49 protein-coding genes and 3 tRNA genes (2 of these 52 only partly in view) are annotated in these 56,366 nt (G+C 65.8%); 30 read left to right on the top strand and 22 right to left on the bottom strand.

The window, feature by feature from the left end; translation table 11 throughout:
* The 4 genes in view from FHW58_RS09110 to FHW58_RS09095 are tightly spaced (at most 16 nt apart) and all read right to left on the bottom strand, a layout consistent with a single transcriptional unit that may run on beyond the window.
* Positions 1-458, bottom strand: partial view of an efflux RND transporter periplasmic adaptor subunit gene (locus FHW58_RS09110; RefSeq protein WP_179672707.1) — the 5' portion only. The gene continues 694 nt to the left of window position 1, outside the view; 458 of the gene's 1,152 nt are visible here — the first part of the coding sequence; it begins with the start codon at positions 456-458; its stop codon lies beyond the left edge, outside the window.
* Positions 459-474: 16 nt separating this feature from the next.
* Positions 475-1,926, bottom strand: coding sequence for an efflux transporter outer membrane subunit (locus tag FHW58_RS09105; RefSeq protein ID WP_179672706.1), 1,452 nt, complete (start codon positions 1,924-1,926; stop codon positions 475-477).
* A 10-nt stretch (positions 1,927-1,936) separates the two neighbouring features.
* Positions 1,937-3,466, bottom strand: a complete 1,530-nt coding sequence (locus FHW58_RS09100) for an MDR family MFS transporter (protein WP_229265095.1) — start codon at positions 3,464-3,466, stop codon at positions 1,937-1,939.
* Entirely contained in the window at positions 3,463-3,897 is a 435-nt protein-coding gene (locus tag FHW58_RS09095) for a MarR family winged helix-turn-helix transcriptional regulator (RefSeq protein WP_179672705.1), read from the bottom strand. Before FHW58_RS09095 ends, FHW58_RS09100 begins: the two co-directional genes overlap by 4 nt.
* Before the next feature lie 142 nt (positions 3,898-4,039).
* On the opposite strand from FHW58_RS09095, the gene FHW58_RS09090 reads away from it, so the two are divergent.
* Positions 4,040-4,513 (top strand): hypothetical protein, encoded by a 474-nt coding sequence (locus FHW58_RS09090; protein ID WP_179672704.1) that lies wholly within the window; start codon positions 4,040-4,042, stop codon positions 4,511-4,513.
* Between the two features lie 32 nt (positions 4,514-4,545).
* Complete coding sequence (locus FHW58_RS09085) at positions 4,546-5,847, top strand: NAD(P)/FAD-dependent oxidoreductase (protein ID WP_179672703.1); 1,302 nt, start codon at positions 4,546-4,548, stop codon at positions 5,845-5,847.
* On the opposite strand, the gene FHW58_RS09080 is transcribed toward FHW58_RS09085, so the two are convergent.
* On the bottom strand, positions 5,839-6,570 hold the full coding sequence (locus tag FHW58_RS09080) for a sensor histidine kinase (RefSeq protein ID WP_179672702.1): 732 nt from the start codon (positions 6,568-6,570) through the stop codon (positions 5,839-5,841). The genes FHW58_RS09085 and FHW58_RS09080 overlap by 9 nt on opposite strands.
* 97 nt (positions 6,571-6,667) lie before the next feature.
* A complete protein-coding gene (locus FHW58_RS09075; protein WP_179672701.1) occupies positions 6,668-8,287 on the bottom strand; it encodes a response regulator in 1,620 nt (539 codons plus the stop codon).
* 158 nt (positions 8,288-8,445) lie between these two features.
* On the opposite strand from FHW58_RS09075, the gene FHW58_RS09070 reads away from it, so the two are divergent.
* Entirely contained in the window at positions 8,446-8,865 is a 420-nt protein-coding gene (locus FHW58_RS09070; protein ID WP_179672700.1) for a hypothetical protein, read from the top strand.
* Between the two features lie 48 nt (positions 8,866-8,913).
* Here FHW58_RS09070 and FHW58_RS09065 read toward each other — a convergent pair whose 3' ends face one another.
* From FHW58_RS09065 to FHW58_RS09055, 3 genes are all read right to left on the bottom strand, one after another.
* Positions 8,914-9,891, bottom strand: coding sequence for a diguanylate cyclase domain-containing protein (locus FHW58_RS09065; RefSeq protein ID WP_179672699.1), 978 nt, complete (start codon positions 9,889-9,891; stop codon positions 8,914-8,916).
* Between the two features lie 207 nt (positions 9,892-10,098).
* The gene (locus FHW58_RS09060) at positions 10,099-12,246 is read right to left on the bottom strand and encodes an ATP-binding protein (protein ID WP_179672698.1); all 2,148 of its coding nucleotides are present in this window, start codon (positions 12,244-12,246) and stop codon (positions 10,099-10,101) included.
* Positions 12,247-12,314: 68 nt separating this feature from the next.
* Positions 12,315-13,130, bottom strand: a complete 816-nt coding sequence (locus FHW58_RS09055; protein WP_179672697.1) for a response regulator — start codon at positions 13,128-13,130, stop codon at positions 12,315-12,317.
* Between the two features lie 218 nt (positions 13,131-13,348).
* Here FHW58_RS09055 and FHW58_RS09050 point away from each other — a divergent pair, with 218 nt between their 5' ends.
* The 4 genes from FHW58_RS09050 (at position 13,349) to FHW58_RS09035 (ending at position 14,136) form a co-directional block, all read left to right on the top strand.
* Positions 13,349-13,576 (top strand): hypothetical protein, encoded by a 228-nt coding sequence (locus tag FHW58_RS09050; RefSeq protein WP_179672696.1) that lies wholly within the window; start codon positions 13,349-13,351, stop codon positions 13,574-13,576.
* Positions 13,577-13,770: 194 nt separating this feature from the next.
* Positions 13,771-13,847, top strand: a tRNA-Arg gene (locus tag FHW58_RS09045).
* Positions 13,848-13,919: 72 nt separating this feature from the next.
* Positions 13,920-13,996: transfer RNA gene (locus FHW58_RS09040), tRNA-Arg, on the top strand.
* Between the two features lie 63 nt (positions 13,997-14,059).
* Positions 14,060-14,136: transfer RNA gene (locus FHW58_RS09035), tRNA-Arg, on the top strand.
* A 79-nt stretch (positions 14,137-14,215) separates the two neighbouring features.
* On the opposite strand, the gene FHW58_RS09030 is transcribed toward FHW58_RS09035, so the two are convergent.
* Positions 14,216-15,019: a hypothetical protein gene (locus FHW58_RS09030; RefSeq protein WP_179672695.1), complete on the bottom strand. Its 804-nt coding sequence runs from the start codon at positions 15,017-15,019 to the stop codon at positions 14,216-14,218.
* 339 nt (positions 15,020-15,358) lie between these two features.
* On the opposite strand from FHW58_RS09030, the gene FHW58_RS09025 reads away from it, so the two are divergent.
* The 3 genes from FHW58_RS09025 to FHW58_RS09015 are packed head-to-tail and all read left to right on the top strand — an operon-like array spanning position 15,359 to position 17,503.
* Positions 15,359-16,504 (top strand): alpha-hydroxy acid oxidase, encoded by a 1,146-nt coding sequence (locus tag FHW58_RS09025; RefSeq protein WP_179672694.1) that lies wholly within the window; start codon positions 15,359-15,361, stop codon positions 16,502-16,504.
* Positions 16,505-16,993, top strand: coding sequence for a VOC family protein (locus FHW58_RS09020; protein WP_179672693.1), 489 nt, complete (start codon positions 16,505-16,507; stop codon positions 16,991-16,993).
* Positions 16,994-17,023: 30 nt separating this feature from the next.
* The gene (locus tag FHW58_RS09015) at positions 17,024-17,503 is read left to right on the top strand and encodes an FKBP-type peptidyl-prolyl cis-trans isomerase (protein WP_179672692.1); all 480 of its coding nucleotides are present in this window, start codon (positions 17,024-17,026) and stop codon (positions 17,501-17,503) included.
* Here FHW58_RS09015 and FHW58_RS09010 read toward each other — a convergent pair.
* Positions 17,496-18,467, bottom strand: coding sequence for a D-2-hydroxyacid dehydrogenase (locus FHW58_RS09010; protein ID WP_179672691.1), 972 nt, complete (start codon positions 18,465-18,467; stop codon positions 17,496-17,498). The two genes, FHW58_RS09015 and FHW58_RS09010, sit on opposite strands and share 8 nt — an antisense overlap.
* The gene (locus FHW58_RS09005; RefSeq protein WP_179672690.1) at positions 18,464-19,414 is read right to left on the bottom strand and encodes a LysR family transcriptional regulator; all 951 of its coding nucleotides are present in this window, start codon (positions 19,412-19,414) and stop codon (positions 18,464-18,466) included. The genes FHW58_RS09010 and FHW58_RS09005 overlap by 4 nt, the downstream gene beginning before the upstream one ends.
* Positions 19,415-19,537: 123 nt before the next feature.
* Between FHW58_RS09005 and FHW58_RS09000 the strand changes: the two genes are divergently transcribed.
* The 5 genes from FHW58_RS09000 to FHW58_RS08980 all read left to right on the top strand — a co-directional run bounded on the left by FHW58_RS09000 (position 19,538) and on the right by FHW58_RS08980 (position 26,706).
* Positions 19,538-19,747, top strand: coding sequence for a hypothetical protein (locus tag FHW58_RS09000; RefSeq protein WP_179672689.1), 210 nt, complete (start codon positions 19,538-19,540; stop codon positions 19,745-19,747).
* Positions 19,744-20,610: an alpha/beta hydrolase gene (locus FHW58_RS08995; protein ID WP_179672688.1), complete on the top strand. Its 867-nt coding sequence runs from the start codon at positions 19,744-19,746 to the stop codon at positions 20,608-20,610. Before FHW58_RS09000 ends, FHW58_RS08995 begins: the two co-directional genes overlap by 4 nt.
* 143 nt (positions 20,611-20,753) lie before the next feature.
* A complete protein-coding gene (locus FHW58_RS08990) occupies positions 20,754-21,992 on the top strand; it encodes an efflux RND transporter periplasmic adaptor subunit (RefSeq protein ID WP_179672687.1) in 1,239 nt (412 codons plus the stop codon).
* A 6-nt stretch (positions 21,993-21,998) separates the two neighbouring features.
* Positions 21,999-25,187, top strand: coding sequence for an efflux RND transporter permease subunit (locus FHW58_RS08985; RefSeq protein WP_179672686.1), 3,189 nt, complete (start codon positions 21,999-22,001; stop codon positions 25,185-25,187).
* A gap of 1 nt (position 25,188) precedes the next feature.
* Entirely contained in the window at positions 25,189-26,706 is a 1,518-nt protein-coding gene (locus FHW58_RS08980; protein ID WP_179672685.1) for an efflux transporter outer membrane subunit, read from the top strand.
* Positions 26,707-26,872: 166 nt separating this feature from the next.
* Here FHW58_RS08980 and FHW58_RS08975 read toward each other — a convergent pair whose 3' ends face one another.
* Entirely contained in the window at positions 26,873-27,205 is a 333-nt protein-coding gene (locus FHW58_RS08975; protein ID WP_179672684.1) for a hypothetical protein, read from the bottom strand.
* A 155-nt stretch (positions 27,206-27,360) separates the two neighbouring features.
* Between FHW58_RS08975 and ligD the strand changes: the two genes are divergently transcribed.
* Positions 27,361-29,895 (top strand): DNA ligase D, encoded by a 2,535-nt coding sequence (gene ligD / locus FHW58_RS08970; protein WP_179672683.1) that lies wholly within the window; start codon positions 27,361-27,363, stop codon positions 29,893-29,895.
* A gap of 97 nt (positions 29,896-29,992) precedes the next feature.
* On the opposite strand, the gene lpxO is transcribed toward ligD, so the two are convergent.
* The gene (gene lpxO / locus FHW58_RS08965; RefSeq protein ID WP_373996670.1) at positions 29,993-30,895 is read right to left on the bottom strand and encodes a lipid A hydroxylase LpxO; all 903 of its coding nucleotides are present in this window, start codon (positions 30,893-30,895) and stop codon (positions 29,993-29,995) included.
* 82 nt (positions 30,896-30,977) lie between these two features.
* Complete coding sequence (locus FHW58_RS08960; protein ID WP_229265094.1) at positions 30,978-31,643, bottom strand: TetR/AcrR family transcriptional regulator; 666 nt, start codon at positions 31,641-31,643, stop codon at positions 30,978-30,980.
* Between the two features lie 71 nt (positions 31,644-31,714).
* On the opposite strand from FHW58_RS08960, the gene FHW58_RS08955 reads away from it, so the two are divergent.
* The gene (locus FHW58_RS08955) at positions 31,715-32,455 is read left to right on the top strand and encodes an SDR family NAD(P)-dependent oxidoreductase (protein ID WP_179672681.1); all 741 of its coding nucleotides are present in this window, start codon (positions 31,715-31,717) and stop codon (positions 32,453-32,455) included.
* A gap of 80 nt (positions 32,456-32,535) precedes the next feature.
* Here the strand turns inward: FHW58_RS08955 and FHW58_RS08950 are convergent, their stop codons facing one another.
* Both FHW58_RS08950 and FHW58_RS08945 read right to left on the bottom strand, forming a co-directional pair.
* A complete protein-coding gene (locus tag FHW58_RS08950; RefSeq protein ID WP_179672680.1) occupies positions 32,536-33,555 on the bottom strand; it encodes a Ku protein in 1,020 nt (339 codons plus the stop codon).
* Between the two features lie 3 nt (positions 33,556-33,558).
* Positions 33,559-34,554 carry an SDR family oxidoreductase gene (locus FHW58_RS08945; protein ID WP_179672679.1) on the bottom strand — a complete coding sequence of 332 codons (996 nt, stop codon included), beginning with the start codon at positions 34,552-34,554 and terminating at the stop codon, positions 33,559-33,561.
* 243 nt (positions 34,555-34,797) lie between these two features.
* On the opposite strand from FHW58_RS08945, the gene FHW58_RS08940 reads away from it, so the two are divergent.
* A complete protein-coding gene (locus FHW58_RS08940) occupies positions 34,798-36,282 on the top strand; it encodes a GGDEF domain-containing protein (RefSeq protein WP_218892651.1) in 1,485 nt (494 codons plus the stop codon).
* Here the strand turns inward: FHW58_RS08940 and FHW58_RS08935 are convergent.
* Positions 36,279-37,415, bottom strand: a complete 1,137-nt coding sequence (locus tag FHW58_RS08935; RefSeq protein ID WP_179672678.1) for a thiolase family protein — start codon at positions 37,413-37,415, stop codon at positions 36,279-36,281. The genes FHW58_RS08940 and FHW58_RS08935 overlap by 4 nt on opposite strands.
* Before the next feature lie 87 nt (positions 37,416-37,502).
* Here FHW58_RS08935 and FHW58_RS08930 point away from each other — a divergent pair, with 87 nt between their 5' ends.
* Positions 37,503-38,084, top strand: coding sequence for a TetR/AcrR family transcriptional regulator (locus FHW58_RS08930; protein ID WP_179672677.1), 582 nt, complete (start codon positions 37,503-37,505; stop codon positions 38,082-38,084).
* Between the two features lie 85 nt (positions 38,085-38,169).
* Positions 38,170-40,578 carry a glycoside hydrolase N-terminal domain-containing protein gene (locus tag FHW58_RS08925; RefSeq protein ID WP_179672676.1) on the top strand — a complete coding sequence of 803 codons (2,409 nt, stop codon included), beginning with the start codon at positions 38,170-38,172 and terminating at the stop codon, positions 40,576-40,578.
* Between the two features lies 1 nt (position 40,579).
* Here FHW58_RS08925 and FHW58_RS08920 read toward each other — a convergent pair whose 3' ends face one another.
* The gene (locus FHW58_RS08920; RefSeq protein WP_179672675.1) at positions 40,580-40,942 is read right to left on the bottom strand and encodes a VOC family protein; all 363 of its coding nucleotides are present in this window, start codon (positions 40,940-40,942) and stop codon (positions 40,580-40,582) included.
* 219 nt (positions 40,943-41,161) lie between these two features.
* On the opposite strand from FHW58_RS08920, the gene FHW58_RS08915 reads away from it, so the two are divergent.
* The 4 genes from FHW58_RS08915 to FHW58_RS08900 all read left to right on the top strand — a co-directional run bounded on the left by FHW58_RS08915 (position 41,162) and on the right by FHW58_RS08900 (position 49,489).
* On the top strand, positions 41,162-42,808 hold the full coding sequence (locus FHW58_RS08915) for a SulP family inorganic anion transporter (protein WP_179672674.1): 1,647 nt from the start codon (positions 41,162-41,164) through the stop codon (positions 42,806-42,808).
* Between the two features lie 87 nt (positions 42,809-42,895).
* Positions 42,896-45,457, top strand: coding sequence for an ATP-binding protein (locus FHW58_RS08910; RefSeq protein ID WP_179672673.1), 2,562 nt, complete (start codon positions 42,896-42,898; stop codon positions 45,455-45,457).
* 51 nt (positions 45,458-45,508) lie between these two features.
* Positions 45,509-47,692 carry a GGDEF domain-containing response regulator gene (locus tag FHW58_RS08905; protein ID WP_179672672.1) on the top strand — a complete coding sequence of 728 codons (2,184 nt, stop codon included), beginning with the start codon at positions 45,509-45,511 and terminating at the stop codon, positions 47,690-47,692.
* A gap of 21 nt (positions 47,693-47,713) precedes the next feature.
* A complete protein-coding gene (locus FHW58_RS08900; protein WP_179672671.1) occupies positions 47,714-49,489 on the top strand; it encodes a DUF885 family protein in 1,776 nt (591 codons plus the stop codon).
* Positions 49,490-49,501: 12 nt separating this feature from the next.
* Here FHW58_RS08900 and FHW58_RS08895 read toward each other — a convergent pair whose 3' ends face one another.
* From FHW58_RS08895 to FHW58_RS08885, 3 genes are all read right to left on the bottom strand, one after another.
* Positions 49,502-50,398: an NAD-dependent epimerase/dehydratase family protein gene (locus tag FHW58_RS08895; RefSeq protein WP_179672670.1), complete on the bottom strand. Its 897-nt coding sequence runs from the start codon at positions 50,396-50,398 to the stop codon at positions 49,502-49,504.
* Between the two features lie 101 nt (positions 50,399-50,499).
* Complete coding sequence (locus tag FHW58_RS08890) at positions 50,500-51,021, bottom strand: spore coat U domain-containing protein (RefSeq protein WP_179672669.1); 522 nt, start codon at positions 51,019-51,021, stop codon at positions 50,500-50,502.
* 160 nt (positions 51,022-51,181) lie between these two features.
* Complete coding sequence (locus FHW58_RS08885) at positions 51,182-51,703, bottom strand: spore coat U domain-containing protein (protein WP_179672668.1); 522 nt, start codon at positions 51,701-51,703, stop codon at positions 51,182-51,184.
* Positions 51,704-52,034: 331 nt separating this feature from the next.
* Here FHW58_RS08885 and FHW58_RS08880 point away from each other — a divergent pair, with 331 nt between their 5' ends.
* The 6 genes from FHW58_RS08880 to FHW58_RS08855 form a co-directional block, all read left to right on the top strand.
* Positions 52,035-52,892: an urease accessory protein UreD gene (locus tag FHW58_RS08880; protein WP_179672667.1), complete on the top strand. Its 858-nt coding sequence runs from the start codon at positions 52,035-52,037 to the stop codon at positions 52,890-52,892.
* Between the two features lie 22 nt (positions 52,893-52,914).
* A complete protein-coding gene (locus FHW58_RS08875) occupies positions 52,915-53,217 on the top strand; it encodes an urease subunit gamma (RefSeq protein WP_179672666.1) in 303 nt (100 codons plus the stop codon).
* Between the two features lie 11 nt (positions 53,218-53,228).
* Positions 53,229-53,537 carry an urease subunit beta gene (locus FHW58_RS08870; protein WP_179672665.1) on the top strand — a complete coding sequence of 103 codons (309 nt, stop codon included), beginning with the start codon at positions 53,229-53,231 and terminating at the stop codon, positions 53,535-53,537.
* A complete protein-coding gene (gene ureC, locus FHW58_RS08865) occupies positions 53,537-55,237 on the top strand; it encodes an urease subunit alpha (protein ID WP_179672664.1) in 1,701 nt (566 codons plus the stop codon). Before FHW58_RS08870 ends, ureC begins: the two co-directional genes overlap by 1 nt.
* Before the next feature lie 2 nt (positions 55,238-55,239).
* The gene (ureE, locus tag FHW58_RS08860) at positions 55,240-55,749 is read left to right on the top strand and encodes an urease accessory protein UreE (RefSeq protein ID WP_179672663.1); all 510 of its coding nucleotides are present in this window, start codon (positions 55,240-55,242) and stop codon (positions 55,747-55,749) included.
* Positions 55,750-55,825: 76 nt separating this feature from the next.
* Positions 55,826-56,366, top strand: the 5' portion of a protein-coding gene (locus FHW58_RS08855; protein ID WP_179672662.1) for an urease accessory protein UreF. The gene runs 140 nt beyond the window's last position; only the first 541 of its 681 coding nucleotides appear in the window; its start codon is at positions 55,826-55,828; its stop codon lies off the right edge, out of view.

Raw genomic sequence — 56,366 nt, 5'->3', positions numbered from 1 at the left:
TCCTCGCCGGACACCGTGTGGTCCGCCGCCAGCGGCTTGCGGCGCGCCAGGTCGTCTTCGGCGTTCTTCAGCTGCAGCTTGCGCAGGGCGACGGTGGCGTCGTACTGCGCCACGTCGGCATAGCGCTGGCGCTGCTGGCGCACGGCGGCGCCCAGTTTGGCGTCGGCCTGCTGCAGGGCGATGTCGGCGTCGGCCGGGTCGAGCTGGATCAGCGGCGCGCCGGCCTGCACCATCTGCGTTTCGTCGGCGCGGATCTCGGTGACGTTGCCGGTCACCTGCGACGACAGGTTGACCAGGTTGCCGCCGACGTAGGCGTTGTCCGTCTCCTGCACCTTGGACAGCACGATTTCGTAATACGCGGCGTAGGCGATGCCGGCCGCGATGAAGGCCAGCGTGATCCCGGCCAGCATGGCCTTGCGTTTTTTCTCGTTCTTCGGTTGGGTGGTGTCAGTGCTCATGTTGATGTCCGTTGAATTATTTGGAGGCCGTCGCCAGCGGCGCTTCTTCGTGGTAGCCGCCGCCCAGCGCGTTGGTCAGCGCCACTTCGGCCAGCAGTTGTACCTGTTGCATATACAGGTCGGCATCCTGCTGCCGCAGCAGGGCCGCGCGCGCATTCAGCACGTTGCTGTTGTCGGCCAGGCCGTGCTCCATGCGCGCCTGCGCTGACGCCAGTTGCGCGCGCGCCGATGCCGTGGCTTGCGCCTGGTGCGTGATCTGCTGCTCGATGCCTTGCAACTGCGCGCCGCTTTGGGCGACGTCGCGCACGGCGTCGATGATGGTCTGGTTATATTCGGCGATGCGCTCGTTGCGGTTGGTGCGCGCGCCGTCCAGTTGCGCGTCCAGGCGCTTGCTGTCGAACAGCGGCAGCGACACTGTCGGGCCGATGTAGGCGGTGCGGCTGGCCGCCTGCAGCAGGTTTTCCATCTTGACCGTGTCGAGGCCGATCGAGCCGGTCAGGTTGACGTCCGGGTAGAACGCGGCCTTGGCGGCGTCGATGCGGCTGAGCGACGCTTCCACCTTCCAGCGCGCCGCCTGCAGGTCCGGCCGGCGCGCCAGCAGTTCGAGGCCGAGGCGCGCGGGCAGGGCGTGCGGGGTGGGCGACAGCGCCACCGGCTTGAGGTCGGCCAGCGCGGTGTTGTCGGCGCCGGCCAGCGCGCGCAGCGCTTCGCGTTCGTGTTCGATGTCGGCCTTGAGCTGCATCTGCTGCTTGCGGATCAGGCTCAGTTCCGCTTCGGCGGCGCGCTGCGCGTCGGCGTTGGCCAGGCCGCGGGCGATGCGCCTGGCCTTGTCCTGCACCAGCGCGGTTTGCGTGGCGGCCAGTTGTTCGGTGTTGGCCAGGCGCGCCCACGCGCCCTGCAGGCGGAAGTAGCTCTGGGCGATGGACGCGGCCAGCGCCTGCTCCGCTTCCGCGTAGGCGGCGCGGCCGGCATTCAGCTCGCCGACGGCGGCCGCCACCTGCGCGCGGTTCTTGCCCCACCAGTCGAAGTTGTAGTGCAGGTCCAGGCGCAGCGTCTCTTCGCTGTACCAGGCGCCGCCGATCGGCGCCGGGAACAGGCCGGTGGCGGAGTAGCGCTGGCGGTTGGCGTTGGCGTACAGCGAGGATTCCAGGCCGAGGTCCGCCAGGCTGCGCGACAGCGACGAGCGCGCGCTGCCGATCCTGGCGCCGGCCACTTCCAGCGACGGCCCGCTGGCCAGCGCCTGCTTGATGATGGCGTTCAGCTGGTCGTCGTGGTAGGCGGTCCACCACTGGGCCTGCGGCCAGCCTTCGTGCGCCAGCTTGATGGTGGACGACAGCGCGGCGCTGGCGATGTCGCGCCGGGCCAGCGGGTGCGTGTCCGGCGCGATGGCCGCGCAGCCGGCCAGCGCCACGGTCAGGGCCATGGCGACGGCCCTGGCCAGCGGGGCGGGTGGTAATCGTTGTGTCATGTGGTTCTCCTCAATCCATGGCGGCGTGGTCGACCGCCGCCGGCGCGTTGCGTTTCGGCGGCCGGACCAGCATCAGCAGCGGTATCACGCACAGCGTCAAAATAAACATCAGCCAGAAGTCGTCCACGTAGGCGATCATCGACGCCTGGCGCGTGATCTCGTTATTCAGCGCGGCCGCCGCTTCCGGCGTGGCCAGGTTGTCCAGCAGCGCCGGGTTGGCGGTGGTGATGTGTTCGGTCAGCGAGGCGTGCACCGTCTGCGTATTGCGCACCAATAGCGTCTGCACCAGCGCGATGCCGATCGAGCTGCCGATATTGCGGATCAGGCTGTAGATGGCCGTGCCCTCGGCGCGCATCTCCGGCGACAGCGTGGCGAAGGTGGCGGCGCTCAGCGGCACGAACACCAGGCCCAGGCCCAGGCCCTGGATAACGCCCGGCCAGACGATGTCGCTTTGCGACAGCACCAGCGTGTAGCGCGTCATCTGCCACAGCGAGAAGGCGGTGATCAGGAAGCCGCCGCCCAGCAGCAGGCGCAGGTCGATCTTGCCCACCAGCCGGCCGACCACCATCATCGCGATCATGGTGCCGATGCCGCTGGGCGCCGTCACCAGGCCGGCGATCTTGGCCGGGTAGCCCATCAGGCTTTGCAGCATCGACGGCGTCAGCGCGCGCGTGGCGAACAATACCAGGCCGACGATGAAGATGAACAGCAGGCCGCTGACGTAGTTGGCGTTCTTCAGCAGCCGGTAGTCGAAGAACGATTGGCCGGCCGGCCGCGTGGCGGTGTGGGCGACAAAGTACGCAAAGCTCAGCGCCAGGATGATGGCCTCGACCCAGGTTTCGGTGGCGCTGAACCAGTCATTCTGTTCGCCGCGGTCGAGCAGCATCTGCAGCGCACCGATGGCCAGGCTGAGGGTGGCGAAGCCGAAGGCGTCGAAGCGCATCTTGCGCGGCGCGGCGGTCTTGCGGATGTAGCGCCAGATGCCGTAGAAGGCCATGGCGCCGACCGGCACGTTGATGAAGAACACCCAGCGCCAGTCATAGCTGTCGGTCAGCCAGCCGCCCAGCGTCGGCCCCAGGATCGGGCCGATCATCACGCCCATGCCCCACACCGCCATGGCCGAGCCGTGCTTCTCGCGCGGATTGATGTCCAGCAGCGTGGCCTGCGACAGCGGCACCAGCGCGGCGCCAAACACCCCCTGCAGCAGGCGGGCGATGACGATTTCGGTCAGCGTGGCGGACAGCCCGCACAGCACCGAGGCGATGGTGAAGCCGGCTACCGAGGTCAGGAAGATGTTCTTCTGGCCGTAGCGGTCGCACAGCCAGCCGGTCAGCGGCGTGGCGATGGCGGCGGCCACGATGAAGGAGGTCAGCACCCAGGTGATCTGGTCCTGCGAGGCCGACAGGCTGCCCTGCATGTGCGGCAGGGCGACGTTGGCGATGGTGCCGTCCAGCGCCTGGATGATGGTGGCCAGCATGATCGAGATGGTGATCATGCGGCGGTTCAGGCCGTCGCCGGCGGTGGCGTCTGCAACGCTCATGGCAGCGACTCGATGTTGGTTTGCAACGCTTCCAGGAATTCGGTCACGGTGCGCAGCGTGGCGGCGTCGACGTTGCCGAGCAGCTCGCGGCGGACCACATCGGCCTCCTTCCAGACCGTGTCGTAGACGTGTTGGCCGTCCGGCGTCAGGCTGATCAGCTTGACGCGGCGGTCGGTGGCGGAGGGCGTGCGCACCATGTAGCCGGCCTTCACCAGGCGGTCGACGGTGGACACCATGGTCGGATCCTCGACGCCGGCGCGCGCGGCCAGCCGCGTCTGCGAGGGCGGTTCGCCTTCCTTGGCCACCAGGCAGATCGCCATCCAGCTGGCCTGGCTCAGGTTCAGGTGCTTGAGGCGGCGGTCGATGGCCAGCCGCCAGGCCCGGGCGGAGCCGTGCAGCGCGGCCGAGAAGCGTTCTTCTATAGAAGACATATGATTTCAGGACTAATCGTTAGGTATCGAACGATTAGTGTAGCACAAGCCGCCTATGTTCGTCAGCGCACAGAGAATTGCCGGAGGATTTATTATGCTAACTGGTGAGCAAGTTCGCTCGTATCAAGAATAGAGACTCATCATGAAAGCCAAGATCCTCGCTGCCAGCCTGCTGGCGCTGTCCGCCTCCGCGTTTGCGTCCGATGTCGGTGTCTCCATCAGCGTCGGCCAGCCCGGTTTTTATGGCCGCCTCGACATCGGCGATTATCCGCCGCCGGCCGTGGTCTACCGCCAGCCGGTGATCATCGAACGGCCGGTCCATTACGTCGAGAGCGCGCCGATCTACCTGCGCGTGCCGCCGGGCCATGCCAAGCACTGGGCGAAACATTGCCATGCTTACCATGCCTGCAATCAGAGAGTGTATTTTGTGCAGGATCGGTGGTACAACAATGAATACGTGCCGCGTTACCGTGAGCGTCACGGCCATGGCGGTCCTGGTCCTGGCCGTCCCGATTTCCGTGACGACCGGCGAGACGATCGCCGCGACGACCACGGCCCGGGCCGCGGCCCCGGCCATGATCGCGGCCATGGCCACGGACACGGCCACGACCGTTAAACCGGCGGCAAACGCCGCCACAGGAGAAAGTTTTGCAGAGTAAAATCGTGATTGTTGGCGGCGGGGCAGGCGGGCTGGAGCTCGCTTGCAAACTGGGTCGCAAACTGGGGCCGCAGGCCGTGATGCTGGTGGACAGCCGCCTGTTCCATATCTGGAAACCGTCACTGCACGAGGTGGCGGCCGGCACGCTGGACGTGCACCAGGAGGGCCTGTCGTACCAGATGCTGGCGCACGACAACCACTTCACCTTTGTCTACGGGCCCATGCTGGCGCTGGACGCCAGCCGGCGCGTGCTGACCGTGGGCGCCATCAGCGCCGGCGACGACCATGGCGAGGAAATCCTGCCGGAGCGTCAGATCGGCTTTGAAAAGCTGGTGATCGCGGTCGGCAGCACCTCGAATTATTTCGGTGTGCCCGGCGCGGCCGAGCACACCATCTCGCTCAATGCCACCGAGGACGCCGAGCGCTTCCGCCTGACGCTGCTCAAGCTGCTGACGCTGGCCGAGCTCAAAAAGAGCGTGGCCGCCGATGCCGGCGTGGACGTGGTGATCATTGGCGGCGGCGCCACCGGCGTCGAGCTGGCCGCCGAGCTGCGCGAGGCCAGCGACGTCTACGCCACCTATGGCTTCCGCCAATTGCAGGCCGAGCGCGACGTGCGCATCACGCTGCTGGAAGGGGCGCCGCGCATCCTGGCGCCGCTGCCGGAAAAAGTCTCCAGCGCGGCGCTGGCACTGTTGCGCGAGCGCGCCGTCAAGGTGGTGACCGACACCCGCGTGACCGCCATCGATGCCACCGGCGTCACCGCCGGCGACACCGTCTACCCGGCGCAGATCGTCGTCTGGGCGGCCGGCATCAAGGCGCCGGACTTCCTGAAGACGCTGGGCCTGCCGACCGTCAAGTCCGGTCAGCTGGACGTCGACGGCACGCTGGCCGTCAAGGGCGTCGACGGCATCTACGCGCTGGGCGACTGCGCCGCCTGCGTCGGCCCGGACGGCAAGCTGGTGCCGCCGCGCGCCCAGGCCGCGCACCAGATGGCCGATTACCTGGTCGAAACCTTCATGCGCCAGCACAAGGGCCAGCCGCCGCAGGACAAGCCGTATGTGTACCGCGATTATGGTTCGCTGGTGTCGTTCGGCCAGACCACGTCGGTCGGCAGCCTGATGGGATCGCTCAAGGGCCTGAGCTGGTTCGTGGATGGCTTTGTGGCGCGCATGATGTACGTCAGCCTGCACCTGTTGCACCACAAGGCGGTGCTGGGCACGGTGCGCACCGGCGTGCTGGCGGTGGCGCGCTTCCTGATCAAGCGCACCACGCCGCTGGTCAAACTACATTAAGTCGGCCTTGGCCGGCTTGGGCAGGATCATCGTCAGGATGACGCCGCGCTCGGGGCCGGCCGACAAGGTCAGCGTGCCGCCCAGGTAGGCGGCCCGTTCGCGCGCCATGCGCAGGCCGAACTTGCCGGCCGGCTGGTGCGGCGCCGCCGGCACCGGGCCGCTGAGGCCGACGCCGTTGTCCTTCACGGTCAGCATCACCTCGTCTTCATTGTCGTCGACGATGACGTCGACCTCGCTGGCCTGCGCATGGGCGACGATGTTGCGCAGCGCCTCCTCCAGCGTGTGCAGCAGCACGATGCCGTGGCTGCGCGGGCAATCCAGTTCATCCTCCGGCAGGCTGCAGCGGGCGGTGATGCCGTGCTGCTGGCCGAACTGCGTGACCAGTTCGTCCAGCGCCACGCGCACGCCGAGGAATTCCAGCTTGTCGTTCCACAGCTTGAGCTGCATCTGGCGGTTGGTTTCGACGATCTGGCCCAGCAGCTTCTTCATGGTGGCCGCGCGGTCCTGCAGCGCCTGGTCGGGCGGCAGCTTTTGCATCAGCAGGCCGAGGTGCATGGTCAGCGCCGTCAGCGACGAGCCCAGGCTGTCGTGCAGCTGGCGCGACAGCGACCGGCGCTCGTTGTCCCAGCAGGTGTGGACGTGGCCGAGCAGCTCGCTCAGGTCGGCGCTGCGCAGCGCCTCTGCCGGTGGAGTGGGGTGTTCTTGCGATGCCGGTACGGACATGGGTTTTCTCTGTAAAGTCGGACGGACGACGGTGTGACCCGATCATACCCGAGCTTTGCCCATTGTGGCGCACGCCGCGTCAAGCGTGCGGCCACTCCTAGCCCTTGACCGGCACCCGGGCGCAGGTATCGATCGCCTCCATCAGCTGCTCGATGTCGACCGGCTTGACCAGGTGGCGGTCGAAGCCGGCCTCCATCACGCGCCGCAGGTCTTCCGCCAGGCCGTAGCCGGTGAGGGCGATCAGCTTGATGTCGCGCGTGGCCGGATCGGCGCGCAGGCGGCGCGCCACCTCGTAGCCGTCGATGCCGGGCAGGCCGATGTCCACCAGCGCCAGGTCCGGCTGGTGCGCTTGCGCCGCCTGCAGGCCCAGCAGGCCGTCGGCGGCCGAGGCGACCTCGTAGCCGTAACCGCCCAGCATCATGGTCATCATCTCGCGGCCGTCGTCGTTGTCCTCGATCAGCAGCACGCGCGGCTTGCCGTGCTCGCTGCGGCGCACCGCCGCCGGGGCCGGCGCCGTCTGGTGCTCGATGCGCGGCAGGCGCAGCGTGAAGGTGCTGCCGCGGTTCTCGCCGGCGCTTTCCGCCGCCACGCTGCCGCCGTGCAGCTCGGCCAGCCGCCGCACCAGCGACAGGCCGATGCCCAGCCCGCCCTGCGAGCGGTCCAGCGTGCTGCTGCCCTGCACGAACACGTCGAACACGTGCGGCAGCAGCTCGGCGGCGATGCCGACGCCGGTGTCGCGCACGCTCAGCACCACGTCGTCGTTCTCGGTCCAGGTGCGCACCTCGATGCGGCCGCCGGGCGGCGTGTACTTGAGGGCGTTGTCGAGCAGGTTGCTGGTGATTTGTTCGAGCCGGGTCGGGTCGCCGTCGATCCAGCCGGCGTCGAGGTCCTGCACCAGGTCGTAGTCGGTGCAGCGGCCGGTGGCGCGGCAGGTTTCCAGCGTGGTGGCCACCAGCTTGGCCACGTCCAGCGGCACCCGGTTCAGCAGGATCTTGCCGGACATGGCGCGCGACAGGTCGAGCAGATCGTCGACGATGCGGCCCAGGTGCTGGCTCTGGCGCTGGATGATCTTCTTGGCGCGCTGCACGCCCTCGGCCGACACCCCGGGCAGGCCGATCAGCGACGCCGCGCTGCTGATGGCGCTGAGCGGATTGCGCAGCTCGTGGCCCAGCATGGCCAGGAACTCGTCCTTGGCGTGGTTCTGCCGCTCCATCGACTTGCGCTCCTCGATCTCGCGCGTCAGCCGCTGGTTGGTGGCGGTCAGCTCGGTGGTGCGCTGGCTCAGCTGGCGCGCCTGCTTTTTCAGTTCCTCGTTCTTCATCGCCAGCGCCACGAACACGGCGATCTTGGCGTACAGCACCTGCGGGATCACCGGCGTGAACAGGAAGTCGACGGCGCCGTGCTGGTAAGCCTTCAGCCGGTCCAGTTCGTCCGCGAGGAAGGCGGTGATGAAGATGATGGGAATGTCGGCCGAGCGCGCGCGGGCGTGGATGGCCTCGGCGGTTTCGAAGCCGTCCATGCCCGGCATGTTCACGTCCAGCAGGATCACCGCGAAGTCGTGCATCAGCACCTGGCGCAGCGCGTCCTGGCCGGAGCGCGCGGCCAGCACCTCATAGCATTCCTGCTCGGCCCACTGGGCGAGCAGACTGGTCAGCGCGAACAGGCTGTTGGCGTCGTCATTGACGACCAGGATCTTGGGTTTGTCGATTTTAGGCACGGGGTTTCTGCACGCGGCGAGATGCACAATTGATCATAACAAGGGGGTAAGTGAATGTCAAAAATGCCGGTGTGCGTGGAGCAGCGTTCGCCTGCGCACAGACCCGGCGCGGCGCCACTGGCACAGTACAGCGTGAGTTCAACTGAAAGGAATCCATCATGAACATCGATACTGTCGTGGACAAAGAATATGTGGGCCATAGTTTCCGCGCGCTGGCCGACGCGCCGACCAGCGCGCTGCGCGGCCTGAGCGCCAAGGACGCCAAGGCGCTGGCCCAGGCCTTCAACGTGGTCACGGTGCGCGACCTGGCGCAGCTGGAGTTTGTCAAATGGGCGGTGGCGATCACCACGCTGGCCGACCTGGAGCAGGAAACCCCGGCCGAGCAGGCCAAGGAAACCCTGCTGGACAGCGCCGTGGAAATGACGTTCCCGGCCAGCGACCCGGTGTCGGTTGATGCCGGCATTACCCGCATTGAAGTGCCTCCGGAAGTAGTGAATGCGCATGATGACCATCAGCATGCGGCCAAAGTGGACGCGAGCACCGAGGTGGGTCTCAAGGAAGAGGCCACCACGCACTAAGGCGCAGCGCCGTTATGCCAGCCAAGCGGGCCGCGGCCCGCTTTTTTTTCAGGCCAGCGTGGCCGACATGGTGTGTTGCTGGGGGGGCTCGCTGCGCATCGACTGCGCGGTGCAGCAACGGTTCTTGCCCGAGCGCTTGGCTTCGTAGAGGGCGCCGTCGGCCGCGGCGATCAGCGCCGCCACCTCGGCCGCGTCGTCCGGGAACAGGGCCACGCCGATGCTGGTCGACAGCCGCAGCGTCAGGCCGTTGACCTGGTAGGGCTGGGACACCGCCTCGATCAGCTTGTTGGCCGGTTCCTGGGTGTCGGCCACGGTGGCGATGTCGCCCATGACGATGACGAACTCGTCGCCGCCCACGCGCGCCACGGTGTCTTCCTTGCGCGAGCAGCCGACCAGGCGCTGCGCCACCTGCTTGAGGATGTCGTCGCCATAGGCGTGGCCGTGGGTGTCGTTGATGGCCTTGAAGCCGTCCAGGTCCAGGTACATGACGGCGGCCTTGTTCTGCTGGCGCGCCGCGTGTTGCAGCACGGTGGCGATGCGGTCTTCCAGCAGCCGGCGGTTGGGCAGCGAGGTCAGCGGGTCGTGCAGCGCCAGTTCCTGCTGCTGGCGGCTGTACTGCGCCAGCTCCTTGTACAGCAGGCGCACTTCCAGCATGTTGTGGATGCGCTTGTGCACTTCCAGCAGATCGAAGGGTTTGCTGATGAAGTCGCGCGCGCCGGCCTCCAGCGCGGCGATCTTGAAGCTGGGCTGGGCGGTCAGCGCCAGTACCGGCAGGTAGCCGCCTTGCTCGATTTCCTTCAGGCCCTTCATGACCTGGAAACCGTTCAGGCCGGGCATCTGCAGGTCCAGCAGGATCAGGTCGTAGCAGTGCTGGCGGTGCAGCGGGCAAACCTGTTCTGGCAGCATGGTTGATGACACATCGGTATAGCCGGCCTCGCGCAGGATCTCCAACATCAGTTCGACGTTGTCTGCGCTGTCATCCACCACCAAAATTTTGGCGTTCAGGATTTCGTCTCGGCTCGGCATGATGGCTCTCGGTCCCTTTAAATCTTTAGTAATTCGATAATAACGCAATCTGGCGCTGGTGCGGCGCACACAAGCGTTGTTCAACAGTTTTGTAGTGTATCAAGAGTTTCTCAAATTGCTTGTAGGACATTGCCGCGTCGTGAAGTAGGAGTGGAAAAATTGCCTCATGGAAATTTCACCACGACTGTGAGCAAGCTGATATCGGTGTTACGCGTGCCGGTGGGCGGCGCCCATGGCGGCCACTTTGGCGATCAGTTCATTGGGCTCGACCGGCTTGGCGATGTGCGCCAGGAAGCCGCTGGACAGCGCCTTGAGGCGGTCCTCCGAGCGCGCAAACGCGGTCAGCGCGATGGCCGGCAGGTTGCCGCCGCGCGCCGGTCCGAGCGCGCGGATGCGGTCCAGCAGGCCGTAGCCGTCGACCTCCGGCATGCCGAGGTCGCTGACCAGCAAATCGGGCCGCTCGTGCTGCAGCAGTTGCAGCGCCTCGGTGGCGGTGGCGGCGGTCAGCACCTCGGCGTTGCAGTCGGCCAGGATGCGCTTGATCAGTTCGCGCGCGTCGGCCTCGTCGTCGACCACCAGCACCTGCAGGCCGGACAAATCATGCGCCGCACCATGTTCGCCCGGCGCCGCGTCGTCGGCGGCGGCCGGGGTGGCGGCCAGCGGCGCGGCGGCCGGGCGGCGCGGCAGCCGCACCGTGAAGCAGGCGCCGCGGCCTTCGCCCTCGCTGGCGGCGCTGATGGTGCCGCCGTGCTGCTCCACCAGGTGCTTGGCGATGGCCAGCCCCAGGCCCAGGCCGCCATGCTCGCGCGTGGTGGTGGCGTCGGCCTGGCGGAAGCGCTCGAACACGTGGCCGAGGAAGGCCGGGCTGATGCCGATGCCGCTGTCGCGCACGCTGATGGCGATCTGTTCGTCCTCGCGCCGCACGCCGACGCTGACGGTGCCGCCGCGCGGCGTGAACTTGAGCGCGTTGCTCAGCAGGTTCCACAGCACCTGCTGCAGGCGGTTGGCGTCGCCGGCCACCACGTCGGGCATGGCGGTGAAGTCGGTGTCGATGCGGATCTGCTTGGCCTCGGCGGCCGGCCGCACCGACTCGATGGCGGTGGCGGCCAGCGCGGCCGGCGCCAGCGGCTGCATTTCCAGCTTGACGCGGCCGGAGGCGATGCTGCTCATGTCCAGCAGGTCCTCGATCAGCTGCGCCTGCAAGCGGGCGTTGCGCTCGATGGTTTGCAGGCCGCGGTGCAGGTCGGCCTCGCCGCGGCTGCCGCGCCGCAGCACCTGGGCCCAGCCGAGGATGGCGGTCAGCGGCGTGCGCAGCTCGTGCGACAGCGTGGCCAGGAATTCATCCTTCATCTGGCTGGTGCGCTCGGCCTCGGCGCGCGCCTGGCGCTCCGATTCATACAGGCGGGCGTTGTCGATCGCCACGGCGGCCTGGGCGGCGATGCCGCCGATGATGCGCTCGGTGCGCTCGCTGAACATGCCCGGCTGCGAGTGGCCGAACATCAGGCAGCCGATCACTTCGCCGTTGCGCAGCGCCACCGGCACTGCCAGGTAGCTGCGCACCGGCGGCGGGCCGGCGGCGCCGGCGTGGCGCGGATCGGCCAGCACGTCGTTGCAGCGCACCGCGCCGGCGCCGGCCATGCCGGGCGCGAACAGCGCCTTGGCCAGCGGCTCGGCAAAGCGGGTGAAGGCGGCCGCCGCGCCGGTCGACAGCGTGTGCAGCAGCGTGGCGTGGCCGGCGCTGTTGGTGGTGTGGTAGAACAGCGCGCCAAAGCGGGCGCCGCTGATGCTGGTGGCGGCGTCGGTGACATCCTGCAGCAGCGGGCCGAGGTCGCGCTGCGAGGCCAGCGCGGCGCCGGTGCGGTTCAGCAGTTCGAGCACGGCGGTTTCGTCGCGCAGCGCCTCTTGCGCGCGCTTGACCTGGTCGACGTCGGTGCTGGTGCCGAACCAGCGCAGGATGCGGCCGTCGGGGCTGTGAAACGGATTGGCGCGGGTCAGGAACCAGCGGAACTCGCCATTGGCGCCGCGGATCGGCACCTCCAGCTCGAATGGCGTGCCGTCGCGGCGCGATTGTTCCCAGTGGGCGATCATCGCCGGCAGGCAATCGGGCGCGTAGAAGCGCTGCCAGCCGTCGCCGGCCATCTGCTCCGGCGTGGAGCCGGTGTAGTCGTACCAGCGCTGGTTGTACCAGACCATGGTGCCGTCCTGTTCAGCGATCCAGGCCAGCTGCGGCATGGAATTGGCGAGCGCGCGCAACTCCAGCTGACTCTGGCGCAACGCTTCCCGGGCGCGCAGCAGCTCTTCTTGCGCGTCCGGCGCGAGAGTCGGAATGGCGATGGGATCGTTCTGAACTGTCATGAACCCATTTTAGCGCCAACCTTTGCGCCGCCTCCGCACGGTTGGCAGCGCGCGCCGGCGGGTGCTGATCAGTTCGCCCGCAGGCTGGCGGCGAGCTGTTCCAGCGCCTGTTGCAGCTGTTCGATGTCGTAGGGTTTTTGCAACGATTGGGCGGGAAACTCCAGCCGGCGGGTCAGCTCGTCGCCATAACCGGAGGCGAACAACAGCGCCAGGCGCGGCCGTTGTTGCAGGGCCAGCCGCGCCAGGTCGACGCCGGACATGCCGGGCAGGCTGACGTCGGTGAACAGCACGTCGAACACCTGCCGGCTCAGCAGCGGCAGCGCCTCCTCGCCGCTGGCCACGGCCTCCACCTCATGGCCCAGTGCGCGCAGGGTTTCGCACACCAGGTAGCGGGCGTCGGCGTTGTCCTCCACCACCAGCAGGCGCAGCGGCGCGTCGCCGCCGGCCGCCGCCGGCCGCGCCAGCGCCAGCGTGCACAGGATGCCGGCCACGCCGTCCTCGCCGCGCACCGGCGTGTAGTAAAGATCGAGCGCCTGCTGCTCCATGCGGCCATCGCGCCACAGCGGCAGCGTGCAGCCGCGGTAGCTGACGCCGCGGCCCTCGCGCGCCGGCGCCAGCGCGGCGCTGCTCCAGCTGAAGGCGGCCGGCTGCATGGCCGGCACGTTGCCGCCGGGCGCGCGCAGGCTGGGCAGGCCGATCAGGGCGGCATAAGCGTCGTTGTAGACGGTGATTTGCTGCGGCCCCCACACCAGCAGCATCGCTTGTGGCGAATTGAGCAGGATGTCGATGGTCAGGCGCAGGCTGGCGGGCCAGTGGGCGTGGTCGCCGAGGTCGGTGCGGGACCAGTCGGGCGTGGGCGGCGGGACGGCGGCAGGGTGATTCATTCGGTGCGGGCGCTCTCTGTGGTTCTGATCTGTCTTGTGAAAAGGCAAAGCTGAGTGCATCCTACACGGTAAAAAAAAAGCCCGCTACAGGAGCGGGCTAAATCTATTTCCTTGGAGGAGAATAGAGGAGACAGTTGAATGATGCTGCAATGCGCAAACGAATGCAAATTTAGATTGGTAATGTGCGCAATCACTGGCATGAATGAAGCGAGGAAAACATGGCTGAAGTCATCAAGCACCGCAAGGTGAAGATCGTGGTCCTGGCCGCCGGCGAGGAGATCGGCGGACACTGCCGCGAGGGCGATATCGCGTTGTTGTCGGACAGCGCTGGCTGGTGGATCAAGTTCGTCGGCGCCGATGGCCACGTCGATTGCTATGGTGATCCGTATCCGTCTTACAACGAGGCGCTATGGTCGGCCAAGGCGGCGGCCGAGTTCGGCACCTGATGACAGAGTGCTGGACAAGCCAGGGGAGTGTCCCTATAATGCTGCTTCTTTCGAACGGCACGCTGTTTGAAAGGCTTGCTGTAAAGCCGTTTTGCAAAGCGATTGATTCGGTGTTTCGTGCGCCGGACCGATTAAATGGTAGAAATTATCAAACTTTGCAAAAGGAAATTAATGCTTTATAATGCTTGCACAGTGCGGCTGTAGCTCAGCTGGATAGAGTACTTGGCTACGAACCAAGGGGTCGTGGGTTCGATTCCTGCCAGCCGCACCATCAGTTTCACCGGAAGAGTTGGAAGATTCTTCTGTTTTCAAACAAGAAAGTGCTGTTATAATCTTGTTTTGCGCGGCTGTAGCTCAGCTGGATAGAGTACTTGGCTACGAACCAAGGGGTCGTGGGTTCGATTCCTGCCAGCCGCACCAGATTTTGGTAAGTCAAGCAAGCTGTCGAGTTTGCTTGATGGTAGTAGAAGTTGTAAAAGTTAAGCGGCTGTAGCTCAGCTGGATAGAGTACTTGGCTACGAACCAAGGGGTCGTGGGTTCGATTCCTGCCAGCCGCACCAGTAATAAGAAAAAGGCCTGGAAGCATCTGCTTCCAGGCCTTTTTTTATTTCGCGGCATATCGGATGCGCGCCAAACGGTCTATGGGATCTCAGTATCCGGATAGACGTATATGACGGTTGTGTATTCCTTCAATTCCGCGGATGCTTGTGCTCGGAACGACACAGGGGCAAGAAATGCGACCTGTATGATGGAATTTCCCTTCGGGTATGCTTTGGATGGCATGTCCGCTAGCACCGCATCCATGTCAATGCGACCGCTGGCATGACGTTTGATACTGCGCACCTTCGCAGGCGTGATCTGGACAAACACGAGTGAGGCACCGGCGGACAGCGCCGACATGTGTAATCGATCAAAGAGGCTCATGTCATCATTTTTCCCGACGACGTCCGAAGTTCCGAGCAGCACAAAACCGTTTTCCTGCCAGTGGGAGACTGAAGTTGTAAGGTCGTGTGTCGCTGCCTGTTGCAATCGCGCAGCGTGATGCGTTATCGGTCCTATCTGTGTGGACGGCAGGCCGGATAAGTCTGGCAGTACAAGCTTGACGCTTCCGGTTCTTGGTTCAAACCAGGCCAGCGTACGCGCAGAGAGAGATTTTGGCGCGAGATAAACTGGCTCAGGAGGCGACGGCCATGGTTTATAGATAACCAGCGAAGCACCTATCGCTGCGGCGGACCTTGGCAGGTCGCTCCGCTCGGCAGCTAGGTCCACAATATGGTCGCCTGGCGGTTCGAGCTTAATGAAGCCCAACTTTTCCCATTTCTCCAGGGAGCGGGATATGTCATCTGTTATGTCAAACCAGATTTCTGCCAGCTTTTCTAACGTGGGTTTTAAAAAAGGCCCTGAATATCCTGTAGCGATATAGTGTTCGGTGAATTCATTCATGTGCGAACGCGGTTAGGGAAATCGGATGAGGCAGTGCCAATGCTAGAGCTAATGGCGGACGGGAGGAGCTTTGCCATTGGCTTCGTCTGGCACATCCTTCTTCTGGCAAGTGGGGGGGGGGGGGAGCAGTGAAAAAAGAATAGTGCACAACATTGACGTCCTTCAGTCCGGCACGCATAGCGGTAGTTGTCAAATTATATGATTGATTGCCATTTGGAAATCTAGTCAATTATAACGGCGACGATTTTTGCGGTTGGACTATGTGCGAACGGGTCCGGGAACTTGGCTTTTGCCGCGAAATCCCCGATGATCTGTTGATCATAAGAACGGGGGAGACGGATGGCCATCATCACCACTATTGAAGACCTGCGCGTGCTGGCGAAAAAACGCGTGCCGCGCATGTTTTACGATTACGCCGATGCTGGTTCGTGGACCGAATCCACCTACCGTGCCAATACCGAAGACTTCGGGAAGATCAAATTCCGCCAGCGCGTGGCCGTCAACCTGGAAAACCGTTCGCTGGCCAGCACGATGGTCGGCCAGCCGGTGGCAATGCCGGTGGCGTTGGCGCCCACCGGCCTGACCGGCATGCAGCATGCCGATGGCGAAATCCTCGCCGCCAGGGCGGCGGAAAAATTCGGCGTGCCATTCACGCTGTCGACCATGAGCATCTGTTCGATCGAGGACATCGCGGCCCACACCAGCAAGCCATTCTGGTTCCAGCTGTACGTGATGAAGGACCGCGATTTCATCAACCGCCTGATCGACCGCGCCAAGGCGGCGCGCTGCGCGGCGCTGGTGCTGACGCTGGACCTGCAGGTGCTGGGCCAGCGCCACAAGGATCTCCGCAACGGCCTGTCGGCGCCGCCCAAGCTGACCATTCCCAACCTCATCAACCTGGCCACCAAGCCGCGCTGGTGCCTGGGCATGCTGGGCACGCAACGCCGCAGCTTCGGCAATATCGTCGGCCATGCGACGTCGGTGTCGGATATGTCGTCGCTGTCGTCGTGGACGTCGCAGCAGTTCGACTTGAGCCTGTCGTGGAAGGACGTGGAGTGGATCAAGCAGCGCTGGGGCGGCAAGCTGATTATCAAGGGCATCATGGACGCGGAGGACGCGCGCCTGTGCGTGGACAGCGGCGCCGATGCGCTGATCGTCTCCAACCACGGCGGCCGCCAGCTCGATGGCGCCGAGTCGTCGATCGCCGCGCTGCCGCGCATCGTGGACGCGGTCGGCAAGCAGATCGAGGTGCACATGGACGGCGGCATCCGCTCCGGCCAGGATGTGATCAAGGCGCTGGCGCTGGGCGCGCAGGGCGTGTACATCGGCCGGCCCTTCCTGTACGGGCTGGGGGCGATGGGCGAACAGGGCGTGAGCAAATGCCTGGACATCATCCGCAACGAGCTGGATCTGACCATGGCTTTCTGCGGTCTGCGCGACGTGCGCCAGGTCGACAAGAACATTCTTTTACCGGGGAGTTTCTGAATGCTGGAGCAGCCAGTCGGGCATATCTTCAAGGCGACGGCATCGGTGGCGCCGAGCCAGCGCATCCACCTGGTGCTGCTGGGCGTGGCGGACGTGGCACGGTCGGCGCGCTTTTATACGGCGCTGGGCTGGAGCCGTTCGCCGACCAGCAACGACGGCTTCGTCAAGTTCAACATGGGCGGTTACGCGATCTGCCTGATCAACCGCGACGATTTCGCGCGCGACGCGCAGGCGGCGGATACCGGCAAGCCGGGTTTCTCCGGCGTGGCGCTGATTCACCTGGCGCGCAGCGCGGCAGACGTGCCGCGCATTCTGGCCAGGGCGGCGGAGGCGGGCGGGGAGATCGTCAAGCCGGCCACCCGCACCCACTGGGGCGTGGCCGGCTACTTCAAGGATCCGGATGGTCATCTGTTTGAAGTCGATTACGAAACCGTGTGGTCGTTCGACCAGCAGCATCATTTGCGCGTGGACCACGTGAATATCGTGTAAGCTGCGGCCCTCATCAACACGAAAGACACCATGAAACACCTGATTTCCTCCTGCGCGATCGGCCTGTCGCTGGCCTTTACCCTGGCCGGCTGCGAACGCGCCAAGGCGCCTGAAGCCGCATCGGCATCCGCGGCGGCTGCGGCCCCGGCGCCAGCCGCCACCGGCACGGTCGCGGCGCTGCAAAAGAACGACGCCGTGACGGGCACCGGCAAGGAAGCCACCGCCGGCACCACCGCCGTGGTCAATTACACCGGCTGGCTGTACGTGCCGGACGCGCCGCAACAGCACGGCGCGCAGTTCGATTCGTCGATCGGCCGCGAGCCGTTCAGCTTCCGCCTCGGCGCCGGCCAGGTCATCCCGGGCTGGGACGAGGGCGTGCAGGGCATGAAGGTGGGCGGCAAGCGCACGCTGATCGTGCCAGCCAACATGGGCTATGGCGAAAGCGGCGCCGGTCCGATTCCGCCCAACGCCACGCTGATCTTCGACGTCGAACTGCTGGACGTTAAATAACCACGTTGCGCGGCGCGCCGGCCGCCCATGCCTCGATGTTGTCGATCAGCTGATCGACCAGCGTCTGCATCGCCTGCGCGCTGGCCCAGGCCGAATGCGGCGTCAGGATGAAGTTGGGCAGGCGCAGCTTGAGCAGCGCGTTGTCGGCCGGCGGCGGCTCCGTCACCAGCACGTCGAAGCCGGCGCCGGCGATCAGGCCGCTGCGCAGGGCGTCGGCCAGCGCCACCTCGTCCACCAGGCCGCCGCGCGCGGTGTTGATCAGCAGGGCGTTGCGCTTCATGCGTATCAGTTCCTTGGCGCTGATCATGTTGCGGGTCTGGTCGGTCAGCGGCAGGTGCAGGCTGATCACGTCCGAGGTCTCCAGCACCTCATCGAAGCTGGCTTCGCGCACGCCGTCGGCGTCGGCGTCCGGCAGCGGCGAGCGGTTGTGGACGATGACTTCCATGCCGAAGGCGCGCGCGATCCGCGCGGTGGCCTTGCCCAGCGCGCCGTAGCCGAACAGGCCCAGGCGGCTGCCGGCCAGGTCCGAAACCGGATGGCCAAACAGGCAGAAACGCTCCGATTTTTCCCACAGCCCCGCCTCGATATCGGCGCGGTAGGCGATCAGCTGCCGGCGCAGCGCCAGGATCAACGCGAAAGTGTGCTCGGGCAGCGTGTGCACCGCGTAGTTGCGGATGTTGGTGACGACGATGCCGCGTTCCGTGGCCGCCGCCAGGTCGACGATGTTGGTGCCCGTGGCCGCCACCGCGATCAGCTTCAGGTCCGGCAACTGGGCCAGGTCGTCGGCAGTGAGCGGCACCTTGTTGGTGATGGCGATGGTGGCGCGGGCGTCGCGCAGGCGCTGGAGGGCCTCGCCGGCGCGCGTGGCCGGATACTCGGTCCATTGGTGCGCAAACGCCGGCTTGCGCACGTTGGCGATCACGCTGTCGCGGTCCAGGAAGACGATGCGGTGGGGTTCAGTCATATGGCTACCTCTAACGGTGTGGCGCGCGCGGCGATCTTCGGCAGGCGCATGCCGGGGTGATTGGAAAACAGTTCGGCGACCCATTCGACAAACACGCGCACCTTGGCCGACAGGTGGCGGTTCTGCGGATACACCACGTGGATCGGCAGCGGGTCGCTGATCCAGTCTTCCAGGATCAGTTCAAAGCGGCCGTCCTTGACCATCGGCTCCATCATGAAGTTGGGCATCTGGACGATGCCCAGCCCGGCCACGCCGGCGGCAATGTAGGCGTTGCTGTCGTTCAGCGCGATCGAGCCGGGCAGGGCGACCTGCACCCGTTCGCCGTCGCGCGTAAAGTCCCAGTCGTAGATCTTGCCGGTGCGGGCGGAGAAGTAATTCACGCAGCGGTGGCGCAGCAGGTCGTTGGGATGCGCCGGGCGGCCATAGCGCGCCAGGTAGGCCGGCGAGGCGCAGGTGACGAAGTGCAGGATGCCGACCCGGCGCGCGATCAGGCTGGAGTCGCCCAGCGCGCCGCCGCGCACCGCGCAGTCCACGCCTTCCTCGACCAGGTCCACTGGGCGGTCGCTGCAGCCCAGTTCCAGCTGTATGTCCGGGTACAACGCAAAGAACTGCGGCAGCGCCGGCACGATGACGTCGCTGGCCAGGCCGGTGGGGGCGTCCACCCGCAGCCGCCCGGAGGGGCTGAGCCGGGTGCGCGACAGTGATTCCTCGGCCTCGCGCACGTCGGACAGGATGCGCAGGCAGCGCTCATAGTAGGCCGCGCCGTCGGCGGTGACGCTGACGTGGCGCGTGGTCCGGTGCAGCAGCTTGACCGCCAGCGTGGTTTCCAGCTGCTGGATGAGGGTGGAGACGGTGGCCTTGGGCAGTTGCATGGTATCGGCCGCGCGCGTGAAGCCGCCAGCGTCCACCACCTGCACAAACACTTCCATCGCTTGAAGTTTATTCATTTCTGGTCCTATTGTTCGTGATTCTGAACAATCAATTCGACTTTGCCGTATTTATCGGATTGTAGATCAAGTTTAAGATTGCTGTACTGCACAAAGTAAAAGACGAAGAAAGGAGGACTTATCATGAAATATCGGGATGCAATTTTTGCAACGATCGCACTGGCGCTGACGTCGGTGGCACTGGCAGGCGTGGTATATACCGACGCTTACTCTCATACCGCCAAGGCGGAAGTTCGCGGCGTGCGCGCCCTGACGCTGGTGGCGAGCGGCGAGACCGCCTGCGACCCTGCTAACATGTTGTCCTCCAACGAATCGGGTACGGTGCAACAATGAACAATCCAGTAGAGAAGCTGCCGACCCTGTCGGACCAACTGAAGATCCGCGGCCTGGAAGTGAAGGGCGCCGAGGGTCCGCTGGCGGCGCGACTCTACACCAGCGGCGATGCCGGCGCCAAGCGCGACATGCTGCTGGTCTTCTTCCACGCCGGCGGCTTTGTCGGCGGTGATCTGGAAGACGCGGACATGTTCCTGCGTCATTTGGCAGACGACAGCCCGCACATGGCGGTGCTAGCATCGGCCTATACGCTGGCCACCGAAAAGCCGTTCCCGGCAGCGGTGGAAGACGCGCACGCGGTGCTGCTGTGGGCCAAGAAGAACAAGACCAAGCTGGGCTGGACCGGCAAGCAACTGCTGGTGGCGGGGATCGAGGCGGGCGCCAACCTGGCCGCCGTCTGCGCGTTGATGTCGCGCGACCGCGGCGGTCCGGCGCTGGCCGGCCAGGTGCTGGTGATGCCGATGCTCGATCCGGGCCTGAGCACCTGCTCGATGCGCGAGATCCAGGCCGAACCGGAGCTGCTGGACGTGGCCGACGCCTGCGCCAAGGCCTACCGCGGCTACCTGCCCAACGCCGCCGACCGCACCCACCCGTACGCCTCGCCGCTGCAATCGAGCCGCCTGAAGAACCTGCCGCCGGCGCTGATCCTGTCCACCGAGGACGATCCGCTGCGCGATGAGGCCGAACAGTATGGTGCCAAACTGATCGGCTGCGGCGTCAAAACCACGGTCCGGCGCATGCAGCCGGCGCCCCTGAAGGATGCAGGGGCACGCAACGAATGTGCCTGCCGTTGTCAGGCATTGGGAGAAATCGCCAGCTTTGTCGCTGGCCTGGAACGGTCCGAGACGCCGCCAGCCGCATAGGATTCCCCACCCATTAAGCAGTAACTGAGTCACGTCCCCACTGGCTTGCCGGCGGGGCGCTAGTACCGTGTTTTCTCGATTTTCGCTGAGATCGCCCGGTGCCGCCTTTTCAATTAATTATTTTCATACAAAAAGGAATAAAGATGAAAACCATTAAATCAATGACTGCTGTTGCCCGGCCGCTGGCCGCCGCGATGGCACTGGCGGGCCTGGCCGCAATCTCTCTTTCCGGCTGCGGCGATGCCAACAGCAAAGCCGCCGAAGCGCCTGCGGGCGCCGGCGGTCCGCCGGTATCGGCCGCTGCCGTGGTCGAGAAAACCATCACCGAAACCCAGGAGTTCTCGGGCCGCCTGGAAGCCATCGACCAGGTGCAGATCCGTCCGCGCGTCAGCGGCTACATCACCGCCATCAACTTCAAGCCGGGCTCGCAGGTCAAGAAGGGCGACGTGCTGTTCGTGATCGACCAGCGCCCGTTCCAGGCCGAAGCCGCCCGCGCCGAAGCCGCCGCCAATTCGGCGCGCGCCAAGGCCGACCTGGCCAAGGTGGAACTGGTGCGTGCGGAAAAACTGCTGGCCGACAAGGCCATCGCCCAGCGCGAATACGACGCCTCGGCATCCAGCTACAAGCAGCTCGACGCCGACGCCAAGGCCGCCCAGGCGCAGTATGAAACCGCCAAGCTGAACCTGAGCTACACCCAGGTCACCTCGCCGATCAACGGCCGCGTGTCGAAAGCGGAAATCACGCTGGGCAACCTGGTCGACCAGTCGGCCGTGCTGACCTCGGTGGTATCGCTGGACCAGATCTACGCCTCGTTCGACGGTGACGAAGACACCTACCTGCGCGTCGGCGCCGCCGCCCACCAGGGCAAGCCGGCCACCGTCAAGATCGGCCTGGCCAACGAAACCGGCTTCCCGCACGAAGGCAAGCTGGAATTCGTCGACAACCAGCTGGACGTGCGCAGCGGCTCGGTGCGCATGCGCGCCATCCTGGCCAACGCCGACGGCGCCCTGGTGCCCGGCCTGTTCGCCCGCGTGCAGCTGGCCGGCAGCACCGGCGCCAAGTCGGCCCTGCTGATCAACGAACGTGCCGTCAACACCGACCAGAACCGCAAGTTCGTGTTCGTGGTCGACAAGGACAACAAGGCCGAATACCGTCCGATCACGCTGGGTCAGCAGATCGATGGCCTGCGCATCGTGCGCGACGGCCTGAAGCCGGGCGAGAAGATCGTCGTCAACGGCCTGCAGCGCGTGAAACCGGGCGCGCCGATCACGCCGAACATCGTGCCGATGGACGCCGACCCGCTGGCCGCGGAACTGGCCGCCAAAAAAGAACAGAAAGTCGCCGCTGCTGATGGCAAGAAAGCCGGCACCACCAAGGAATAATTAAAAATGAATATCTCTCGATTCTTTGTCGACAAGCCGATTTTCGCGGCGGTTCTGTCGATCATCATCTTCGTCGCCGGCTTGATATCCATCTTCAAGCTGCCGATCTCGGAGTACCCGGACGTGGTGCCGCCATCGGTGGTGGTGCGCGCGCAGTATCCGGGCGCCAACCCGAAGATCATCGCCGAAACCGTGGCCGCGCCGCTGGAGGAGCAGATCAACGGCGTCGAGAACATGCTGTACATGTCCTCGCAAAACACCTCGGACGGCGCGCTGGCGCTGACCGTGACCTTCAAGATCGGCACCAACGTCGAGCAGGCTGAAACCCAGGTGCAGAACCGCGTCCAGCGCGCGCTGCCACGGCTGCCGGAAGAAGTGCGCCAGATCGGCGTGACGACCGTCAAGTCGTCGCCCAACCTGACCATGGTGGTCCACCTGAATTCGCCGAACGGCCGTTACGACGACCTGTATCTGCGCAATTACGCGGTGCTGAACATCAAGGACCAGCTGGCGCGCCTGCCCGGCATGGGCGAGGTGCAGCTGTTCGGTTCCGGCGACTACGCCATGCGCGTCTGGCTCGATCCGCAGAAGGTGGCGCAGCGCGGCATGACCGCCGGCGACGTGGTCGACGCGATCCGCGAGCAGAACGTGCAGGTGGCGGCCGGCGTGGTGGGCCAGGGCCCGGCCAAGAACGCCGACTTCCAGCTGACCGTCAACACGCAAGGCCGCCTGCAGTCGGAAGAAGAATTCGGCAACATCATCCTGAAGACCAACGCCGACGGCGCGGTCACGCTGCTGAAGGACGTGGCACGCCTGGAGATGGGCTCGAACTCCTACGCCCTGCGTTCGCTGCTGAACAACAAGTCGGCGGTGGCAATCCCGATCTTTGAAGCGCCGAACGCCAACGCGCTGCAACTGTCGGCCGACGTGCGCGCCACCATGGCCCGCCTGTCGAAAGATTTCCCGGAAGGCGTCGAATACAGCGTTGTATACGACCCGACCCAATTCGTGCGCGAATCGATCCGCGCCGTGATCCACACGCTGGTCGAAGCGATCATTCTGGTGGCACTGGTGGTGATCGTGTTCCTGCAAACCTGGCGCGCATCGGTGATTCCGCTGCTGGCCGTTCCCGTGTCGGTGGTGGGTACCTTCGCCGTCATGCTGGCCTTTGGCTTCTCGATCAACACGCTGTCGCTGTTTGGCCTGGTGCTGGCCATCGGTATCGTGGTCGACGATGCGATCGTGGTGGTGGAAAACGTCGAGCGTAATATCCACGACGGCCTGAATCCGCGCGACGCCACCATCCAGGCGATGAAAGAGGTGAGCGGCCCGATCATCGCGATTGCGCTGGTGCTGTGCGCCGTGTTCGTGCCGATCGCCTTCGTGTCCGGCCTGTCTGGTCAGTTCTACAAGCAGTTCGCGCTGACCATCGCGATTTCGACCGTGATCTCGGCATTCAGCTCGCTGACCCTGGCCCCGGCGCTGTCGGCAGCCCTGCTGAAATCGCACGACGCGCCGAAAGACGCGCTGACCCGCGGCATGGAAAAAGTGTTTGGCCGTTTCTTCAACTGGTTCAACCGCTTCTTCAACCGCGCCTCGCACAGCTACGAAACCGGCGTGACCGGCGTGCTGAAACGCAAAGGATCGTCGCTGATCGTGTACGCCATCCTCGGCGTGGCCGCCGCCTTCATGTTCAAGGTGGTGCCACCGGGCTTCGTGCCAGCGCAGGACAAGCAGTACCTGATCGGCTTCGCCCAGTTGCCGGACGCCGCCTCGCTGGACCGTACCGACGCCGTGATCCGCAAGATGTCGGACATCGCCAAGGACATCCCTGGCGTGGACAACTCGATCTCGTTCCCTGGCCTGTCGATCAACGGCTTCACCAACGCGCCTAACGCCGGTATCGTGTTCCTCGGCCTGGCGCCGTTCGAGAAGCGCAACAGCAAGGAAACCTCGGCCGAGGCGATTGCCGCTGAAATGAACAAGCGCATGGGCGCCATCGAAGGTGCGTTCGTGCTGGTGCTGCCACCACCGCCAGTCAATGGCCTGGGCACCACCGGCGGCTTCAAGCTGATGGTCGAAGACCGCGACAACCTCGGTTACGACGCGCTGTACAAAGCCGTGCAGGCGGTGCAGATGAAGGCCTGGCAGAATCCGAAGCTGGCCGGCGTGTTCTCCAGCTACCAGATCAACGTGCCACAACTGTTCGCCGACATCGACCGCCAGAAGGCCAAGCAACTGGGCGTGCCGCTGAACACCATCTACCAGACCTTGCAGATCAATCTGGGCTCGCTGTATGTGAACGACTTCAATCAGTTCGGCCGTACCTACCAGGTGCGTGTGCAGGCTGACCAGCAGTTCCGTTCGCACGCCGAGGACATCGCCCAGCTGAAGGTGCGCAACGACAAGGGCGAGATGATTCCGCTGTCGTCGCTGATGCGCGTCAAGGACAGTTATGGCCCGGACCGGGTACAGCGCTACAACGCCTACGTGGCCGCCGAGATCAACGGCGCACCGGCGCCAGGCGTGTCGTCGGGCGAGGCGCAGGCCGAGATGACCAAGATCGTCAACGAAGTGCTGCCGAAGGGTATTAGCTACGAATGGACGGAACTGGTGTACCAGGACATCCTGTCCGGTAACACGATGATCTACGTGTTCCCGCTGTGCGTGCTGCTGGTGTTCCTGGTGCTGGCCGCGCAGTACGAAAGCTGGACCCTGCCGCTGGCGGTGATCCTGATCGTGCCGATGTCGATCCTGTGCGCGCTGATTGGCGTCAAACTGACCCACGGCGACAACAACGTCTTCACCCAGATCGCACTGTTCGTGCTGGTGGGCCTGGCGTCGAAGAACGCGATTCTGATCGTGGAGTTTGCGCGGGAGCTGGAGCACCATGGCCGCTCGATCGTCGAAGCCGCGCTGGAAGCCTGCCGCCTGCGTCTGCGTCCGATCCTGATGACGTCGATCGCATTCATCATGGGCGTGCTGCCGCTGGTGTTCTCGCACGGCGCGGGTTCGGAAATGCGTCATGCGATGGGTGTGGCGGTGTTTGCCGGCATGCTGGGCGTGACCTTCTTCGGCCTGTTCCTGACGCCGGTGTTCTACGTGCTGCTGCGTACCCTGGCGGTCAAACTGGAGAAGAAAAAACCTGCCGTGGCCGGCGACGCCGCCGCGGTAAAACTGGAAGGGACTCACTAACATGAACAAGCTGCATATGATCGCCAAGGGCGTGGCCCCCATGCTGGCGGCGCTGCTGATGACCGCGTGCGCAGCACCGGAGTTCAAACAACCCGCGATCGAGGTACCGACCGCGTTCAAGGAATCGCAGCAGCCCGACGCCGCTGCCCGCGATGCCGTACCAGTAAAAACCGCCGCCGACGGAAGCACCTGGAAACAGGCGCAACCCGCCGAAGCGCAGCCGCGCGGCGAGTGGTGGCTGGCCTTCAACGATCCGGCGCTGAATGAGCTGATCAACGAAGCCACCCGCGCCAACGCCAACCTGGCGGTGGCCGCGGCCCGCGTCAAGCAGGCGCGCGCCATTGCCGGCATCGCCGAAGCGGACCGCATTCCGCAAGTGGGCGTCGGCGTCGGCGCCCAGCGCGTGCGCCAGTCGGACGTGGAACTGGGCCTGCCGGCCGGCACCCCGGTGGCGCCGTCCAAGGTGTTCAGCGCCAACCTGACGGCCAGCTACGAGGTCGACCTGTTCGGCCGCGTCTCGTCCAACGTCGCCGCCGCCCGTGGCGACGCGGCGCAGGTCGAGGCGACCTACCGTTCGGTGCTGCTGTCGGTGCAGGCGGACGTGGCGCAGACCTATTTCCGTCTGCGCTCCACCGACGCCGAGCTGGAAACGCTGAACCGCACGGTGCAGACCCGCGAAGAAAACGTCAAGGTCAACCAGCGTCGTTTCGACCTGGGCGATATCGGCGAATTCGACCTGTCGCGCGCCAAGACCGAGTTGGCGACGGCGCGCGCCGAAGCCATCGGCCTGCAGCGTCAGCGCGTGACCACCGAGCATGCGCTGGCGGTCCTGCTGGGCAAACCGGCGGCCAGCTACACGGCCGGCAACAGCCCGCTGCTGGACGGCACGCTGCTGCCGGTGATCCCGGCCGGCCTGCCATCGACGCTGCTGGAGCGCCGTCCCGACATCACCGCCGCCCAGCGCGCGATGGAAGCGGCCAACGCCCGCATCGGCGTGGCGCGCTCGGCGATGTTCCCGTCGCTGATGCTGAACGCGAATGCGGGCGGCGTGTCGGGTAACACCGTGGCCGACGTGTTCAAGTGGAGCAGCCGTTCGTGGCTGCTGGGCGCGGCGCTGTCGATGCCGCTGATCGATGGTGGCCGCAACAAGGCCAACATCACGCGCAGCGAAGCGGCGCTGGAGGAATCGGTCGGCACGTATCGTCAGAGTGTGTTGACGGCGTTCGCGGAAGTGGAAGACAACCTGGCGGGCCTGCGCATCCTGGCTGGCCAGACGGCGCAGATCGAGGACGCCGTGGTGTCGGCGCGGCGCTCGGCCGATCTGGCACAGAAGCTGTACACGGCCGGCCGTTCGAGCTACCTCGACCTGCTGGACGCGCAGCGCAACCTGGCGACGGTGGAGCGCAACGCGGTGCAACTGCGCGGCAATCGCGCCGTGACCACGGTGGCGCTGATCCGCGCGCTGGGCGGTGGCTGGGGAGATACCCCGCCGGCGCCGACGACGTTGGCGCAGAAGTAAAAACGAAAAGGCGAACCCCAAAAGGTTCGCCTTTTTTTTTCGGGGTAAAGCATGCGATGGCAAGAGGCCCCAAGCTCGGCGCCCCGTGTCACAGCATGCTGTCACCCCGCACACCGCACGCAGGGGTCTGACCCCGTACGGGGTCAGACCCCACCACCGGGGTTAATTATTTGGCGGCGACAGGCGCCGGAGCAGCAGCGGCCTCGGTTTTCTCAGCCTTGGCGTGTGCCTTGGCCTTGGTCTTGCTGGCCTTCGCGTGCGCGTCAGCCTTGTCGGCCTTTTCCTCGGCCTTGGCAACGGCGACATCCTTCTTGGCGTCCGCTTCCACCTTGGCGGTCTTGGCCTCTGCCTTGATCTCAGCCTTGGTTTCCTTGGCTTCAGCCTTGGCAGCGGTCTTGGCTTCCTTGGCCTCGGCCTTGGTGGTGGCAGGAGCGGGAGTCTGCGCAAATGCAGCGGTTGCGAACAGGCCGGCGATCAGGGTAGCGATTACTTTGGTCATGATTCAATCCTTTATTCAGGTTTTCGGGCCCGGGACAATTCCCGCGTCTCTGAGCAAAAAACGCTGCCCCAAAACGTTGCGTTGACGGTCTTTACAATCGCTTACATGTTCGCCAACGCACGGAGCGTGCGGGCGGACCAGCATAGGCTAAAGCCATGAAAGACTCGCTCAAGACCTACAAGGCCAAACGCAACTTCGCCATCACCCCCGAACCCGCCGAAGGCGGCAAGGCGGGCAAAGAGGCGCTGACGTTTGTCATCCAGAAGCACTGGGCCACGCGGCTGCATTACGACTTCCGGCTGGAGCTGGACGGCGTGATGATCAGCTGGGCCGTGCCCAAGGGCCCCAGCTACGACACGCACGACAAGCGCATGGCGGTGCACGTCGAGGATCACCCGATCTCGTATAACGACTTCGAAGGCACGATCCCGCCCAAGCAGTATGGCGCCGGCAAAGTGATCATCTGGGACAAGGGCACCTGGCATCCGCTGGATGATCCGCACAAGGCGCTCAAGGCTGGCAACCTCAAATTTGACATCCACGGCCACAAGATGCACGGCCGCTGGGTGCTGGTGCGCATGAAGGGCAAGGGCGAAAAACAGGAGCCGTGGCTGCTCATCAAGGAGCACGACGAGTACGCGCGGCCGGCCGACGAATTCAGCGTGGTCGACGAGATGCCCGACAGCGTCAAGGCGCTGCCCATGCCCGCCGATGCCGGACGGCCGTCCGCCACAACCGCCCGCGACGCCAGCGCCAGAGCCGGCGCCAGGCCGTCCCGCGCCGCCGCGCGCGGTGTTGGTGCGGCCGCGGACGCGCCCAAAGCCGAGCTGCCGGAGACGCTGTCGCCGCAACTGGCCACGCTGGTCGACGGCCCGCCGGCGGCGGCGGACGAGTGGCTGTTCGAGGTCAAATTTGACGGCTACCGCATCCTCGCCCGCGTGGATGGCAAGGACATCCGCCTCATCACCCGCAACGGCAACGACTGGACGCACAAGCTGCAGCCGCTGCACGCCGCGCTCGCGAAAATGAAACTGCCCAAGGGCTGGTACGACGGCGAAATCGTCGTCCACGACGACCACGGCCGCCCCGACTTCGGCCTGCTGCAAAACGCCTTCGACGAAGACCATCCCGGCGACATTGTCTACTTCATCTTCGACATCCCCTTCCACAACGGCCGCGACCTGCGCGAGCTGCCGCTGGAGCAGCGTCGCGCCATTCTGGAGGAAATCCTGGGCAAACGCGCCAACGACACGGTGCGCTACAGCGCCGCGCTGTCGGCGCCACCGCAGGACATGATCGCCGCCGCCTGCCAGATGGGCCTGGAAGGCATCATCGGCAAGCGCCGCGACTCGCGCTACACCGCGCGCCGCAGCGGCACCTGGATCAAGCTCAAATGCGGCCAGCGGCAGGAATTCGTCATCGGCGGCTACACCGATCCGCAAGGCTCGCGCAGCGGCTTCGGCTCGCTGCTGCTCGGTACGTACGACAAGGACGGCAAGCTGCAATACGCCGGCAACGTCGGCAGCGGCTTCAACGCCGCCTCGCTGGCCGAACTCAAGACGCAGATGGACAAGCATGCCGCCGACAAAAGCCCGTTCGCGCCCAGCCGCGACATCGCCAAAAAAGCGCACTGGCTCAAGCCCGCGCTGGTGGCGGAGGTGGCATTCAGCGAGTGGACGCATTCGGGCTCGATCCGCCATGGCGTGTTCAAAGGCCTGCGCAAGGACAAGAAGGCCGGCGTCATCGTGCGCGAGGAGCCCGCGCACATCAAGGAGGAGGCAACCGTGGAAGGCAAGCTACCAGCGTCGTTGAAGATCACCAATCCCGACCGCGTGATCGACAAGCAAAGCGGCGCCACCAAAATCCAGCTGGTGCGCTACTACGCGCTGGTGGCGCCGCTGATGCTGCCGCACCTGAAAGGCCGACCGGTATCGCTGGTGCGCGCGCCGGAGGGCGTGGGCGGCGAATTATTCTTCCAGAAGCACGCCGAAGTCTCGCGCATGCCGGGCGTGAAGCAGTTCAAGCAATCGCTCGACCCGGAGCATCCGCCAATGCTGGAAGTGCCGACGGAAGAGGGACTGCTGTCGGCGGCGCAGATGAACGTGGTCGAACTGCACACGCAAAATGCCAGCGGCGGCAGCTACGAGAAGCCCAACCGTATGATCTTCGACCTTGATCCGGGCAAGAACGTGACGTGGGATCAGGTGAAAGAGGGCGCGCAGCTGATGCGCGCCTTCCTGGAGGAACTTGGCCTGGCGACGTTCCTGAAAACCAGTGGCGGCAAGGGGCTGCACGTGGTGGTGCCGGTCAAACCGGGGTATGGCTGGGACGACGTCAAGGGATTCTCGCAAGCCATCGTCGCCCACATGGCCGAGACGATTCCCGACCGCTTCGTGCTGAAGAGCGGGCCAAGCAACCGCGTGGGAAAAATCTTCATTGACTACCTGCGCAATGGGCGCGGCGCGACCACGGTGTGCGCCTGGTCCGCCCGCACCCGGCCGGGCCTCGGCATATCGGTCCCGATCAGGTGGGAAGAACTGGACGGCCTGCAAAGCGCCGACCACTGGAACGTCACCAACGCCCACACCCGGCTGGATGAGGGCAACGCGCCGTGGGACGATTACGCGAAATCCGCCAAAGGGTTGGCGGCCGCCATGAAACTGATGCAGTTCAAACCAGGGCACAACTGAGCTCGCGGGAACCGCTCACCCCGCACCGCGGCGAACTGGGGTCTGACCCCGTACGGGGTCAGACCCCGACCTTTTCGGGGTAAGCGAACACGCAATCTCACAGCCAGATAATCAGGCCCGCCAGACCGATAATCAAGCCAGCCTTGGTGATGTTATAAGCGGTCTTGTTCCAAGCCTTGTAGCGGCGGCGATACCGCCCCATCACATACGAGATCGTAAACAGCTTGCTGATCGCGCCCGTCTGGTCACCGGTTTCGTTGGGCGAGGCGGCGGCGGTCATCATCGTGCGGCCCAACCAGCGGTTGATCGCCTGCGCCCAGCGGAAGCGCATCGGCCGCTCGATGTCGCAGAACAGGATCACGCGATCGGTCTCGGTGCCGTTCACCGCCCAGTGAATATATGTTTCGTCAAAGATCACACCCTGGCCATCGCGCCAGCTATGGCGCTCGCCATCGACCTCGATGAAGCAGCGGTCATCGTTCGGTGTCGACAGGCCCAGGTGATAGCGCAGTGAACCGGCATACGGATCGCGGTGCGGGTTAAGCTTGGCGCCCGGCGGCAGTTCGGCAAACATCGCCGCCTTGACCGACGGTATGCCGCGCAGCAGCGCCACCGTCTGCGGGCACAGGCGCTCGGCGGACGGATGGCCGGCCGCGTACCACTTCAGGTAAAACCGCTTCCAGCCGGTTTTAAAGAAGGAATTGAAACCGGCATCGTTGTTCTGCTCGGACGCCTTGATCTTTTGCAGCGCCAGCAGGTTCAGCGCCTCGGCCCGGATCACTTCCCAGTTCTGCTGCAGCGGCGCCAGATCCTTCCATGGCTCCACCGCCAGGAACGGTTGCGAGGGCACGCGCGAGAACGTGTGCATGAATAGGTTGATCGGCGCCATGAACGACGAATGGTCGAACAGCTGACGCATGAAAGGCAGACGCACCTTGCCGCGAAAATGGACGTACAGAACGCAGAAAAACAAAAAGCCCACGGCGACATACTTCATAATTTCATACCCCCAAAACCGCCTTCGCATACGTTAATGATCGGTCATTATACTGTCGTTTGGGGCGGGGCGCTCGACTGGGGGCCTAGCCTGGCAGCGATGCCTGCACCATGCCGTCCCACGAGGTCATCGCGATCTTTGCCACCGCCTGCAGTTCCTCCCGGCTTGCGCCATCGCGCGCCCTGATCGCCATTCCGCTCTGAACCGTCTGCAGATAGCGCGCCAGGAAGGCGATGTCGAGCGATGGCGGCAATTCTCCTTCCTGTACCGCCCGCTCCAGGCGGGCAAGCAGGATGTCATAGGCGCCGCCACGGGTGGTCCGCATCAAGTCGCCAAGTGCCGCGTGTTCGTCCCCGCCCACGGCGCCGAGTGTGACCAGGCACCCGTGGGGCAGGCCGCAATCGGAGCCGGTCATGGCCGCCGCCGAGTCCCACAAGTAGGCCGCCACTGCCTCGCGCGCGGTGGCCGCGGACCGGAACCCGCCCAGCACCAGGTGCTCGTAGGTGGTCGAGTACAGGTTGAGTGCCTCGGCGTAGAGCTGCTCCTTGGAGCCGAAGGCGGCATACAGGCTGGTGGGGCCGATGCCCAGCGCCGACGTCAGATCGGCGATCGACGTTGCCTCGTAGCCCTTGACCCAAAACAGCTTCATCGCCGTGTCCAGCGCGGCGTTGCGATCGAACACGCGCGGCCGCCCGCGCCGGCCGGGTTGGGGCGCCGCCGATTCAGGATTCATATTTTTTGCATCGCTCATTACAAAATTCCTTGACCAGGCTGCGATGCTACCATATGATTTATGCAGTAATCACTACATAAAGGATGGGAATGAAAACGCTTGCTGGAAAACGTGCCCTTGTGACGGGCGGATCGCGTGGCATCGGCGCCGCCATTGCGCGCGCACTGGCGGAAAACGGCGCGGACGTTGCGCTGACTTATCAGAGCGCGGCGGAGCGCGCCCAGGCGGTGGTGGCGTCGATCGAAGAATCGGGCCGGAAGGGGATGGCGATCCAGGCGGACAGCGCCGATCCGGCCGCCATCAGGCGTTCCGTGGAGGAGGCGGTGGCGGGACTTGGCGGGCTGGATATCCTGGTCAACAACGCCGGCATCGCGCGCTATAACCTGATTGCCGATTTCAGCGTGGAGGATATTGACGCGCTGTTTGACGTCAACGTGCGCGGCACGGTGCTGGCGACGCAGGCTGCCATTCCGCACCTCAAGGCGGGCGGCCGCGTGATTACGATCGGCTCGGCAGGGGCGGACCGCATCGTCGGCACGCCGGGTACGGTGTACTACATGACCAAGTCGGCCCTGCAGTCGTTCACGCGCGGGCTGGCGCAGGAGCTGGGCGGACGGGATATCACGTCCAATCTGGTGCAGCCGGGATCGACCGACACCGACATGAATCCGGCCAATGGCGAGAGCGCGGATTTCCAGCGCGGCCTGATGCCGCTGGGGCGTTTCGCCGAGCCGTCGGACATTGCCGCCGCCGTCACTTTCCTGGCCAGTCCCGCCGCGCGGCACATCACCGGCACCATCATGACGGTGGACGGCGGCTTGCTCGCCTGAGCGGGCGGCAGCAGGCCGCCCACCGCGCGCCGCACTTCAACGCACGCGCGGCCGCATGTATGCGCGCGGCGCCGCGTTGATCATGCGGCCTTGCGGCTCGCTGCCGGCTTGCGCTTGGCCGCAGTGGCGGTCGATGTGGACTTGGCGCGGGTGGTAGCGGTGGTCGCCGTGCCGCGGCTGCGGGCCGGCTTGCCGCTTGTCGTCGAGGTCCCGGCACGCGACTTGGGCTTGGCCGCGCCTTCGTCGTCATCTTCCTCCTCAGTCGCGGCGCGCGCTTTCGGCTTGGCGGCCTTGGTGCCGCCGCGCTTGCCCAGGCTGTCCTGCAGCAGCGCCACCAGGTCGACCACGTTGGATGCCTTCGGCGCGCTTGGCTCGGCTTCGGGCTCGGTAATCGTCTTGGTCTGGCCGGCCTTGATCTTCTTCTTGACCATGGCCATCACGTCTTCCTTGTAGGTGTCGTGATACTGCTCCGGCTTCCATTCCTCGCTCATGCCGTCCACCAGCGACAGCGCCATTTGCAGCTCCTTGTCGCTGATGCCGGCCGCTTTCAGGGTGGCCGGCGGCAGTTTCAGTTCTTCCGCGCTGCGGATCTCGGTCGCGTAGCGCAGCGTGTTGAGGACGATCTTGTCCTCCACGCACACCAGCGCGCACAGATGCTGCTTGGTGCGCATCACCACCGTGGCGATGCCGATCTTGCCGGCCTTGCGCAGCGTTTCGCGCAGCAGCGCATACACCTTGGCGCCGCCGCGTGACGGCGCGAGGTAGTAGGGCGTTTCGTAATAGGTCAGCGGCACATCGGCCGCCTCCACGAAGGCCACGATGTCGATGGTCTGCGTGGCCTCCACGTTGGCGCGTTTCAGGTCTTCATCCGACAGCACCACGTACTCGTTGTCCTCGTACTCATAGCCCTTGACGATGTCGTCCCACGTGACTTCCTTGCCGGTCTTTTTGTTATAGCGCTTGTAGCCGACCGGCGAAAAGTCGCGCCGGTCGAGCATGGTCAGGTCCAGGTCATGCTCCTGCACCGCCGTGTACATCTCGACCGGAATGTAGACCAGCCCAAAGCTGATCGCCCCTTTCCACAACGCGCGCGCGGCCATGGCTTAACCGCCCACCGACCCGGTCACCGGCAGCACAATCCCGGTAATGTAGCTGGAGCAGCTGGGCGCCGCCAGGAACACGTAGGACGGCGACAGCTCCTGCGGTTGCGCCGGACGCTTCATGTCGGTATCGGCGCCAAACTTGGCGATCTCGTCCGGCGACTGGTCGGCCGGATTCAGCGGCGTCCACACCGGCCCCGGCGCCACGGCGTTGACGCGGATGCCCTGGTCCAGCAGGTTGGACGCCAGCGATTTGGTGAACGCGTGGATCGCGCCCTTGGTGGTGGAGTAGTCCAGCAGATGCTCGGCGCCCTGCAGGCCGGTCACCGAGCCGGTGTTGATGATGGACGCGCCGCGCTTCAGATACGGCAGCACCGCCTTGGCCATGTGGAAGTAGCCGTAGACGTTGGTCTTCATGGTCAGGTCGAAGCGGTCCTCGGTCAGGTCGGTCAGCTTTTCCGCGTGCTCCTGGAAGGCGGCGTTGTTGACCAGGATGTCCAGCCGGCCGAAGCGTTCGTGCGCCTGGTGCGCGGCGTCGCGGCAGAAGGCCGGATCGCGCACATCGCCGCGCAGCAGCAGGCAGCTCTGGCCCTCGGCCTCGACGTAGCGCTTGGTGTCCTGCGCGTCCTGGTCCTCTTCCAGATAGACGATGGCCACGTCCGCGCCCTCGCGCGCGTACAGCACCGCCACCGCGCGGCCGATGCCGGAATCGCCGCCGGTGATCAGCGCCGCCATGCCGGCCAGCTTGCCGCTGCCGCAGTAGTCGGGCGCGAGGAATTCCGGTTTTTGCTCCATGTCCGCCTCCAGCCCTGGTTTTTCCAGGTGCTGGGACGGCATCGGCGTGCCCGGATAAGTGTGGTCAGTGGTCTGCACCGCCTCCTTGCTGTTGCCGCTGTCGCTGGCGCGCGGACCCTGGCGGTCCAGCTGGTCCTGGCGTTGCTGGACTTCGCGTTGCAGGCTGGCGGTGCCCTGATCGGCCTTGTTTTCGGATTGTGACATGGTGTTCTCCCGGAGACTGAGCACACAGTATTGGCCTGGGTCGCTTGCAAGACGGTGCGCTCCTTCACACAAACCCCGCACGCTTTTGCCTCGACGCCAGCCTCACCACTTAGGGGTCTGACCCCGCACGGGGTCAGACCCCGCCAGGCCGTGCGGGGTAGGCACAAAAAGATTGATAATTTTGAACGTTATGGCACACTATCGTTCGAGGAAAAAACTAAAAAGAAACTAGGGGAGCACACCATGCCGCAAATCTACAGCCGCTCGAACAGCACGGGCGTCTTCTTCAATCCGAGTCCCGATCGCCGCGCGGAATTCCAGTCGTGCTGCGGGGAAATGTTCTCGCAACTCGTCTCCTGCGACCAGGTGGACGCCACCAGCGCCGCGCTGGCCAAGCGCGAGGCCGACCTGCTGATCCTCGACCTGAACGGCTTCGAGCACCTGAACCAGTTGGCCGGCATCGGCGCGCTGATCCGCGGCCGCGCCGGCGCTCCCATCCTGCTGCTGTGCGCCTACGAGCACAGCGCCTGGCTGCCGGAGCTGATGGCCTACGGCACCTTCGACTACCGCATCTGCCCCGTGCTCAACGACGCGCTCCAGGAGGCCGTGCGCCAGGCGCTGGCAGTGCCGGCCGACCCCGCCGCTGCCATGCAGCAGGCGCTGCTCGACAAGGAAAAGGAACTGCGCGACCTGCTGAGCGTGCAGCGCAGCCTGCAGCGCGCGCTGGGCGGCATCGACAGCATCAACATCATGGCCTCGCAAATCTGCCTGGCGTTGTGCAATTTCCCCGGCGTGCGCCACACCGCCGTGCTGCACATGAAGGAACGCGGCGACCTGCAGCTGGTGGCGCAGGAAGCGCGCAACCACCTCGACCTCGGCCGCCTGCTGCAGCGGCGCGACCATCTGCTGCAATCGCCGCTGCGCGACAGCTTCCCGCCGCTGATGGCGGTGGCGCGCGGCGAGATGGTGCTGCTGGACGCGCCGGAAAAAGCCGGCGACCCGGAACTGGCGATGGCGCTGCACGACCGCAACGTGCGCATGGTGCTGGCGCTGCCGCTGCGCGCCGAGCCGGGCGGCCCCGAGATGGGCGCCATCTGCCTGATGTTCGACCGCCACATCAGCTTCTCGCGCGAGCAGTTCGCGTGCTTCTCCAGCCTGGCGCAATTCGTCAGCTATGGCCTGGGCATGAGTGAACTGAAGCACCGCAACGATGCCTTGTCTGGCCAGTTGTCGCAGATGAGCACCGTGGACGCGGTCACCGGCGCGGCCAACCGCCGCGCCGGCGAGGATGCGCTGGACAACGAAATCCGCCGCGCGCGCCGTTATGGCCTGCCGCTGGCGGTGCTGTCGTTCGACGTCGGCAGTTTCCGGTCGTCGAATGATTTATACGGTTCGCCGGTGGGCGAGGCGGCGCTGCGCAAGGTGGCCGAAACGGTGCAGGGCCGGCTGCGCGCCTCGGACACGCTGGCGCGCATGCGCGGCGAGGAATTCCTCATCGTCGCCACCCACACCAGCGCGGCCGACGCCATGCGGCTGGCAGAAAAGCTGCGCGCCGCGCTGGCCGACGCCGACCTGCCAGTCGCCGGCTATGGCGGCAGCGTCAGCGTGGCGCTGAGCGTGACCGAAGTGGGCCCGGAGGAGGGCAGCGGCGCGCTGCTCGACCGGCTCGACATCGCGCTGCAGCGCGCCAAGCGGGCCGGCCGCAACAGCATCGAGCTGGCCGCCTAGATTTTTTCCAGGATGGTGGCGATGCCCTGGCCGCCGCCGATGCACTGCGCGGCCAGCGCGTAGCGGCCGCCGGTGCGTTTCAGCAGCGCCGCCGCCTTGCCGGTGATGCGCGCGCCGGTGGCGCCCAGCGGGTGGCCGATGGCCATGCCGCCGCCGTCGATGTTCAGCACCTCCGGCTTGATGCCCAGCTCCCGCACGCAGGCCAGCGCCTGCGAGGCGAAGGCCTCGTTGATCTCGGCCACGTCGATGTCCGCCGCCGTCAGGCCGGCCAGCTTTAATGCCTTTTGCGTGGCCGGAATCGGACCGATGCCCATCAGCGCCGGGTCGCAGCCCACCGCCGCCATCGAGACGATGCGCGCGCTCGGCGCCAGGCCGTGGCGGCGGGCGAAGTCCTCGCTGGTGACCAGCACCGCCGAGGCGCCGTCGGTCAGCGGCGACGAGGTGCCGGCGGTGACCACGCCATGCTCCGGATCGAACACCGGCTTCAGCGACGCCAGCGCCTCCAACGTGGTGCCGGGGCGGATGCAGCCGTCTTCCGCGATCACCTCGCCGCTGGCGGTGGCGATGGGGACGATTTCGTCCTTCAGCAAACCGGCGGCGCGGGCGGCGGCAGCTTTCTGGTGCGACTGCAGGGCCAGCACCTCCTGGTCGGCGCGCGCCACCTCGTATTTGCGGGCGACGTTTTCGGCGGTGTCGCCCATGCTGATGTAGGCGTCGGTCTCGGCCAGCAGTTGCGGATTGGGCGAGAAGTTGAAGCCGCCCTGCGGCACCATGGTCATCGACTCCACGCCCACGCACAGGTAGGCCTCGCCCAGGCCGGCCTCGATGTTGGCGGCAGCGATGTGGATGGCGGACATGGACGAGCCGCAGAAGCGGTTGATGGTCATGGCGCTGACCTCGTGCGGGAAGCCGGCCAGCAGCGAGACGATGCGCGCCAGGTTGTTGCCCTGCGAGGATTCCGGATAGGCGCAGCCGAGGATGACGTCGTCCAGCAATGTGGGATCAATGCCGGTGCGCGCGATCAAGCCCTTGACCACTTGCGCGCCGAGGTCGTCCGGGCGGACCTCGGCCAGCTTGCCCTTGCGGGCGAAATGAAAGGGTGAACGGGCATAGGCGCTGATAACGGCTTTCATGATGGGTTTCCTTTAATGATGGTCGTAATGATTGATATATTATGCCTGTCATGTATAATGTCAATGGATTAGAAGTAGGAGTCGAAAATGAAAGTCAGCAGGGAACAAGTGGCGCTCAACCGCGAGCGCATCGTGGAAACCGCCGCCCGGTTGTTCCGCGAGAAGGGCTACGACGGCATCGGCGTGGCCGATCTGATGAAGAGCGCCGGGCTGACGCACGGCGGCTTTTACGGTCATTTCGAATCGAAGGAAGACTTGCTGGCCGAGGCGGCCGCCCACGCGCTGAAAAAATCGGTGGACCGCTGGGACGGCTATCTGGCCGAGGGGCGCGACACGGCGCTGGAGAAGATCTACAACGGCTATCTGAACGAGCAGCACCGCGACCACCCGGAACTGGGTTGCGCGGTGACCGCGCTGGGCCCGGACGTGGCGCGGCTCGGCCCCAAGGCGCGGCATGCGCTGACGGCCGGCGCGCGCAGCCAGATGGCGATCCTGGAGCAGTTGATGCCCGGCGAGGACGCCGAGCGGCAGCGCAAGCAGGCCCTGGCCAACTACGCCGCCATGGTCGGCGCGATTGTGCTGGCGCGCGCGGTGGATGACGAGGCGCTGTCGCGGGAGGTGCTGGAAGCGGTGAAGTACACGCTGCCCGGCTCGTCGTCAAAATCGTAGCGCGGGATGGTGAATTTCATTATTGTGGCGTGATGCCTTCCCGTGCAGAATACGCTGCATGGAGACGACAACAAGACGCAATTTCATGATCACGGCGGGACTGGCCATGGCCTTTCCCGGTTTGGCCCGGGCGGCCGTACAAGCCACCACGCGCGGCGCGCAGGAAAGCCTGTCGCTGTGGTATGAGCAGGCCGCCGGGCCGTGGGTGGAGGCGCTGCCGGTCGGGAACGGCCGCCTCGGCGCCATGTGCTTCGGCCGCGTCGCGCAGGAGCGCATCCAGCTCAATGAGGACACGCTGTTCGCCGGCGGTCCGTATGATCCCAACAATCCCCGTTCGCTGGCCGCGCTGCCGCGGGTGCGGGCGCTGATCGATGACGGCAGGTTCGCCGAGGCGGCGGACCTGATCTCGTCGTCGATGATGGGCCTCCCCAAGACACAGATGCCGTACGGCGCGGCGGGCGACCTGCTGCTGGACTTCCAGGGCGCCACCGAAGCCGCGGCCTACCGGCGCTGGCTGGACCTGGACACCGCCATCGCTTCCACCCGCTTCAGCGACGGCAAGGTGCAGTACAAGCGCGAGGTGTTTGCCAGCGCGCCGGACCAGGTGATCGTCATCCGTCTGGTTGCCACCGGCGGCGTCATGAACTTCGACCTGGGCTACCGCCATCCGCGCGAAACCAGCTATGGCAGCACCGATTACACCGGCGCCAAGGTGGAAACGGCCGCGCCGCCGATGCCGTGGGACTACCGCGAGCCGTTGCGCGCGGACGAGCGGCCATCCAGCCTGTCGCTGCGCGCCGATGGCGCCGACGCGCTGCTGATCGAGGGCCGCAACGTGGCCGCCGCCGGCATTCCGTCCGCCTTGCGCTACGCGGTGCGGGTGCAGGCGCTGGGCGATGGCGCCATTACCCCGCGTGGCGACCGCATCGAGGTGCGCGACGCCACCACGGTCACGCTGCTGGTGGCCGCCGCCACCAGCTACATCAACTACGCAGACGTCGGCGGCGATCCGGTCGGAATGGTGCGCGCGCAGACCGCCGCCGCTGCCGCCAAGCCGTATGCGCGGCTGCGCAGCGGCCATGTGCATGCGCACCAGGCGCTGTTCCGCCGCTTGTCGCTGCGGATAGGCGCCGGCGCCGCCGATCCGCGTCCGACCAACCGGCGCATCGCGCTGGCCGAGCAACAACCGGATCCCGGCCTGGCCGCGTTGTACGTGCAGTATGGGCGTTATCTGCTGCTGTCCTCATCACGGCCGGGCGGGCAGCCGGCCAATCTGCAAGGGCTGTGGAACGAGGGCACCAATCCGCCGTGGGGCGGCAAGTACACCATCAACATCAACACGCAGATGAACTACTGGCCGGCGCAATCGGCCAACATCGCCGAATGCGTGGAGCCGCTGCTGCGCATGGTGGAAGACCTGAGCGTGACCGGCGCCGTCACCGCCAGCAAGGGCTACGGCGCGCGCGGCTGGATGGCGCATCACAATACCGACTTGTGGCGCGCCACCGCACCGATCGACGGGCCGCTGTGGGGCATGTGGCCTTGCGGCGGGGCGTGGCTGTGCCAGGCCTTGTGGGACCACTACGACTACCACCCGGACCCGGTCTACCTGCGCCGCATCTATCCGCTGCTGAAAGGCGCGTCGCTGTTCTTTGTCGATACGCTGGTGGAGGACCCGCAGGGCAGGGGACTGGTGACGTCGCCGTCCATCTCGCCGGAGAACGAGCATCACAAGGGCGTGGCCACCTGCGCCGGGCCGGCCATGGACCGCCAGATCATCCGCGATCTGTTCGGCTGGACGCTGACGGCGCATGCGCTGCTGAACGACAGCGACGCCGCCTTTGCTGCCGAACTGGCCGCCAAACGCGCGCGGCTGGCGGCGGACCGCGTGGGCGCGCAGGGCCAGTTGCAGGAGTGGCTGGAGGACTGGGACGCCGGCGCGCCCGAGCAGCAGCACCGCCACGTCTCGCACCTGTATGGCGTCTATCCGAGCGAGCAAATCAACGTGCGCGACACGCCGGCGCTGATCGCCGCCGCCAAGGTCACGCTCAACACGCGCGGCGACAAGTCGACCGGCTGGGCCACCGCCTGGCGGCTGGCACTGTGGACCCGCATGGGCGAGGGCGAGCGCGCCTACGGCATCCTGCAAGGGCTGCTCGGCCCCGAGCGCACCTACCCGAACATGTTCGACGCCCACCCGCCGTTCCAGATCGACGGCAATTTCGGCGGCACGGCGGCGATCCTGGAAATGCTGGTGCAATCGTGGGGCGGCGAAGTCCGGGTGCTGGCGGCCTTGCCCAAGGCGTGGCCGGAGGGCGCGCTGCGCGGCGTGCGCGCGCGCGGCGGCGTGGAGCTGGATCTGGACTGGGCCGACGGCCAGCTGAAGCTGCTGCAGTTGCGCGGCAAGCCGGGGCAAGTCGTCAAGGTCCGCTACGGCGAACGCCTGACCGGGATGAAGCTGGACGGCAAGGGCAGCGCGACGTTGCGGGGCTGAGTTATTGGCCGGCCGGCGGCTGCCACAGTTCGACCTTGTTCCCTTCCGGATCGATGACCCAGCCGAATTTGCCGTATTCGGAATCATCGGTCTTGTCGAGCACCTGGCAGCCTTCGTCGCGCAGCGCCTGCAGCAGCGCGGGCAGGTCGTGGACGCGGTAGTTGATCATGAAGGGGGCGTTGCCGAAGTGGTTTTCGTCGGCGCCGCTCACGGACCAGATGGTGGTCTCCGCGCCTTGCCAGGTGAACGCCGCGCCGCCCCAGGCCTGCACGTCGATGCCCAAATGCTTTTGATACCAGGCGCGCAGCGCCGCCGGGTCTTTCGCCTTGAAGAAGATGCCGCCAATGCCGGTAACGCGTTTCATGATGATGAGCCTCCTGGGTTGATGGATGCAGTACTCCGAACGAAAGGATCTGACCCCGTACGGGGTCAGACCCTGGCCGCAGCGGTGTGCGGGGTGCGCGGGTGCTGTCAGCGCATTATCTTAGCGCAGCCGCTGGATCGCAATATACGTTTTCCGCATTTGCTAATTTGCCGCGCGCATTTGCGCTAAACTACCGGCTTTGTGTACTGTGGAACAACAATGCTGCACTGGCTGAAGCACTACCGCCGCGACCACCTGCCGGGCGACATCAGCGCCGGCCTGGTGGTGACGATGATGATGATCCCCCAAGGCATGGCCTACGCCGTGGTGGCGGGACTGTCGCCGGTGGTGGGCCTGTACGCCAGCATCCTGCCGCCCATCGTCTACGCGCTGTTCGGCAGCAGCATGACGCAGTCGGTCGGCCCGATGGCCATCATTTCGCTGATGACGGCCGCCGTCATCGCGCCGCTGGCGCCGGCCGGTTCGGCGCTGGCCGGCGTGCTGGCGGCGCAGCTGGCGCTGGTGTCCGGCGCGGTGCTGCTGCTGTGCGGCCTGCTGCGCATGGGCTTCCTGGCCAACTTCTTTTCGCGCCCGGTGATGAGCGGCTTCACCGTCGGTTCCGCCATCGTGATCGCCTTCGACCAGCTGCACACGCTGCTGGGCGGCGGCCTGTCGCATGTCCACGCCCCCAGCGCCGCGCTGGGCGTGGGCGCGCTGGTGCTGCTGGTGCTGGCGCGCCAGTACCTGGCCGGCCTGCTGAAGCGCTGCGGCCTGCCGCCGGCGGCGGCCGACATCGGCGCCAAGCTGGCGCCGATGCTGGTGGTCCTGGGCGGCATCGCGCTGATGGCCTGCACCGACCTGGCGGCGCAGGGCGTGCGCACCACCGGCGCCATCCCGGCCGGCCTGCCGCGCCTGAACCTGGCCTCGTCCAGCCAGCACTGGCGCGCGCTGCTGCAACCGGGACTGCTGATCGGCTTCATCGTGTTCCTGATGTCGATGTCCGGCGCGCAGGCGCTGGCGCTCAAGCGCAACGAGAAGCTGCACAGCAACCGCGAGCTGATCGGCCTGGGCGCGGCCAATGTGGCCAGCGCCTTGTCCGGCGGTTTTCCGGTGACCGGCAGCCTGTCGCGTTCCGCCGTCAACTTCGCGGCCGGCGCCCACACGCCGCTGGCCAGCCTGATCACCGCCGCGCTGCTGGCCGGCGCGCTGCTGGCGCCCACCGGCTGGCTGGCGCTGCTGCCGATGCCGGTGCTGGCGGCCACCATCATCGTCGCCGTGCTGGGCATGCTGGAGCTGGGCATCCTGCGCACCGCCTGGGAGTACGACCGCGGCGACGCCCTGGCCTGGGGCGCGACCTGCCTCGGCGTGCTGGTGATGGGGGTGGAGGCCGGCGTGATTGTCGGCGTGGCGCTGTCGATGGGGACCCTGATCTGGCGCGCCAGCCGGCCGCACATCGCGGTGCTGGGGCGCATCGCCGGCACCGAGCATTTCCGCAATATCGACCGCTATCCGGCCGAAACGCAGCCGGAACTGCTGGTGCTGCGCATCGACGCCAATCTGTTCTTCGGCAATGTCGAGGCGGTGAGCGAGCGCATCGAGTGCGAACTGGCCACGCACCAGAGCGCGCGCCACCTGGTGCTGGTGATGTCGGCCGTCAGCTCGATCGACACCACCGCGCTGATGGCGCTGGCGGAGCTGAACCAGAGCCTGAAGCGGCGCGGCATCGGCCTGCATCTGGCCGAGGTCAAGGGGCCGGTGATGGACCGCCTGCGCCACAGCACCTTGCTGCAGCAGCTGAACGGCAAGCTGTTCCTCAGCACCGCCAACGCCTTTGACCAGTTACATCTCGCCAAGGATGTTGCTTAGGCGCAAATATGCATGGACTTCGGGCGGGATTGAACCTATGATCTAAGGCGTTCCTATCAAGATTAACCCCAGAAGAATGGTTTGCCGATGTTGGTCCGACTTGCCCGCCGTGCCGGAAAAGTATCCATCGCTGTCTTTGTCAGCGTCACGCTGACCGCCGTGGTGACGCTGGTGCTGACCACCTTCGCGCTGTACTTCTACCAGGTGGAACGCGCGCAGCGCTGGGAGCAATTGCGCAAGACGCTGGCCAACAGCGCCGACGAACTGGCCGCCGCCGTGGCGCTGCCGGCCTGGAATTTCGACGAGACGCAGATCGTCACCATCATGAAGAGCGGCTTGAGCAACCGCGACCTGTACGCCAGCGCGGTGGCGCCGGTGGCCAGCACCCGCGCCTTCATCCTGACCCGCAACGCGCAGGCGCAGCTGGTGCCGGCCGAGCGGCTGCCGTCCGATCCCGAGTTGCTGTCCGAGCAGCGGCCGATCGTGGCGGGCGGGCAGAACATCGGCACCATCACCGTGTACGCCTCGCCGGCGCAACTGATCGTGCAGCTGCGCCAGCGCCTGTACACCATCGCCGGCCTGATTTTCGTGCTGGACGTGACGCTGGTGCTCAGCCTCTACCTGCTGCTGTGGCAACTGATCCTCAAGCCGCTGACCAATATCGAGCGCTACGCCGCCAGCGTCAAGGCCGGCCAGAATCCCGGCGCGTCGCCGCCGCGCGACTGGTACACCGGCGAGCTGAAAACCCTCAACGCCTCGATCCGCGACATGGTGCGGCTGATGGAAAGCCGCTACGTGGCCATGCACGCCAGCGAGGAGCGCCTGCAGATCGCCTCCAGCGCCGCCGCCATCGGCATCTGGGACTGGAACATCGTCACCGGCCAGATGGTGTGGGACGAACAGATGTACCGCCTGCACGGCATGGAAGGCCGCAAGCTGGATAACCCGTTCGACGCCTGGCGCAAGATGGTGCACCCGGACGACGCGGTGCCGACCGAACTGCTGCTGCAGCAGGCGCTCAACGGCACGGCGGAATTCGATATCGAGTACCGCCTGATCTGGCCGGACGGCACGGTGCATTACATGAAGGCGGACGCCATGACCTTCCGCGACAGCGAGGGCCACGCCATGCGCATGGTGGGCGTGAACTACGACGTCACCGACAGCCGGGTGGCGGAGCAGGAGCTACGCCGCCACCGCAATCACCTGGAAGACCTGGTGGCCGAACGCACCAACGCGCTGTCGGTGGCGGTGCGCCAGGCGCAGGCGGCCAACCGCGCCAAGAGCACCTTCCTGGCCAATATGAGCCACGAGCTGCGCACGCCGCTCAATTCCGTGATCGGCTTCTCGCGCCTGATGGCAGATTCCAAGAACATGCTGCCGGAGGAGAAGCGCAACCTGGCCATCATCCACCACTCCGGCCAGCACCTGCTTACCCTGATCAACGATATCCTGGAACTGTCGAAGATCGAGGCCGGCCGCGCCGTGCTGCAAACGGAAGTGGTCAACCTGCACGGCATGCTGCAGGAAGTCATGGACATGGTCAGCATGCGCGCGGTGCAGACCGGCGTCGAGCTGGTGCTGGACAGCGCCGGCCTGCCGGCCAGCGCGCGCGTGGACGGCACCAAGCTGCGCCAGGTGCTGTTGAACCTGATGTCCAACGCGGTCAAGTTCACCGCGCAGGGCAAGGTCACGCTCAAGGTGCGCGGCGTCTCGCGCAACGGCCATTGCGAGCTGGCGTTTGCCGTCATCGACGACGGTCCCGGCATCGCCGAGGAAGACCAGCAGCGCATCTTCGAGCCCTTCATCCAGGCCGACGGACCGGGCGCCAGGGAGGGCACCGGCCTGGGGCTGACCATCTCGCGCGAATTCGTGCAGCTGATGGGCGGCACGCTGGCGCTGCAGTCGGCGCCGGGGCAGGGCGCGACTTTCCATTTCAGCGTCATCGTGCAGGTGGCGGACGAGGCGCCGGCCCATCGCGTGCACCAGGTCACCGCGCTGGCGCCGCAGCAGCGCCGCCGCATCCTGGTGGCGGACGACAACGCCGACGGCTGCGCGCTGATGGAAAGCCTGCTCACGCCCCTGGGCTTCGAGGTGGCGGTGGTGGGCGACGGCGCGCAGGCGCTGGCCATGGTGGATGTGTGGCAGCCGGACCTGGTGTTCATGGACTGGCGCATGCCGGCGCTGGACGGCATCAGCGCCACGCGCCAGATCCGCGCCAACCAGGAGGGGCCGCAGCCGGCCATCGTGATGCTGACCGCGTCCGCGTTCGCCGAGGAGCGCGAGGCGGCGCTGGCCGCCGGCGCCGATGAATTCCTGCGCAAGCCGGTGGAGCAGGAGCAGTTGTACGCGGTGCTGGAGCAGCAGCTCAATCTGCAGTTCGTGCGTCGCCACCGCGCCGGCGCGCGCCCGGCGCCGGCACCGCTGGATCGCGCCGACCTGCAGCGCCTGGACGCGGCGCTGCGCGCCGAGTTGAAGACCGCGCTGCAGGAGCTGAACCTGGCGCGCGTGGCCGCGCTGCTCGAGCCCTTGCCGGCGGCGCTGGCCGACGTGGTGGCGCGCATCGAGCGCATGGTGCAGCTGCACCAGTATCCGCAGCTGTGCGCGCTGCTGGACGATGCGGGCAGTGAATTGGAGTCCATGGCCTGACCGGTATATTATAGTGGCGGACGTATAAGCTAATTGGCGAAAGACTTTTACATGCACCGGGATTTGTCGGAACAACACACCAAGGGCGAAGTGCTGATCGTGGAGGACACGCCGGCCTCGCTCAAGCTGCTGAGCGACCTGCTGACCGAAGCCGGTTACTACGTGCGCCAGGCCCCCAACGGCGAGCTGGCATTGTGGACCGCGCAATCGCGGCCGCCGGAGCTGATCCTGCTGGACGTGCGCATGCCTGGCATCGACGGGTTTGAAGTCTGCCGCCGGCTCAAGGAACATCCCGAACTGCGCCAGGTGCCGGTGATCTTCCTGTCGGCCCAGCATGACACCGACGACAAGGTGCGCGGCTTCGCGCTGGGCGCGGTCGACTTCATCGCCAAGCCGTTCCAGGCCGAGGAGATCCTGGCGCGTACCGACGCCCACGTGCGCCTGGGCCGGGCGCAGAAGGCGCTGGCGGCCGAACGCGCGCTGCTGGAGGAGCGCGTGGCCGAGCGCACGGCCGAACTGGCGAAGGAAGTCGAGCAGCGCCGCGCCAACGAGGAATTCCTGCGCCTGGCCAGCCAGGTGTTCGAGGCGACCCAGGACGCCATCGTGGTGACCGACCGCGAAGCGCGCATCGTCGCCACCAATCCCGCGTTCACGCAGATTTCCGGTTACACCGCGAGGGAAGTGATGGGCCAGAGTGTCGGCCTGCTGCACGCCGGCGAACCGGACCAGGAGTCGTTCGAGGCGCTGGTGCAGTCGCTCGCCAAGACCGGCCACTGGTCGGGCGAGATCCTCGCCCGCCGCAAGAACGGCGAGACCTATCCGGGCCTGCTGAGCGCCTCGGTGGTGCGCGACGCCGACGGCCACGTGATCAACCACGTGGCGGTGTTCATGGACATCACCGAGCGCAAGGCCGAGCAGCATCTGATCGATTTCCTGTCCAACCACGACGCGCTGACCGGGCTGCCGAACCGCCTGCTGGCGCGCCAGCGCTTTGCCCAGACGCTGAACGCGGCGCGGCGCGAAGGCCGCTGCGTGGCCGTCATGTGCCTGGACCTGGACCGCTTCAAGAGCATCAACGACTCCTACGGCCATGACATGGGCGACAAGGCGCTGCAGGTGGTGTCGCAGTACCTGACCGAAACCGTGCGCGAGGGCGACACCGTGACCCGCCAGGGCGGCGACGAATTCCAGATCATCGTGGCCGACGATCCGCAACTGGGCGCCACCATGGCGCTGGCGCAGCAGATCCTGGCCGGCCTGCGCAAGGAACTGGTGATCGAGGGCCAGCAGATCACCGTCACTTCCAGCATCGGCATCGCCGTCAGCCTGACCGACGGCGACAGCTTCGATGAACTGGTGCGCAACGCCGACACCGCGCTGTTCCGCGCCAAGGAGATCGGCCGCGACAACTACGCCTTCTTCACCGAGCGCATGGACGCGGAAATCCGCGACAAGCTGGCGATCCAGAGCCAGTTGCGCGGCGCCATCGCGCGCGACGAGTTCGAGGTCCATTATCAGCCGCAGGTATGCCTGAAGACCGGCGCCATGGTCGGCGCCGAGGCGCTGCTGCGCTGGGAAAACGCGGTGCTGGGCAAGGTGCCGCCCAACCGCTTCATTCCGCTGGCCGAGGAATATGGCCTGGTCAACTCGATTGGCGAATGGGTGCTGGAGAGCGTGTGCGCGCAGATGAAGGTGTGGCAGGATCAGGGCCTGGGCCAGATCAAGGTGGCGGTCAACCTGGCCGCCGGCCAGTTCGCCAACGACGCCACCGTGCCGTACGTGGAAAGCACGCTGCGCAAGTTCGGCGTGGCGCCGGCCTACCTCGGCCTGGAAATCACCGAGGGCACGGTGATGGGCGATCCGAACAAGGCCGTGGCGGCGCTGCGCCGCCTGAAGGACATCGGCGTCAGCATCTCGCTGGACGACTTTGGCACCGGCTATTCCAGCCTGAGTTACCTGAAGCGCTTCCCGATCGACGTGCTGAAGATCGACAAATCGTTCGTCGACGACGTCACCACCAACAGCGCCGACGCGGCCATCGCGCTGTCGGTCATCTCGCTGGCGCACAACCTGAACATGCGCGTGATCGCCGAAGGCGTCGAGACGCGCGAGCAGGTCCGGTTCCTGACCGAACGCGGATGCGACGAGATGCAGGGCTATTATTTCAGCCGTCCCGTGAACGCCGAGGCGTTCACCGCGCTGCTGCGCGAGCGGCGCAATCTGTTGACCATGTAATTAACCCTCTCCCGGAGTCTTATGGATAAGAAGTTCCGCACCGCCATCGCCGGTGCCTGCATGTTGTTGTGCCTTGGCGCCAGCGCCGCCACCGCGCCGGCCGTCAAGCCCGGACCCGCGGACGCGCAGCTGAAAGCGATCTATACCCAGGAATGGAAATGGCGCCTGAGCCAGAAAATGGAAGACGGCGAGGATGACGACGACAGCGGCGTCTCGGTCTCGCTGCCGCGCATCGATGTCGCCACGCAGAACAAGCGCCTGGCCTACTGGCAGGACGTGATGAAAAAGCTGGACGGCATCAAGGAAGCGCGCCTGTCGCCGGCGGAGCGCATCAACTACCAGGTGTACAAGGCGCAAATCGCCGCCCTGATCGCCGCCCAGCAGTTCAGGGAATATGAAAAGCCGCTGAACGCCGATACCGCCTTCTGGTCCAACATGGCCGGCACCGCTCGCCGCCCGATGACCAGGGAGGCCGAGTACCGCGACTACCTGAAGCAGTTGGCCGACGTGCCGCGCTACTTCAACGACGAAATCGTCAACATGCGCGCGGGTCTGGCGCGCGGCTTTACGCCGCCGAAAGTGACGCTGGTCGGCCGCGATGGCTCCATCACCTCTGTGACCGAGGCGAAAACGCCCCAGGACACGGTGTTCTACCTGCCGTTCAAGACCATGCCGGCCGCGATCCCGGCCGACAAGCAGGAGGCGTTGCGGGCGCAGGCGGTCAAGGTCATCGCCACCGACGTCATTCCGGCGCACCAGGCGCTGTTGAAGTTCATGCGCGAAGAGTATGTGCCCAAGGCGCGCGAGGAACTGGCGGCCGAGAGCCTGCCGGATGGTAAAGCCTACTACCAATCGAAGATCGTCGAATTCACCACTACCTCGATGAGCGCGGACCAGATCCACCAGATCGGACTCGATGAAATGGCCAAGATCCGCAACGAGATGCAGGACGTGATGAAGCAGGTCGGCTTCAAGGGCGACCTGCCGGCCTTCCTGCAGTTCCTGCGCACCGACCCGCAGTTCTACGCCAAAACGCCGGAAGAGCTGCTGATGCGCTCCGCCTGGGTGGCCAAGAAGTTCGACGGCAAGGTGTCGCAGTACTTCGGCTACCTGCCGCGCCGACGTTTCGCCATCATTCCGGTGCCGGACGACCAGGCGCCGTTCTACACCTCGGGCCGCGGCGGGCCGGGCGTCTACCTGGTCAACACCTACAACCTGCCGTCGCGCGCGCTGTACAGCATGCCGGCGCTGACGCTGCACGAATCGGCGCCGGGCCACGCCTTCCAGATGCCGGTGGCGATGGAGCAGAAGGGCCGTCCGGCCTTCCGCAACGCCTACATCTCGGCGTATGGCGAAGGCTGGGCGCTGTACACGGAGCGCCTGGGCGCCGAGATGGGGATGTATGAAACGCCGTACGAAACCTTCGGCATGCTGAGTTACCAGGCCTGGCGCGCATCGCGCCTGGTGGTCGACACCGGCATCCACAGCAAGGGCTGGACGCGCAAACAGGCGCAGGACTACCTGCACGCCAATACCGCGTTGTCCGACCATGAAATCGAAACGGAAGTGGACCGCTACATCTCGTGGCCGGGCCAGGCGCTGTCCTACTACCTGGGCGAGATGAGCATCATCAACGCCCGCCGGAAGGCCGAGAAAGCCCTGGGTGAGAAGTTCGACATCCGCGCCTTCCACGACACCGTGCTGCAACTGGGCTCGGTGCCGCTGCCGGTGCTGGAGGCGCGCATCGATCAGTTCATCGCCGAAGGCGGCAAGAGCCCGTATCCCGATCTGCAGTAAAACAGGCCTGCTTTAGGCGCGCAGCATGTCGCGGGCGATCCAGTCCAGCACCGGCGGACGGTGCGGCTGCCAGCCCAACTGCTTGCGGGCGCGCTCGCCGCGCACGCGGCTGTTCGAGCCCAGGCCGTAGGAGGCCATCTCGTAGCCCCATTCCGCCTGGGCCTGCTCCAGCGGCCAGTCCTGCGGCTGGCCCAGGTTGAGCGCCTTGGCGATGGCCGCGCTCATGTCGCGGAACGCCGCCTCGCCGCTTTCCACAAAGTAGAACGCGCCGGGCTCGGTCTTGTCCAGCGCCAGCAGGTACAGGTCGACCACGTCGTCGATGTGCACATTCGACCAGATGTTGCGGCCGGGGCCGACGTGGCGCACCACGCCGCTCTTGCGCGCCTGCTTGAGGAGGCGCGGCAGTTGCACCGAGTCGCGCGGCAGCGCGCCGTGGCCGTAGATCAGCGTATTGCACAGCACCGCAGAACGCACGCCCTTGCTGGCCGCGTCCAGCACCAGCTGGTCGATGGCCACGCGCGCGGCCTTGTCGGCGGTGGGGGCGGGCAGATGGTCTTCGTGGTAGATCTTGTCGGTGCCTTCGCCGCCCGAGGCGTCGCCGACGATGCTGGAGCCGCTGGTGTGCAGCAACACCTTGCCGGTATTGGCCAGCGCGTCGACCAAGGCTTCCACCGCCGCGCGGTTGTCGCTGCTGGCGGCGTTGATGACGGCGTCCGCCGCCTGTGCCTGGGCGATCAGCAGGTCGCGGTCGTTGAGGGTGCCGAGCACGCCGGTCACGCCGATCTTTTTCACTTCTTCCAGCTGTTCGGGCTTGCGCACCAGGCCCACCACCTCGTGGCCGGCGCGCACCAGGCCCGCCGCGATCGAACTACCGATAAAACCGGCCGCGCCGGTAACGAATACTTTCATGTGCCGCTCCAGATATCAATCAAGAAGCAGACAGTATGGGGACGGCGCCGGTGCGCGCCAAGCGCTCGCGGATCAAAGCTCCCTTGCGCCGGCTTCAATAATCAGAAATACACGGTGGCGGTGACGGTCGATTTGTAGGTGTCTGGCTGCGGCGTGGACTGTGCGGGAATCGCGCCATACACGGTCAGGGTCTGGGCCGCGCCGGTGCCGGTGCCGGACTTGGTGTCGGTGCCCTGGGTATTGCCCCAGTTGCCGCCGCCAGCGGTCATGGCCAGGTTGAATGCGACGGTGCTGGTGTTGGCGCCGGTGCCGCCCAGCAGGCGCGCGGCGGTGGTGGAGCCAGCCACCGAGCCGGCGTTGAGGCCGACGTTGTAGGGCGTGGTGTTGGTGCAGGTCACTTGCAGCGAGGTGTTGACCGACACGGTGGTGGCCAGCACGCCCTGCGACTGGCCGAAGTCCAGCGGCGTGGCAGCGATGGTGCAGTCGGCCACAATCTTCAGCGTGACGTCGAAGTTGCTGGTGTTGCTGCCGTTGCTGTAGACGGCGGCGCCGCCCACCATCGGGGCCAGCATGGCGATCAGGGTTGCGGCGGCGGCGAGGCGGGGCGTGACGGTGCGTGGCATGGTGGTTCTCCAGTGAGTGGCTGCAAAAATAATCGTTGCCGCTACGCTGGGGCGGTGTCGGTGAAAACAGGGGAAACGGTAGCGCGGGATTGGGCGCCGGGGAGATGCTGTGTCGCGTCGTCAGCTGTGGTGGGGCTGGCGGCGGAGGGGAATGGGCTGCTTAGAAGTAGACGGTGGCGGTGATCGTCGACTTGTAGGTGTCCGGTTGCGGCGTGTTCTGCGCTGGCACCACGCCGTACACGGTGTGGGTTTGCGCGCTGCCGGTGCCGGTGCCGGACTTGGTGTCGGTGCCCTGCACATTGCCCCAGTTGGTGGCGCCGGCGGCCTGGTACAGGTTGAAGGCCACGGTGCTGGTGTTGCCGCCGGTGCCGCCCATCAGGCGCGCGGAGGTGGTGGAGCCGGCCACATTGCCGGCGTTCAGGCCGATGTTGTAGGGCGTGGTGTTGGTGCAGGTGACGCTCAGATTGGTGTTGACGCTGACCGAGGTGGCCAGCACGCCCTGCGACTGGCCGAAGTCCAGCGGCGTGGCGGCGATGGTGCAGTCGGCGATGATTTTCAGCGTGACGTCGAAGTTGGCGGTCTTGTTGCCGTTGCTGTACACGGCGGCGCCGCTCAGGAGCGGCAACAGCGCGGCGCCGGCGGCGGCCAGCAGGGCGATGCGGGATACGGACTTGCTGAGCATGATGAGTTCTCCATTCGATGTAGTTGGCGGCGCTGTGACGACAACTTTTATTTCCGCGCCTCAATGAAATCCATTATTCCTGATCAGTAAAAAAGCTGCTTTTGCTGTACGCGGCAGTGCTTTTGCTGGCGTAGAAAATCCAAAAATTATTTTCTGTGCGGCACTTTTTTACAACAGCGGGGACTCTGCGGACGGCGAAAAAGGTTTTGCCAGCGGTCGCACCACTTTGGTGCGCCGTGCTGTGTGACGGTGCGCGGCAACGGCGCGGGGGCGGGTTTAGGCTGGCACGCGGATTGCATGGGACAGTACATTATTTCTTTTGTCCAGTTTTATGCCCGATTGCACCGCATCGCGTGACCTTGCCGCCAGCAGCGCCGCCTGGCAGGCCAGCCTCACGCTCGGTTTTGCGGATGACGGCGGCACCACGCGGCTGCTGGACAAAATCCACTCCGGCCCGCTGCGGGTGCAGAAGGCGCTGTATCCCGAAGACGGCAAGGTCTGCCACGCCATCGTGGTCCATCCGCCGGGCGGCGTGGTGGGCGGCGACCAGCTGGAAATCGACATCGGCGTCGGCGACCACGCCCACGCCTTCATCACCACGCCCGGCGCGGCCAAGTGGTACAAGGCCAATGGCAAGGTGTCGCGCCAGGCCGTGCACCTGCACGTCAACCGCAACGCGGCGCTGGAGTGGCTGCCGCAGGAAACCATCTTCTTCGACACCGCCAGCGTGGTGCTGGACCAGCACGTGGAACTGGCGGCCGGCGCCACCTTCATCGGCTGCGAGATCCTGTGCATGGGCCGGCGTGGTTCGGGCGAGGTGTTCAACACCGGCCGCATCCGCCAGCGCAGCAGCATCCGCCGCGACGGGCGGCTGATCTGGTGGGAGCAGGGCGACATGGTCGGCGGCCACCTGGACAGCCCGCTGGCGCTGAACGGCCGCACCGTCTGCGCCACGCTGATCGCCGCCGGCAAGCCGCTGCCGGCCGCCGTATTGAATGACATCCGCGCCGACATCGCCGCCGACGGCGATCACGTCTTCGGCGTCACGCAGACCAAGGGCGTGCTGGTGGCACGTCATCTGGGCGACGACAGCGAAACCGCGCGCCGCCTGATGCTGAATGTATGGCGCCGCGTGCGCCCGCATCTGCTGGAGCGCGAGGCCGTCACGCCGCGCATCTGGCAAACCTGAAAGAGCCGAAAGAGAACACGACATGGACTTGACTCCACGCGAAAAAGACAAGCTGTTGATTTTTACCGCGGGCCTGGTGGCGGAACGCCGCCTTGCCCGCGGCCTGAAGTTGAATTACCCGGAAGCGGTGGCGCTGATTACCTGCGCCATCATGGAAGGTGCCCGCGACGGCAAAACTGTCGCCCAACTGATGTCCGACGGTACGCGGATACTCACGCGCGCCGACGTCATGGAGGGTATCCCCGAAATGATCCCTGACATCCAGGTCGAAGCGACGTTCCCCGATGGGAGCAAGCTTGTGACTGTCCACAACCCCATCCCTTAAAGGAGTTCATCATGATCCCAGGTGAATACAAGCTTGAAGAAGGCGAGATCGGCCTGAACACGGGCCGCGAAACCACCACCGTGGTGGTCACCAATCAGGGTGACCGGCCGGTGCAGATTGGGTCGCACTTCCACTTCTTTGAAGTCAACTCGGTGCTCAAGCTGGAGCGCTGGAAGGCTTACGGCAAGCGCCTGAACATCGCCGCCGGTACCGCCGTGCGGTTCGAGCCGGGCCAGCAGCGCACCGTGGAACTGGTGACACTGGAGGGCGACAAGGAGGTGTATGGCTTCAACGGCAAGGTGATGGGGAAGCTGAGCTGATGGCGACCATCTCGCGCCGCGCTTACGCCGAGATGTTCGGTCCCACCACCGGGGACCGCATCCGGCTGGCGGACACTGAACTGTTTATCGAAATCGAAAAGGATTACGCCACCTACGGCGAGGAAGTGAAGTTCGGCGGCGGCAAGGTGATCCGCGACGGCATGGGCCAGTCGCAGCGCGTGGCGGCCGAGGTGATGGACACGGTGATCACCAACGCGGTGATCATCGACCACTGGGGCATCGTCAAGGCGGATATCGGCTTGAAGAACGGCGTCATCGCCGGCATCGGCAAGGCCGGCAACCCGGACATCCAGCCGAATGTGACGATGGCGATAGGCGGCGCGACCGAGATTATCGCGGGCGAGGGCATGATCGTCACCGCCGGCGGCGTCGACACGCACATCCACTTCATCTGCCCGCAGCAGATCGAGGAAGCGCTGATGAGCGGCGTGACCACCATGATCGGCGGCGGCACCGGGCCGTCGGCCGGCACCTCGGCCACCACCTGCACGCCGGGGCCATGGCACCTGCACGCGATGCTGCAGGCGGCCGACGCCTTTCCGATGAACCTCGGCTTTCTCGGCAAGGGCAATGTCAGCCTGCCGGCGCCGCTGGAGGAGCAGATCCACGCCGGCGCGATTGGCCTCAAGCTGCACGAGGACTGGGGCAGCACCCCGGCCGCCATCGACAACTGCCTGTCGGTGGCCGACCGGATGGACATCCAGGTTGCCATCCACACCGACACGCTGAACGAAGGCGGCTACCTGGCCGACACGCTGGCCGCATTCAAGGACCGCACCATCCACACCTTCCACACCGAGGGCGCGGGCGGCGGCCATGCGCCGGACATCATCGCGGCGGTGGGCGAGGGCAACGTGCTGCCGTCGTCCACCAACCCGACCCGCCCGTACACGGTCAATACGCTGGACGAGCACCTCGACATGCTGATGGTCTGCCATCACCTCGACGCGGCCATTACCGAGGACGTGGCGTTTGCCGAATCGCGCATCCGCCGCGAGACCATCGCCGCCGAGGACATCCTGCACGACATCGGCGCCATTTCGATGATGTCGTCCGACTCGCAGGCCATGGGCCGCGTGGGCGAGGTGATCATGCGCACCTGGCAGACCGCGCACAAGATGAAGGTGCAGCGCGGGCCACTGCCGCAGGATTCTGCGCGCAACGACAACTTCCGCGTCAAGCGCTACGTGGCCAAGTACACCGTTAATCCGGCCATCACGCACGGCATCGCGCATGCGGTGGGTTCGGTGGAAGTGGGCAAGATCGCCGACCTGGTGCTGTGGAAGCCGGCCTTCTTCGGCGTCAAGCCGTCGACGATACTGAAGGGCGGCATGATCGCGGCGGCGCAGATGGGTGACCCGAACGCCTCGATTCCCACGCCGCAGCCGGTGCACTACCGGCCCATGTTCGGCGCCTACGGCGGCGGCTTGAAAAAGTCGTTCACCTTCGTGTCGCAGGCCGCGTACGACGCCGGCATCGGCGAGGCGCTCAAGTTGAACAAGACGCTGATCGTGGCCAAGGGCATGCGCGCGCTGCGCAAGTCGGACATGATCCACAACGGCCTGGCGCCGCGCATGGACGTCAATCCCGAAACCTATGAAGTGCGCGCCGACGGCGAGCTGCTGGTGTGCGAACCGGCCGCCGTGCTGCCGATGGCGCAGCGCTATTTCCTGTTCTGAAGATGCTGACTTTACATACCAAGATTCCGCACGCTGATGCGATTGCCGCGCAACTGGTGCTGCCGTACGAACTGCGCGAGAAGTGCCGCCTGCGCGCCACGCTGGACAGCGGCGAGGAAGTGGCGGTGTTCACCGTGCGCGGCACCGTGCTGCGCGACGGCGACCTGCTGACCGGCGAGGACAAGCGTGTGGTGCGCGTGGTGGCCGCGCCGGAGCCGACTTACAAGGTGACGTGCGCGGACGCGCATGCGCTGCTGCGCTGCGCTTTCCACCTCGGTAATCGCCACACGCAGGCGCAGGTCGGCGACGGCTTCCTGCGCATCCGCGCAGACGCGGTGCTGAAGGAGATGCTGGCCGGGCTGGGCGCGACGGTGGTGGAAGAGATGGCGGCATTCGAGCCTGAGTCCGGCGCCTACGGCGGCGGCCACGGGCATCACCATGACCACGGCCATGGTCCGCTGGCGCCAATCCCGCTGCGCCAGAAGATCCACCGTCCGGGCGACCCGCAATGACCCGCCCCGCGTCGTCCCGGCGGACGCCGGGACCCATGCCGAGCATCCCGGCCCGCGCCGGGGCAGCGGGGTGGTGATGCAGGCGGCCGCGCTGCTGCACCTGCTGCAATTCGCCAGTCCGGCGCTGCCGATCGGCGCTTACAGCTATTCGCAAGGGCTGGAAGCGGCGCTGGAAAGCGGCACTGTCCACAACGCCGACACCGCCCGCGCGTGGATCGTCCGTCACCTGTACGAAGTGGTGGCGCAGTGGGAAGCCCCCATCGCCTGGCGCCTGATGCAGGCGTGGACAAAGCGGGACTGGCGCACCGTCAGCGACTGGAGCGAAAAATTCATCGCCTCGCGCGACAGCGGCGAATTCCGCGCCGAGACCATCCAGATGGGCTACTCGCTCGTTAAGCTGGTGGCGGAGCTGGGCATTGCCGATGCCGACACGCTGGCCCACCTGCAAAGCGAGCAGGAAGTGGCGCTGCCCACCGCCTACAGCTGCGCCGTGGCCGCGCTGAACATCCCGCACGACGCCGCATTGCTGGCCATGCTGTTCGCCTGGGCGGAAAACCAGGTGCTGGTGTGCGTGAAGTCGGTGCCGCTAGGGCAGGTGGCCGGCCAGCGCATGCTGC

It is taken from the genome of Duganella sp. 1224 (assembly GCF_013408245.1).
Classification (GTDB): Bacteria; Pseudomonadota; Gammaproteobacteria; order Burkholderiales; family Burkholderiaceae_D; genus Rugamonas.
The sequence above is the reverse complement of the archived record's forward strand: the minus strand, read 5'-3'. Positions and strand labels throughout refer to the sequence as shown.

Bases quoted from the DNA above. Each gene is read 5' to 3' on its own strand.
- FHW58_RS09105 (WP_179672706.1), bottom strand. From the start codon at position 1,926: ATGACACAACGATTACCACCCGCCCCGCTGGCCAGGGCCGTCGCCATG.
- FHW58_RS09100 (WP_229265095.1), bottom strand. From the start codon at position 3,466: ATGAGCGTTGCAGACGCCACCGCCGGCGACGGCCTGAACCGCCGCATG.
- FHW58_RS09095 (WP_179672705.1), bottom strand. From the start codon at position 3,897: ATGTCTTCTATAGAAGAACGCTTCTCGGCCGCGCTGCACGGCTCCGCC.
- FHW58_RS09090 (WP_179672704.1), top strand. From the start codon at position 4,040: ATGAAAGCCAAGATCCTCGCTGCCAGCCTGCTGGCGCTGTCCGCCTCC.
- FHW58_RS09080 (WP_179672702.1), bottom strand. From the start codon at position 6,570: ATGTCCGTACCGGCATCGCAAGAACACCCCACTCCACCGGCAGAGGCG.
- FHW58_RS09070 (WP_179672700.1), top strand. From the start codon at position 8,446: ATGAACATCGATACTGTCGTGGACAAAGAATATGTGGGCCATAGTTTC.
- FHW58_RS09065 (WP_179672699.1), bottom strand. From the start codon at position 9,891: ATGCCGAGCCGAGACGAAATCCTGAACGCCAAAATTTTGGTGGTGGAT.
- FHW58_RS09060 (WP_179672698.1), bottom strand. From the start codon at position 12,246: ATGACAGTTCAGAACGATCCCATCGCCATTCCGACTCTCGCGCCGGAC.
- FHW58_RS09055 (WP_179672697.1), bottom strand. From the start codon at position 13,130: ATGAATCACCCTGCCGCCGTCCCGCCGCCCACGCCCGACTGGTCCCGC.
- FHW58_RS09050 (WP_179672696.1), top strand. From the start codon at position 13,349: ATGGCTGAAGTCATCAAGCACCGCAAGGTGAAGATCGTGGTCCTGGCC.
- FHW58_RS09030 (WP_179672695.1), bottom strand. From the start codon at position 15,019: ATGAATGAATTCACCGAACACTATATCGCTACAGGATATTCAGGGCCT.
- FHW58_RS09025 (WP_179672694.1), top strand. From the start codon at position 15,359: ATGGCCATCATCACCACTATTGAAGACCTGCGCGTGCTGGCGAAAAAA.
- FHW58_RS09020 (WP_179672693.1), top strand. From the start codon at position 16,505: ATGCTGGAGCAGCCAGTCGGGCATATCTTCAAGGCGACGGCATCGGTG.
- FHW58_RS09015 (WP_179672692.1), top strand. From the start codon at position 17,024: ATGAAACACCTGATTTCCTCCTGCGCGATCGGCCTGTCGCTGGCCTTT.
- FHW58_RS09010 (WP_179672691.1), bottom strand. From the start codon at position 18,467: ATGACTGAACCCCACCGCATCGTCTTCCTGGACCGCGACAGCGTGATC.
- FHW58_RS09005 (WP_179672690.1), bottom strand. From the start codon at position 19,414: ATGAATAAACTTCAAGCGATGGAAGTGTTTGTGCAGGTGGTGGACGCT.
- FHW58_RS09000 (WP_179672689.1), top strand. From the start codon at position 19,538: ATGAAATATCGGGATGCAATTTTTGCAACGATCGCACTGGCGCTGACG.
- FHW58_RS08995 (WP_179672688.1), top strand. From the start codon at position 19,744: ATGAACAATCCAGTAGAGAAGCTGCCGACCCTGTCGGACCAACTGAAG.
- FHW58_RS08990 (WP_179672687.1), top strand. From the start codon at position 20,754: ATGAAAACCATTAAATCAATGACTGCTGTTGCCCGGCCGCTGGCCGCC.
- FHW58_RS08985 (WP_179672686.1), top strand. From the start codon at position 21,999: ATGAATATCTCTCGATTCTTTGTCGACAAGCCGATTTTCGCGGCGGTT.
- FHW58_RS08980 (WP_179672685.1), top strand. From the start codon at position 25,189: ATGAACAAGCTGCATATGATCGCCAAGGGCGTGGCCCCCATGCTGGCG.
- FHW58_RS08975 (WP_179672684.1), bottom strand. From the start codon at position 27,205: ATGACCAAAGTAATCGCTACCCTGATCGCCGGCCTGTTCGCAACCGCT.
- ligD (WP_179672683.1), top strand. From the start codon at position 27,361: ATGAAAGACTCGCTCAAGACCTACAAGGCCAAACGCAACTTCGCCATC.
- FHW58_RS08960 (WP_229265094.1), bottom strand. From the start codon at position 31,643: ATGAGCGATGCAAAAAATATGAATCCTGAATCGGCGGCGCCCCAACCC.
- FHW58_RS08955 (WP_179672681.1), top strand. From the start codon at position 31,715: ATGAAAACGCTTGCTGGAAAACGTGCCCTTGTGACGGGCGGATCGCGT.
- FHW58_RS08950 (WP_179672680.1), bottom strand. From the start codon at position 33,555: ATGGCCGCGCGCGCGTTGTGGAAAGGGGCGATCAGCTTTGGGCTGGTC.
- FHW58_RS08945 (WP_179672679.1), bottom strand. From the start codon at position 34,554: ATGTCACAATCCGAAAACAAGGCCGATCAGGGCACCGCCAGCCTGCAA.
- FHW58_RS08940 (WP_218892651.1), top strand. From the start codon at position 34,798: ATGCCGCAAATCTACAGCCGCTCGAACAGCACGGGCGTCTTCTTCAAT.
- FHW58_RS08935 (WP_179672678.1), bottom strand. From the start codon at position 37,415: ATGAAAGCCGTTATCAGCGCCTATGCCCGTTCACCCTTTCATTTCGCC.
- FHW58_RS08930 (WP_179672677.1), top strand. From the start codon at position 37,503: ATGAAAGTCAGCAGGGAACAAGTGGCGCTCAACCGCGAGCGCATCGTG.
- FHW58_RS08925 (WP_179672676.1), top strand. From the start codon at position 38,170: ATGATCACGGCGGGACTGGCCATGGCCTTTCCCGGTTTGGCCCGGGCG.
- FHW58_RS08920 (WP_179672675.1), bottom strand. From the start codon at position 40,942: ATGAAACGCGTTACCGGCATTGGCGGCATCTTCTTCAAGGCGAAAGAC.
- FHW58_RS08915 (WP_179672674.1), top strand. From the start codon at position 41,162: ATGCTGCACTGGCTGAAGCACTACCGCCGCGACCACCTGCCGGGCGAC.
- FHW58_RS08910 (WP_179672673.1), top strand. From the start codon at position 42,896: ATGTTGGTCCGACTTGCCCGCCGTGCCGGAAAAGTATCCATCGCTGTC.
- FHW58_RS08905 (WP_179672672.1), top strand. From the start codon at position 45,509: ATGCACCGGGATTTGTCGGAACAACACACCAAGGGCGAAGTGCTGATC.
- FHW58_RS08900 (WP_179672671.1), top strand. From the start codon at position 47,714: ATGGATAAGAAGTTCCGCACCGCCATCGCCGGTGCCTGCATGTTGTTG.
- FHW58_RS08895 (WP_179672670.1), bottom strand. From the start codon at position 50,398: ATGAAAGTATTCGTTACCGGCGCGGCCGGTTTTATCGGTAGTTCGATC.
- FHW58_RS08890 (WP_179672669.1), bottom strand. From the start codon at position 51,021: ATGCCACGCACCGTCACGCCCCGCCTCGCCGCCGCCGCAACCCTGATC.
- FHW58_RS08885 (WP_179672668.1), bottom strand. From the start codon at position 51,703: ATGCTCAGCAAGTCCGTATCCCGCATCGCCCTGCTGGCCGCCGCCGGC.
- FHW58_RS08880 (WP_179672667.1), top strand. From the start codon at position 52,035: ATGCCCGATTGCACCGCATCGCGTGACCTTGCCGCCAGCAGCGCCGCC.
- FHW58_RS08875 (WP_179672666.1), top strand. From the start codon at position 52,915: ATGGACTTGACTCCACGCGAAAAAGACAAGCTGTTGATTTTTACCGCG.
- FHW58_RS08870 (WP_179672665.1), top strand. From the start codon at position 53,229: ATGATCCCAGGTGAATACAAGCTTGAAGAAGGCGAGATCGGCCTGAAC.
- ureC (WP_179672664.1), top strand. From the start codon at position 53,537: ATGGCGACCATCTCGCGCCGCGCTTACGCCGAGATGTTCGGTCCCACC.
- ureE (WP_179672663.1), top strand. From the start codon at position 55,240: ATGCTGACTTTACATACCAAGATTCCGCACGCTGATGCGATTGCCGCG.